56 protein-coding genes (2 of these 56 cut by a window edge) are annotated in these 56,474 nt (G+C 71.2%); 21 read left to right on the forward strand and 35 right to left on the reverse strand.

Features of this window, described 5'->3' with window-relative positions:
• Positions 1-443: the 5' portion of a 4-hydroxy-3-methylbut-2-enyl diphosphate reductase gene (locus IE244_RS06535; protein WP_191871669.1), read on the reverse strand. 574 nt of this gene lie to the left of the window's left edge; only the first 443 of its 1,017 coding nucleotides appear in the window; the start codon lies at positions 441-443; the stop codon falls past the left edge of the window.
• Positions 444-526: 83 nt separating this feature from the next.
• Between IE244_RS06535 and xseA the strand changes: the two genes are divergently transcribed.
• The 3 genes from xseA to IE244_RS06550 all read left to right on the forward strand — a co-directional run bounded on the left by xseA (position 527) and on the right by IE244_RS06550 (position 2,721).
• Positions 527-1,735: an exodeoxyribonuclease VII large subunit gene (gene xseA, locus IE244_RS06540; RefSeq protein ID WP_191871670.1), complete on the forward strand. Its 1,209-nt coding sequence runs from the start codon at positions 527-529 to the stop codon at positions 1,733-1,735.
• Positions 1,732-1,986, forward strand: a complete 255-nt coding sequence (locus IE244_RS06545; RefSeq protein WP_191871671.1) for an exodeoxyribonuclease VII small subunit — start codon at positions 1,732-1,734, stop codon at positions 1,984-1,986. The genes xseA and IE244_RS06545 overlap by 4 nt, the downstream gene beginning before the upstream one ends.
• Positions 1,987-2,130: 144 nt before the next feature.
• Positions 2,131-2,721, forward strand: a complete 591-nt coding sequence (locus tag IE244_RS06550; RefSeq protein WP_031163774.1) for a malonic semialdehyde reductase — start codon at positions 2,131-2,133, stop codon at positions 2,719-2,721.
• Between the two features lie 63 nt (positions 2,722-2,784).
• Here the strand turns inward: IE244_RS06550 and IE244_RS06555 are convergent, their stop codons facing one another.
• Positions 2,785-3,312 carry a DUF4245 domain-containing protein gene (locus IE244_RS06555; protein ID WP_191871672.1) on the reverse strand — a complete coding sequence of 176 codons (528 nt, stop codon included), beginning with the start codon at positions 3,310-3,312 and terminating at the stop codon, positions 2,785-2,787.
• Positions 3,313-3,440: 128 nt separating this feature from the next.
• Here IE244_RS06555 and glpX point away from each other — a divergent pair, with 128 nt between their 5' ends.
• On the forward strand, positions 3,441-4,475 hold the full coding sequence (gene glpX, locus IE244_RS06560) for a class II fructose-bisphosphatase (protein ID WP_031163780.1): 1,035 nt from the start codon (positions 3,441-3,443) through the stop codon (positions 4,473-4,475).
• 65 nt (positions 4,476-4,540) lie between these two features.
• Here the strand turns inward: glpX and IE244_RS06565 are convergent, their stop codons facing one another.
• Both IE244_RS06565 and IE244_RS06570 read right to left on the reverse strand, forming a co-directional pair.
• On the reverse strand, positions 4,541-4,918 hold the full coding sequence (locus IE244_RS06565; protein ID WP_031163782.1) for a WhiB family transcriptional regulator: 378 nt from the start codon (positions 4,916-4,918) through the stop codon (positions 4,541-4,543).
• Positions 4,919-5,092: 174 nt separating this feature from the next.
• Positions 5,093-5,827, reverse strand: a complete 735-nt coding sequence (locus IE244_RS06570; RefSeq protein WP_191871673.1) for a DUF1707 SHOCT-like domain-containing protein — start codon at positions 5,825-5,827, stop codon at positions 5,093-5,095.
• Between the two features lie 199 nt (positions 5,828-6,026).
• On the opposite strand from IE244_RS06570, the gene IE244_RS06575 reads away from it, so the two are divergent.
• Positions 6,027-7,697, forward strand: a complete 1,671-nt coding sequence (locus tag IE244_RS06575; protein WP_031163787.1) for a fumarate hydratase — start codon at positions 6,027-6,029, stop codon at positions 7,695-7,697.
• Here IE244_RS06575 and IE244_RS06580 read toward each other — a convergent pair.
• On the reverse strand, positions 7,666-7,884 hold the full coding sequence (locus IE244_RS06580) for a DUF397 domain-containing protein (RefSeq protein ID WP_191871674.1): 219 nt from the start codon (positions 7,882-7,884) through the stop codon (positions 7,666-7,668). The genes IE244_RS06575 and IE244_RS06580 overlap by 32 nt on opposite strands.
• A gap of 279 nt (positions 7,885-8,163) precedes the next feature.
• Between IE244_RS06580 and IE244_RS06585 the strand changes: the two genes are divergently transcribed.
• From IE244_RS06585 to IE244_RS06595, 3 genes are all read left to right on the forward strand, one after another.
• Positions 8,164-9,549, forward strand: coding sequence for a class II fumarate hydratase (locus tag IE244_RS06585; protein ID WP_191871675.1), 1,386 nt, complete (start codon positions 8,164-8,166; stop codon positions 9,547-9,549).
• Between the two features lie 90 nt (positions 9,550-9,639).
• Positions 9,640-10,329, forward strand: a complete 690-nt coding sequence (gene fomD, locus IE244_RS06590) for a cytidylyl-2-hydroxypropylphosphonate hydrolase (protein ID WP_031163792.1) — start codon at positions 9,640-9,642, stop codon at positions 10,327-10,329.
• Positions 10,330-10,612: 283 nt separating this feature from the next.
• On the forward strand, positions 10,613-12,706 hold the full coding sequence (locus IE244_RS06595) for a SpoIIE family protein phosphatase (protein WP_191871676.1): 2,094 nt from the start codon (positions 10,613-10,615) through the stop codon (positions 12,704-12,706).
• Positions 12,707-12,765: 59 nt separating this feature from the next.
• Here the strand turns inward: IE244_RS06595 and IE244_RS06600 are convergent, their stop codons facing one another.
• The gene (locus tag IE244_RS06600; RefSeq protein WP_191871677.1) at positions 12,766-15,102 is read right to left on the reverse strand and encodes a transglycosylase domain-containing protein; all 2,337 of its coding nucleotides are present in this window, start codon (positions 15,100-15,102) and stop codon (positions 12,766-12,768) included.
• A gap of 230 nt (positions 15,103-15,332) precedes the next feature.
• On the opposite strand from IE244_RS06600, the gene IE244_RS06605 reads away from it, so the two are divergent.
• The 5 genes from IE244_RS06605 (at position 15,333) to IE244_RS06625 (ending at position 20,148) form a co-directional block, all read left to right on the forward strand.
• Positions 15,333-16,268, forward strand: coding sequence for an SPFH domain-containing protein (locus IE244_RS06605; RefSeq protein WP_191871678.1), 936 nt, complete (start codon positions 15,333-15,335; stop codon positions 16,266-16,268).
• Positions 16,265-16,498: a type II toxin-antitoxin system antitoxin gene (locus IE244_RS06610; protein WP_031163798.1), complete on the forward strand. Its 234-nt coding sequence runs from the start codon at positions 16,265-16,267 to the stop codon at positions 16,496-16,498. The genes IE244_RS06605 and IE244_RS06610 overlap by 4 nt, the downstream gene beginning before the upstream one ends.
• A gap of 94 nt (positions 16,499-16,592) precedes the next feature.
• A complete protein-coding gene (locus IE244_RS06615; protein ID WP_031163800.1) occupies positions 16,593-17,117 on the forward strand; it encodes a PadR family transcriptional regulator in 525 nt (174 codons plus the stop codon).
• On the forward strand, positions 17,114-17,812 hold the full coding sequence (locus IE244_RS06620; protein WP_191871679.1) for an ABC transporter ATP-binding protein: 699 nt from the start codon (positions 17,114-17,116) through the stop codon (positions 17,810-17,812). Before IE244_RS06615 ends, IE244_RS06620 begins: the two co-directional genes overlap by 4 nt.
• Entirely contained in the window at positions 17,809-20,148 is a 2,340-nt protein-coding gene (locus tag IE244_RS06625; protein WP_191871680.1) for an ABC transporter permease, read from the forward strand. Before IE244_RS06620 ends, IE244_RS06625 begins: the two co-directional genes overlap by 4 nt.
• 27 nt (positions 20,149-20,175) lie before the next feature.
• On the opposite strand, the gene IE244_RS06630 is transcribed toward IE244_RS06625, so the two are convergent.
• Positions 20,176-21,120, reverse strand: a complete 945-nt coding sequence (locus tag IE244_RS06630; RefSeq protein WP_191871681.1) for a LysR substrate-binding domain-containing protein — start codon at positions 21,118-21,120, stop codon at positions 20,176-20,178.
• Positions 21,121-21,253: 133 nt separating this feature from the next.
• Between IE244_RS06630 and IE244_RS06635 the strand changes: the two genes are divergently transcribed.
• Positions 21,254-21,808: a peroxiredoxin gene (locus IE244_RS06635; protein WP_023547062.1), complete on the forward strand. Its 555-nt coding sequence runs from the start codon at positions 21,254-21,256 to the stop codon at positions 21,806-21,808.
• Between the two features lie 3 nt (positions 21,809-21,811).
• Positions 21,812-22,345, forward strand: coding sequence for an alkyl hydroperoxide reductase (locus IE244_RS06640; protein ID WP_031163807.1), 534 nt, complete (start codon positions 21,812-21,814; stop codon positions 22,343-22,345).
• Between the two features lie 21 nt (positions 22,346-22,366).
• On the opposite strand, the gene IE244_RS06645 is transcribed toward IE244_RS06640, so the two are convergent.
• The 6 genes from IE244_RS06645 to IE244_RS06670 form a co-directional block, all read right to left on the reverse strand.
• Positions 22,367-23,725 carry an AI-2E family transporter gene (locus tag IE244_RS06645; protein WP_229853982.1) on the reverse strand — a complete coding sequence of 453 codons (1,359 nt, stop codon included), beginning with the start codon at positions 23,723-23,725 and terminating at the stop codon, positions 22,367-22,369.
• 160 nt (positions 23,726-23,885) lie between these two features.
• Positions 23,886-24,587 (reverse strand): aggregation-promoting factor C-terminal-like domain-containing protein, encoded by a 702-nt coding sequence (locus IE244_RS06650; RefSeq protein ID WP_229853983.1) that lies wholly within the window; start codon positions 24,585-24,587, stop codon positions 23,886-23,888.
• A 399-nt stretch (positions 24,588-24,986) separates the two neighbouring features.
• Positions 24,987-26,312: an RNA 5'-3' helicase PhoH2 gene (gene phoH2 / locus IE244_RS06655; protein WP_191871683.1), complete on the reverse strand. Its 1,326-nt coding sequence runs from the start codon at positions 26,310-26,312 to the stop codon at positions 24,987-24,989.
• A gap of 397 nt (positions 26,313-26,709) precedes the next feature.
• Positions 26,710-27,483, reverse strand: coding sequence for an isoprenyl transferase (locus tag IE244_RS06660; protein WP_191871684.1), 774 nt, complete (start codon positions 27,481-27,483; stop codon positions 26,710-26,712).
• Positions 27,484-28,296: 813 nt separating this feature from the next.
• The gene (locus IE244_RS06665; RefSeq protein ID WP_191871685.1) at positions 28,297-29,082 is read right to left on the reverse strand and encodes a class I SAM-dependent methyltransferase; all 786 of its coding nucleotides are present in this window, start codon (positions 29,080-29,082) and stop codon (positions 28,297-28,299) included.
• Positions 29,083-29,285: 203 nt separating this feature from the next.
• Complete coding sequence (locus IE244_RS06670; RefSeq protein WP_268252869.1) at positions 29,286-30,194, reverse strand: LLM class flavin-dependent oxidoreductase; 909 nt, start codon at positions 30,192-30,194, stop codon at positions 29,286-29,288.
• Positions 30,195-30,242: 48 nt separating this feature from the next.
• Between IE244_RS06670 and IE244_RS06675 the strand changes: the two genes are divergently transcribed.
• A complete protein-coding gene (locus IE244_RS06675; protein ID WP_191871687.1) occupies positions 30,243-30,632 on the forward strand; it encodes a DUF192 domain-containing protein in 390 nt (129 codons plus the stop codon).
• 97 nt (positions 30,633-30,729) lie between these two features.
• Here the strand turns inward: IE244_RS06675 and IE244_RS06680 are convergent, their stop codons facing one another.
• The 14 genes from IE244_RS06680 to IE244_RS06745 all read right to left on the reverse strand — a co-directional run bounded on the left by IE244_RS06680 (position 30,730) and on the right by IE244_RS06745 (position 41,897).
• Entirely contained in the window at positions 30,730-31,350 is a 621-nt protein-coding gene (locus tag IE244_RS06680) for an OmpA family protein (RefSeq protein WP_191871688.1), read from the reverse strand.
• Positions 31,351-31,357: 7 nt separating this feature from the next.
• Positions 31,358-31,939 carry a hypothetical protein gene (locus IE244_RS06685; protein WP_191871689.1) on the reverse strand — a complete coding sequence of 194 codons (582 nt, stop codon included), beginning with the start codon at positions 31,937-31,939 and terminating at the stop codon, positions 31,358-31,360.
• A 16-nt stretch (positions 31,940-31,955) separates the two neighbouring features.
• Entirely contained in the window at positions 31,956-32,558 is a 603-nt protein-coding gene (locus tag IE244_RS06690; protein ID WP_191872115.1) for a pilus assembly protein TadG-related protein, read from the reverse strand.
• Complete coding sequence (locus IE244_RS06695; protein WP_191872117.1) at positions 32,555-32,752, reverse strand: Flp family type IVb pilin; 198 nt, start codon at positions 32,750-32,752, stop codon at positions 32,555-32,557. Before IE244_RS06695 ends, IE244_RS06690 begins: the two co-directional genes overlap by 4 nt.
• A gap of 125 nt (positions 32,753-32,877) precedes the next feature.
• Positions 32,878-33,630 carry a response regulator gene (locus tag IE244_RS06700; RefSeq protein WP_191871690.1) on the reverse strand — a complete coding sequence of 251 codons (753 nt, stop codon included), beginning with the start codon at positions 33,628-33,630 and terminating at the stop codon, positions 32,878-32,880.
• A 13-nt stretch (positions 33,631-33,643) separates the two neighbouring features.
• Entirely contained in the window at positions 33,644-35,050 is a 1,407-nt protein-coding gene (locus tag IE244_RS06705) for a sensor histidine kinase (RefSeq protein ID WP_191871691.1), read from the reverse strand.
• Positions 35,051-35,057: 7 nt separating this feature from the next.
• On the reverse strand, positions 35,058-35,945 hold the full coding sequence (locus tag IE244_RS06710) for a DUF5936 domain-containing protein (protein ID WP_191871692.1): 888 nt from the start codon (positions 35,943-35,945) through the stop codon (positions 35,058-35,060).
• Positions 35,946-35,958: 13 nt separating this feature from the next.
• Positions 35,959-36,903 (reverse strand): type II secretion system F family protein, encoded by a 945-nt coding sequence (locus tag IE244_RS06715; RefSeq protein ID WP_191871693.1) that lies wholly within the window; start codon positions 36,901-36,903, stop codon positions 35,959-35,961.
• Positions 36,904-36,910: 7 nt separating this feature from the next.
• Complete coding sequence (locus IE244_RS06720) at positions 36,911-38,248, reverse strand: TadA family conjugal transfer-associated ATPase (protein ID WP_191871694.1); 1,338 nt, start codon at positions 38,246-38,248, stop codon at positions 36,911-36,913.
• A gap of 18 nt (positions 38,249-38,266) precedes the next feature.
• Positions 38,267-38,611 carry a TadE/TadG family type IV pilus assembly protein gene (locus IE244_RS06725; RefSeq protein WP_191871695.1) on the reverse strand — a complete coding sequence of 115 codons (345 nt, stop codon included), beginning with the start codon at positions 38,609-38,611 and terminating at the stop codon, positions 38,267-38,269.
• A gap of 1 nt (position 38,612) precedes the next feature.
• The gene (locus IE244_RS06730) at positions 38,613-38,993 is read right to left on the reverse strand and encodes a TadE family protein (RefSeq protein WP_191871696.1); all 381 of its coding nucleotides are present in this window, start codon (positions 38,991-38,993) and stop codon (positions 38,613-38,615) included.
• Positions 38,994-39,000: 7 nt separating this feature from the next.
• Positions 39,001-40,233: a CpaE/TadZ family protein gene (locus IE244_RS06735; RefSeq protein WP_191871697.1), complete on the reverse strand. Its 1,233-nt coding sequence runs from the start codon at positions 40,231-40,233 to the stop codon at positions 39,001-39,003.
• A 12-nt stretch (positions 40,234-40,245) separates the two neighbouring features.
• Entirely contained in the window at positions 40,246-40,953 is a 708-nt protein-coding gene (gene cpaB, locus IE244_RS06740) for a Flp pilus assembly protein CpaB (RefSeq protein ID WP_191871698.1), read from the reverse strand.
• 59 nt (positions 40,954-41,012) lie between these two features.
• A complete protein-coding gene (locus IE244_RS06745) occupies positions 41,013-41,897 on the reverse strand; it encodes a hypothetical protein (protein WP_191871699.1) in 885 nt (294 codons plus the stop codon).
• Between the two features lie 310 nt (positions 41,898-42,207).
• Between IE244_RS06745 and IE244_RS06750 the strand changes: the two genes are divergently transcribed.
• Both IE244_RS06750 and IE244_RS06755 read left to right on the forward strand, forming a co-directional pair.
• Positions 42,208-43,932 carry a chitinase gene (locus IE244_RS06750; protein WP_191871700.1) on the forward strand — a complete coding sequence of 575 codons (1,725 nt, stop codon included), beginning with the start codon at positions 42,208-42,210 and terminating at the stop codon, positions 43,930-43,932.
• A 192-nt stretch (positions 43,933-44,124) separates the two neighbouring features.
• Positions 44,125-45,468, forward strand: coding sequence for a M14 family metallopeptidase (locus tag IE244_RS06755; RefSeq protein ID WP_191871701.1), 1,344 nt, complete (start codon positions 44,125-44,127; stop codon positions 45,466-45,468).
• Between the two features lie 4 nt (positions 45,469-45,472).
• Here the strand turns inward: IE244_RS06755 and IE244_RS06760 are convergent, their stop codons facing one another.
• The 5 genes from IE244_RS06760 to IE244_RS06780 form a co-directional block, all read right to left on the reverse strand.
• Entirely contained in the window at positions 45,473-45,991 is a 519-nt protein-coding gene (locus IE244_RS06760; RefSeq protein ID WP_191871702.1) for a hypothetical protein, read from the reverse strand.
• Positions 45,992-46,064: 73 nt separating this feature from the next.
• On the reverse strand, positions 46,065-47,543 hold the full coding sequence (locus tag IE244_RS06765) for a GntP family permease (RefSeq protein ID WP_191871703.1): 1,479 nt from the start codon (positions 47,541-47,543) through the stop codon (positions 46,065-46,067).
• A gap of 107 nt (positions 47,544-47,650) precedes the next feature.
• Entirely contained in the window at positions 47,651-48,061 is a 411-nt protein-coding gene (locus tag IE244_RS06770) for a RidA family protein (protein ID WP_191871704.1), read from the reverse strand.
• A 16-nt stretch (positions 48,062-48,077) separates the two neighbouring features.
• On the reverse strand, positions 48,078-48,851 hold the full coding sequence (locus IE244_RS06775) for an IclR family transcriptional regulator (RefSeq protein WP_191871705.1): 774 nt from the start codon (positions 48,849-48,851) through the stop codon (positions 48,078-48,080).
• Positions 48,848-49,903, reverse strand: coding sequence for a sugar kinase (locus IE244_RS06780; protein WP_191872119.1), 1,056 nt, complete (start codon positions 49,901-49,903; stop codon positions 48,848-48,850). Before IE244_RS06780 ends, IE244_RS06775 begins: the two co-directional genes overlap by 4 nt.
• 175 nt (positions 49,904-50,078) lie before the next feature.
• Here IE244_RS06780 and IE244_RS06785 point away from each other — a divergent pair, with 175 nt between their 5' ends.
• Both IE244_RS06785 and IE244_RS06790 read left to right on the forward strand, forming a co-directional pair.
• Positions 50,079-51,344, forward strand: coding sequence for an amino acid deaminase (locus tag IE244_RS06785; protein WP_191871706.1), 1,266 nt, complete (start codon positions 50,079-50,081; stop codon positions 51,342-51,344).
• 24 nt (positions 51,345-51,368) lie between these two features.
• Positions 51,369-52,979 (forward strand): N-acyl-D-amino-acid deacylase family protein, encoded by a 1,611-nt coding sequence (locus IE244_RS06790; RefSeq protein WP_191871707.1) that lies wholly within the window; start codon positions 51,369-51,371, stop codon positions 52,977-52,979.
• Between the two features lie 3 nt (positions 52,980-52,982).
• Here IE244_RS06790 and IE244_RS06795 read toward each other — a convergent pair whose 3' ends face one another.
• The 3 genes from IE244_RS06795 to IE244_RS06805 all read right to left on the reverse strand — a co-directional run bounded on the left by IE244_RS06795 (position 52,983) and on the right by IE244_RS06805 (position 55,412).
• Positions 52,983-53,816: a S1 family peptidase gene (locus IE244_RS06795; RefSeq protein WP_191871708.1), complete on the reverse strand. Its 834-nt coding sequence runs from the start codon at positions 53,814-53,816 to the stop codon at positions 52,983-52,985.
• A 154-nt stretch (positions 53,817-53,970) separates the two neighbouring features.
• Positions 53,971-54,576, reverse strand: a complete 606-nt coding sequence (locus tag IE244_RS06800) for a DUF1707 SHOCT-like domain-containing protein (protein WP_191871709.1) — start codon at positions 54,574-54,576, stop codon at positions 53,971-53,973.
• A 95-nt stretch (positions 54,577-54,671) separates the two neighbouring features.
• Complete coding sequence (locus IE244_RS06805) at positions 54,672-55,412, reverse strand: hypothetical protein (RefSeq protein WP_229853985.1); 741 nt, start codon at positions 55,410-55,412, stop codon at positions 54,672-54,674.
• Positions 55,413-55,537: 125 nt separating this feature from the next.
• Between IE244_RS06805 and IE244_RS06810 the strand changes: the two genes are divergently transcribed.
• On the forward strand, positions 55,538-56,474 hold the 5' portion of the coding sequence (locus IE244_RS06810) for a pyridoxal phosphate-dependent aminotransferase (RefSeq protein WP_191871710.1). It continues 275 nt past the right edge of the window; 937 of the gene's 1,212 nt are visible here — the first part of the coding sequence; it begins with the start codon at positions 55,538-55,540; the stop codon falls past the right edge of the window.

Here is a 56,474-nt window from a genome sequence, read left to right on the forward strand (position 1 = left end):
TGGATGTGGTCGGGGGCCTCGCCGGAGGTGCCGATGACCTCCTCGTGGCCCTCGTGGCCGATCAGGAGGATGTCGTAGTCCTCGTTGGCGTAGCGGACGGCTTCCTTGTGGACCTTGGTGACCAGCGGGCAGGTGGCGTCGATGCTGGCGAGGCGGCCCTGCCTGGCCTCCTCGTGGACGACCGGGGCGACGCCGTGCGCGGAGAACATGACGATGTTGCCCGGTGGCACCTCCTCCGTCCGCTCGACGAAGACGGCGCCCTTCTTCTCCAGGGTCTGCACGACGTACTTGTTGTGGACGATCTCGTGCCGGACGTAGATCGGGGCCCCGTACTGCTCGAGGGCCTTCTCGACGGCGATCACGGCGCGGTCCACACCGGCGCAGTAGCCCCGGGGGGCGGCGAGCAGGACACGGCGGCCAGGCGAAGCGGTCATACGTCCCATCGTAAGGGTGCGTTCGGCGGCGTTTCCCACGGCCGCGTCCGGCGCCGCTCCTCCTGTCGGTACCCCCCGTTACTCTCAAGCGCATGGCTGCGAAAACCACTCCCGAAGCCCCCCTCCCCGTCGGTGAGGTCTCCCGGCTGATCGGGGGCTGGATCGAGCGGCTCGGCGCGGTGTGGGTCGAGGGGCAGATCACGCAGTTGTCGCGGCGGCCCGGCGCCGGCGTCGTGTTCCTGACGCTGCGGGACCCGTCGCACGACATCTCCGTGAGCGTGACCTGCTACCGGCAGGTGTTCGACGCCGTCGCGGACGTCGTGGGCGAGGGTGCCCGCGTCGTCGTCCTGGCGAAGCCGGAGTGGTACGCACCCAGGGGCCAGCTGTCGCTGCGCGCCGCCGAGATCCGGCCCGTCGGCGTCGGCGAGCTGCTGGCCCGGCTGGAGCGGCTGAAGAAGACGCTCGCGGCGGAGGGGCTGTTCGCGCCGGAGCGGAAGAAGCCGCTGCCCTTTCTGCCGCAGCTGATCGGGCTGGTCTGCGGGCGCGCCTCGGCCGCGGAGCGGGACGTGCTGGAGAACGCCCGGCACCGCTGGCCCGCCGTCCGCTTCGAGGTGCGCAACGTCCCGGTGCAGGGGGTGCACGCCGTTCCGCAGGTCGTGCAGGCGGTGAAGGAGCTGGACGCGATCGAGGACGTGGACGTGATCATCGTCGCGCGGGGCGGTGGCAGCGTCGAGGACCTGCTGCCCTTCTCCGACGAGCAGCTCGTGCGGGCCGTGGCCGAGTGCCGTACGCCGGTCGTCTCCGCCATCGGGCACGAGCCGGACAACCCGCTGCTGGACCATGTCGCCGACCTGCGCGCCTCCACCCCGACCGACGCGGCCAAGAAGGTCGTCCCGGACGTGGGTGAGGAGTTCGAGCGGGTGCGGATGCTGCGGGACCGGGCCCGGCGCTGTGTGAACGCGTATCTGGAGCGGGAGGAGCGGGGTCTCGCGCACGCGCTGGGCCGCCCTTCGATAGAGGATCCGCACCGGATGCTCGACGAGCGGGCCGACCACGTGGCGTCCCTGGTCGGGCGGAGCCGCCGCACCCTGGGCCATCTGCTGGACCGGGCGGACTCGGAGCTGACCCATACGCACGCGCGCGTGGTGGCCCTCTCCCCCGCGGCCACGCTCAAGCGCGGTTACGCGGTCCTGCAGAAGCCCGACGGGCATGTGGTGCGGGGCCCGGACGAGGTGACGGAGGGCGAGGCGCTGCGTGCGCGCGTCGCCGACGGTGAATTCACGGTGAAGGTGAGCGAATGACCAGCAAGGTGGACGAGGCGCTCTCGTACGAGCAGGCGCGGGACGAGTTGATCGAGGTCGTACGGCGTCTGGAGGCGGGCGGTACGACGCTGGAGGAGTCCCTGGCGCTGTGGGAGCGCGGGGAGGAGCTGGCCAAGGTGTGCAGGCGCTGGCTGGAGGGGGCGCGGGCCCGGCTGGACGCGGCCCTCGCCGAGGAGGAAGAGGGAGCGGGAGGGGGCGAAGAGACGGGAGCGGGAGGGGGCGTCGGGTAGGCGCGGGAGGGCGGGCTGTGAAGCGGGTCACCCCATCGCCCCATTTGTTGAAGGTTGAACTTCACTGTCGTAGGGTCGGTGTCGTCAGCAGAACCGGACCGTGGTCCGGTACGCCGGAGCACGACGCCCCTAGGAAGTCCACGCATGTCTCTCGTTCTTGACCCCGCCGCCCAGGACCTGCTGTTCCGCGAGGCCCGCACCGCGAACGCCTTCACCGACGAGCCGGTGACCGACGAGCAGGTGCAGGCGATCTACGACCTGGTCAAGTACGGCCCCACCGCCTTCAACCAGAGCCCGCTGCGCATCACCCTGGTCCGCTCCCCCGAGGCCCGCGAGCGCCTGGTGCGGCACATGGCCGAGGGCAACCAGCCGAAGACGGCCGCCGCCCCGCTGGTCGCGATCCTCTCCGCGGACAACGAGTTCCACGAGGAGCTGCCGACCCTCTTCCCGCACTTCCCGCAGGCCAAGGACCTGTTCTTCAGCGAGCGTCCGGCCCGCGAGGGCGCCGCCGCGCTGAACGCCGCCCTGCAGGCCGCCTACTTCATCATCGGCGTCCGCGCCGCGGGCCTCGCCGCGGGCCCGATGACCGGCCTCGACTTCGAGGGCGTCCGCAAGGAGTTCCTCGACGACGACCACACCCCGCTGATGGTGGTCAACATCGGCAGGCCGGGCCCGGACGCCTGGTTCCCGCGCTCGCCGCGCCTGGCGTACGACGACGTCGTCACGACCGTCTGAACCACCGCAACACGACAGAGGCCCCCGGCACCGCCGGGGGCCTCCGCGCATGGCGCGCGCGACTCACCGCGTCTTCAGCGCCGCCGCCACCTTCGTCAGCTCCGTGAAGGACGCCGTGCCGGCCACCACCGTCGTGGAGCCGCGGGTGCCGTTCAGGACGAGGGCGTCGTAGCGGCCGCCGGTGTAGCGGGTCCAGGTGCGGCCGCCGATGGTCTCGGTCTCCTTCGTGGCCGACGCGCCCTGGCTGGCCTCGTCGATGAAGTCGGCGGGCTTCTGCGTGGACTGCTCGACCTGCACGTACTGGCTGTCCGGCGTCTGGAAGCCCAGGTGCCAGCGGTCGGAGTTCTCACCCTGGAAGCGGACGGAGGTCGCCTTCCACGCGCTCGGCAGGCCCTCGGGCGCGGCCACCGGGTAGCTCGCCGCGCGACGGGCCGTGATCAGCTCGACCCGGTAGTCGACGCGCTTGAGGTCGGGAGTGTGATCGTCGTGCGGGATGGCGAGGAGGTAGACGACCGCCGCCGCGATACCGATCAGAGCCAGGGAGAGAATCATGTCCCGGGCCGTCTTCTGCTTGCCGTTCGAACCTGCCACGCCCTCTATCGTCGCAGGTGCCCCATCCGCTCATCCGTGGGGTCCCCTGCTCATTTTGTCTGTCCGGCGATAGAGTCAGGGTCCAATACCCTCATCCGGCCGTCGTCGTATCAGAAAGGTGCGCTCCGATGACCGAAAATCATCACCTTCCGTCCGAGCTCGATGTTCCCTCCGAGGCTCCCGACCGTAACCTCGCCCTGGAACTCGTCCGGGTGACCGAAGCCGCCGCGATGGCCGCGGGCCGCTGGGTGGGGCGCGGCGACAAGAACGGCGCCGACGGCGCCGCGGTGCGTGCCATGCGGACCCTCGTCTCCACCGTGTCGATGAACGGCGTCGTCGTCATCGGCGAGGGCGAGAAGGACGAGGCCCCGATGCTCTTCAACGGGGAGCACGTGGGCGACGGCACCGGCCCCGAGGTCGACATCGCGGTCGACCCGATCGACGGCACCACGCTGACCGCCAAGGGCATGCCCAACGCGATCGCCGTCCTGGCCGCCGCCGAGCGGGGCGCCATGTTCGACCCGTCCGCCGTGTTCTACATGGACAAGCTGGTCACCGGCCCGGAGGCCGCCGACTTCGTCGACATCGACGCGCCCGTGGCGGTGAACATCCGGCGCATCGCCAAGGCCAAGAAGTCCTCGCCGGAGGACGTCACCGTCGTCATCCTCGACCGGCCGCGGCACGAAGGCCTGATCAGGGAGGTCCGGGAGGCCGGCGCACGCATCAAGCTGATCTCCGACGGCGATGTCGCCGGCTCGGTGTACGCGCTGCGCGAGGGCACGGGCGTCGACCTGCTGCTCGGCATCGGCGGTACGCCCGAGGGCATCATCTCGGCCTGCGCGGTGAAGTGCCTGGGCGGCACCATCCAGGGCAAGCTGTGGCCCAAGGACGACGAGGAGCGGCAGCGCGCCATCGACGCCGGTCACGACCTGGACCGTGTGCTGACGACCGACGACCTGGTGTCCGGCGAGAACGTGTTCTTCGTCGCGACCGGTATCACCGACGGTGAGCTGCTGCGGGGTGTGCGCTACCGGTCGGAGACCGCGCTGACCGAGTCCATCGTGATGCGGTCGAAGTCCGGGACGGTGCGGAGGATCGACTCCGAGCACCGGCTGAGGAAGCTGCGGGCCTACAGCGCGATCGACTTCGACCGGGCCAAGTAGCGGCCCCGCGCCCTTCGAGGCAGGCGGCGCCCTCTGTGCGGAGAGGGCGCCCCACCTCCGGGGTCCTAACCCGCTATGCGGTTGGCCGTCGTCGCCCTCGCCGCCTTCTTCAGTTCCATCTCCCGCCTGCGGCGCCGCGCCAGGACCACTCGGCGTTCGGCTGCCGTGAGGCCACCCCAGACGCCGTACGGCTCGGGCTGGAGGAGGGCGTGTTCGCGGCACTCGACCATCACGGGGCAACGCGCGCAGACGCGCTTTGCGGCCTCTTCGCGGGAGAGCCGGGCGGCGGTCGGTTCCTTCGACGGGGCGAAGAAGAGACCTGCCTCGTCGCGTTGGCAGACCGCCTCGGTGTGCCAGGGAGCGTCTTGGTCCCTGTCGCGCGCTGGCATCCGCTGGGCCGGAACGGCAGCGACCTGCAGGGACGAATGCGGCGGTTGCAGCACGGTCTACTCCTGACGACGGCTTCGCGAGCGAGAGACGATGCAGCAAGGCCTACCCGCTGTGCGCGCGCCTATGCACAGCGTTCCCAACGGTGGGCTCGCGTCGGCTCGTTCACGCCCCCACCGCGGGAGCACGGGAGGACGGGGACCTTCCGGTCACCGGCGGATTCGCGACCGTCAACGCCCCAGGTGTTTGCGCAGCTTCCGGTCGACCTTGTCCTGGACACGATCCAGCTTGCGGTCGACCTTGCTCTGCACCCGGTCCAGAATGTCCGCCACCCGCTTGCCGCGCTTGGGGCGCGCCTCGATGTTGCCGAGGACGGACAAGCCCTCGACATAGACGACCGGGGCGTCGGACTCGACCGAGTCCAGCGTGTCCACGTCGAAGTTGCCGAGGACGCCACCACCGGTGCCGCGCAGTGACACGTTCTCCGGGACGCGGATCTGGACGTCGCCGAAGACCGAGACGGCCTTGATCACCACCTGCTGGTACTCGAAGATCGCCTCGCTGAGGTCGATCTCGACACTGCCGAAGACCGAGTACGCGTGCAGCCGGCGCCCGGCACGCCAACGGCCCCGGCGTACCGCGCTGCTGAAGACGGCGACCACGTTGGCGTCGGCCTCCGGCGGGATCGCGCCGGGCGCGGGGCGGGGCGGCACCGGGGTGTAGGCGGGGGCGGACGGCTGCTGGTGGGCGGCGGGCAGGTCCCGGATGAAGACGTCCAGCTCGCCCACGGTCTTGGCGTTCAGCGCGCCGTCCACGCGCTCGGCGTGCTCGTCGGCTGTCAGCCGGCCCTCGGCGAGGGCCTCGCGGAGGATGTCGGCGACCCGGTCGCGGTCGGCGTCCGAGGCGCGCAGTTCGGTGACGCCCGGTGCGGCGTCCTGGGCACGGGCGGGCTTCTGAAGGTCCACGACAGCAGCGTACCGAAACGCGATAGATCGCGACTAGGGGTGTGGAGAACCTCGGGCGTGTCGCCACCGGGCCCACTGAGCCCTACTTCACAAACACTGAGCCTTACCTCACAGGTTCCGTGTCGGTGGCAGGTTCTAGGCTGGTGAGGCCCGCCAGCGTCGGCGGGCGGCCGTCCGTCAGAGTGAGGAATGGGCTGAGATGCCTGAGTTCGCGTACACCGATCTGCTCCCCCAGGGAGAGGACACCACCCCGTACCGGCTGGTGACGTCCGAGGGCGTCTCCACCGTCGAGGGGCCCGACGGGCGGACGTTCCTCAAGGTGGAGCCGGAGGCGCTGCGCAAGCTGGCCGAGGAGGCCATCCACGACATCCAGCACTACCTGCGCCCGGCCCACCTCGCCCAGCTGCGCCGGATCATCGACGACCCGGAGGCGTCCGGCAACGACAAGTTCGTCGCCCTGGACCTGCTGAAGAACGCGAACATCGCGGCGGCGGGCGTGCTCCCGATGTGCCAGGACACCGGCACGGCGATCGTCATGGGCAAGCGCGGCCAGAACGTCCTCACCGAGGGCGCGGACGAGAAGCACCTGTCGCACGGCATCTACGACGCCTACACCAAGCTGAACCTGCGCTACTCGCAGATGGCTCCGCTCACCATGTGGGAGGAGAAGAACACCGGCTCCAACCTGCCGGCCCAGATCGAGGTGTACGCCACCGACGGCGGCGCCTACAAGTTCCTGTTCATGGCGAAGGGCGGCGGCTCGGCCAACAAGTCCTTCCTGTACCAGGAGACGAAGGCCGTCCTGAACGAGGCCTCCATGATGAAGTTCCTGGAGGAGAAGATCCGTTCGCTCGGTACGGCCGCCTGCCCGCCGTACCACCTGGCGATCGTCGTCGGCGGCACCAGCGCCGAGTACGCGCTGAAGACCGCGAAGTACGCCTCCGCGCACTACCTGGACGAGATCCCGGCCGAGGGCTCACCACTCGGCCACGGCTTCCGGGACAAGGAGCTTGAGGAGAAGGTCTTCGAGCTGACCCAGAAGATCGGCATCGGCGCGCAGTTCGGCGGCAAGTACTTCTGCCACGACGTACGGGTCGTCCGCCTGCCCCGGCACGGCGCGTCCTGCCCGGTGGCCATCGCCGTCTCCTGCTCGGCGGACCGCCAGGCCGTCGCGAAGATCACGGCCGAGGGTGTCTTCCTGGAGCAGCTGGAGACCGACCCGGCGCGCTTCCTGCCGGAGACCACGGACGAGCACCTCGACGAGTCGTCGGACGTGGTCAGGATCGACCTCAACCAGCCGATGGACACGATCCTCGCCGAGCTGACCAAGTACCCGGTCAAGACCCGGCTGTCCCTCACCGGCCCGCTGGTCGTGGCCCGTGACATCGCGCACGCGAAGATCAAGGAGCGGCTGGACGCGGGCGAGGAGATGCCGCAGTACCTGAAGGACCACCCGGTGTACTACGCCGGCCCCGCGAAGACCCCCGAGGGCTACGCCTCCGGTTCCTTCGGCCCGACGACGGCCGGCCGCATGGACTCCTACGTGGAGCAGTTCCAGGCGGCGGGCGGCTCCAAGGTGATGCTGGCCAAGGGCAACCGGTCGAAGCAGGTCACCGACGCGTGCGACGCGCACGGCGGCTTCTACCTCGGCTCCATCGGCGGCCCCGCCGCGCGTCTCGCCCAGGACTGCATCAAGAAGGTCGAGGTCCTGGAGTACGAGGAGCTCGGCATGGAGGCGGTCTGGAAGATCGAGGTCGAGGACTTCCCGGCGTTCATCGTCGTGGACGACAAGGGCAACGACTTCTTCCAGGACCCGGCCCCCCAGCCGACGTTCACCTCTATTCCGGTGCGCGGTCCCGGGCTGGCGTGACGGCCCAGGTCGCGAACTGCGACCAGGCCGACCGGCCGGAGACGACGGCCGGACCGTGCGGGACCTTCGAGTCCCGCACGGGGAGGCCGTGGGGGCGGCGGTCGAGGACTTCGAGGCAGCTGCCCTCGTCGCCGCCGCCGTGGGACGCCTTGCGCCAACCCTTCAGCACCGAGGCGTCCGGGACCATGCGCTGCTCAGTGATGGTGGCCGTATTCCTTCGCGATCAGCCTCCACCAGCCGCACGAGGTAGGTGATCTGACGGGCCATCACCGCTGCGCCGCCCACCGGCCTGCGGTCATGACCCGGCCGGAACTTGATCAGAGGCCCCCTCCCCCGCCGCCTCCCGCTGCCGCCGGAGCCAGTCCCCGCACGCCGCCCCAGGAGGCGCCCTGCACAACCGGCGACCGTTCACTCACTCAGCGTAACGGCCGGGAACAACCCCGCGTGTCCGATCGCTATAGCTCCCATGAGCGACTACCGCATCGAGCACGACTCCATGGGCGAGGTCCGCGTCCCCGCCACCGCCAAGTGGCGCGCCCAGACCCAGCGCGCCGTCGAGAACTTCCCCATCTCGGGTCAGCGTCTCGAGCGCGCCCACATCGAGGCCCTCGCACACATCAAGGGTGCCGCCGCCAAGGTGAACGCGGAGCTCGGTGTGGTCGACAAGGAGGTCGCCGAGGCCATCCAGGAGGCCGCGGCCGAGGTCGCCCGGGGGCAGTGGGACGAGCACTTCCCCGTCGACGTGTTCCAGACCGGCTCCGGGACCTCGTCCAACATGAACGCCAACGAGGTCATCGCCACCCTGGCGAGCGAGCGGCTGGGCCGGGACGTCCACCCCAACGACCACGTCAACGCCTCGCAGTCGTCCAACGACGTCTTCCCGTCCTCCCTCCACATCGCCGCCACCGCCGCCGTCACCCAGGATCTGATCCCGGCCCTGGAGCACCTCGCCGCCTCCCTGACCCGCAAGTCCGAGGAGTTCGCCGACGTCGTCAAGTCGGGGCGGACCCATCTGATGGACGCCACACCCGTGACCCTCGGCCAGGAATTCGGCGGATACGCCGCCCAGATCCGCTACGGCGTCGAGCGGCTGCGGGCCTCCCTGCCCCGGCTCGCCGAGCTGCCACTGGGCGGGACGGCCGTCGGCACCGGGATCAACACCCCGCCCGGGTTCTCCGCCGCCGTCATCCAGGAGGTCGCCCGGGCCACCGGGCTGCCGCTGACCGAGGCGCGCGACCACTTCGAGGCGCAGGGCGCCCGGGACGGGATCGTGGAGACCAGCGGGCAGCTGCGGACCATCGCGGTCGGGCTGACGAAGATCGCCAACGATCTGCGCTGGATGGCGTCGGGGCCGCGGACCGGGCTCGCGGAGATCCGGCTGCCGGACCTCCAGCCGGGCTCGTCCATCATGCCGGGGAAGGTCAACCCCGTGGTGCCCGAAGCCGTGTTGATGGTCGCCGCGCAGGTCGTCGGCAACGACGCCACCATCGCCACCGCCGGCGCCGCGGGCAACTTCGAGCTGAACGTCATGCTGCCGGTCATCGCCAAGAACGTGCTCGAATCCATCCGGCTGCTCGCCAACGTCTCGCGGCTGCTGGCGGACCGGACGGTCGACGGCGTCACCGCCGACCGGGAGCGGACCCGCGAGTACGCCGAGTCGTCCCCGTCCGTGGTCACCCCGCTCAACAAGTACATCGGGTACGAGGAGGCCGCGAAGGTCGCCAAGAAGTCCCTCGCCGAGCGGAAGACGATCCGCGAGGTGGTGCTGGAGAGCGGGTACGTCGACCGCGGTGAGCTGACCCTGGAACAGCTCGACGAGGCGCTGGACGTCCTGCGGATGACCCACCCCTGACCCCGGGGCGGCCCTTTCCGGCCACGGCCCCCGCCCGGAACCGTGACGTGCGCCGCAGCGTCGTATGCCTACGGCACCTAATATCTGTCCATGACGGACGACGGAGCGATGACACGCGTGGACGCGGAACCTGCGACCTACTGGAACCCCGGGGACCAGATCCTGTGGCGGTACCGGGAGAACGCCGGGGAGCACTTCCACATCGCCCGGCCCGTCACCGTCGTACGCGACGACGCCGAACTGCTCGCCGTGTGGCTGGCCCCCGGCACCGACTGCATGAAACCCGCCCTGGCCGACGGCACGCCCGTGCACCAGGAGCCGCTGGAGTCCCGCTACACCAAGCCTCGCACGGTGCAGCGGGACCGCTGGTTCGGCACCGGTGTGCTGAAGCTGGCCCAGCCGGGCCGGCCCTGGTCGGTGTGGCTGTTCTGGGACCCGGGCTGGCGGTTCAAGAACTGGTACGTCAACCTTGAGCAGCCCCTGGCCCGTTGGGCGGGCGGGGTGGACTCCGTGGACTACTTCCTGGACATCTCCGTCCACCCCGACCGCAGCTGGCACTGGCGCGACGAGGACGAGTTCGCGCAGGCCCAGCGGGACGGGCTGATGGACGCGGCCACCGCCGAACGGGTCCGGGCGGCCGGGCGGGACGCGGTCGAGGCGATCGAGGCGTGGGGGCCGCCGTTCCCGGACGGCTGGCAGCACTGGCGCCCGGATCCGTCCTGGCCGGTACCTTCTCTCCCCGAGGACTGGGACCGTACGCCCGCGCACGTGTCCTCATGAGACCCTTGATGCGCCCCCGGGCAAGAAACGTAGGATCGTCCTCCGCAAGGGCGCACATAAGCAACTCCGGGAGCATGGACCCGGCTTGACCGATCGTCACCGAGGGGCGGCAGGACGTGAGCGAGGGGTACGACGGCGTGACCACCGCGATCGGTGGCGGCACAGGAACCACCTCTGAGCACGCGGGAATTCTGTTCCTGGGGCACGTATTGCGGGTATCGGGACTTCTGCGGGAGCAACTGCGCGCCCGGCGCGCAGTGCCGTACGGATGGATGCGACACGCGTGACGGAGCAGCCCACCTCCTTCGAGCGCCCCCAGGGCGCCGACCCCGCGGAGGCCCGCGGGGCGCTCCGGCGTGCCCCGAAGCAGCTCGGCGGGCCCGCAGCCTTACCGGTCCAGGCCCGGACCGACGGCACGCCCTCGGGCCCGGGGACGACCACGCCCTGCGGCAAGGGGAACAAGGGGAAGGAGCCCCCAGTCAACGGCCCCGAGCACTCCCAGCCCGCCGCCACCGAGCCCGGCGCGCACCGCCCGCGCCCCGCGCCGGAGGCCATTCCGCCGCAGCCCGGCACCGAGCAGGAGCGGACGTCGGGCGGCCAGGAGCGCCGTACCGGCCGCGGTCTGCCGCCGGGCCGGCCGATGCCGATGCGGCGCGACGGGGACCGGCTGAGGTTCGTGGGCGCGGCCACCCGGCGGATCGCCCGCGGCCTCGATCTGGACGAGATCGTGATGGGCCTGTGCCGGGCGACGGTGCCGACGTTCTCGGACGCGATCCTGGTCTACCTGCGCGACCCGCTGCCGGTCGGCGACGAGCGGCCCACCGGTCCGGTGGTGCTGCGGCTGCGCCGTACCGACCGGGTCCCCGAGGAGCGGGACACCGACGGTGTGCTGCTGCCGCCCGCCTTCGAGCCGGAGCCGGAGCCGGAGCCGAGCGCGCTGGCCGAGCTGTCCGTGCTCACCACCGAGCTGTGCGAGGTGCGCCCCGGCGGCGCGCTGAACGAGGTGCTGCGTGGGGTGCGCCCGGTGTTCGCCGACTCGCCCGCCGCCCGGGCCGCGCTGCCCGAGCTGCTCGGCGAGGGCGGTGAGGCGGTCGTGCCGTCGGGGCAGCACGCGATCCTCGCGCCGCTGCGTGGCCGGCGCCGGGTGATCGGTGCGGCGCTGTTCCTGCGTCGCCCGGAGCGGCTGCCGTTCGAGGCCGACGACCTGCTGGTGGCGGCCCAGCTGGCCACGCACAGCGCGCTCGGCATCGACAAGGCGGTGCTGTACGGCCGGGAGGCCTACATCGCCGATGAGCTGCAGCGCACCATGCTGCCCGAGACGCTGCCCCGGCCCACGGGTGTGCGGCTGGCGTCCCGGTATCTGCCGGCCGCGGAGACCGCGCGGGTGGGCGGCGACTGGTACGACGCGATCCCGTTGCCCGGCAGCCGGGTCGCGCTGGTCGTCGGTGACGTCATGGGGCACTCCATGACCTCGGCGGCGATCATGGGTCAGCTGCGCACGACGGCGCAGACGCTGGCCGGGCTCGACCTGCCGCCGCAGGAGGTGCTGCACCACCTTGACGAGCAGGCGCAGCGGCTGGGCACCGACCGGATGGCGACCTGCCTGTACGCCGTCTACGACCCGGTCACGCACCGCATCACGATCGCCAACGCCGGCCATCCGCCGCCCGTGCTGCTGCACCTGGGCGGCCGGGCCGAGGTGCTGCGGGTGCCGCCGGGCGCGCCGATCGGCGTCGGAGGGGTCGACTTCGAGGCCGTCGAGCTGGACGCGCCCGCCGGGGCCACGCTGCTCCTGTACACCGACGGGCTGGTGGAGTCCCGGCTGCGGGACGTGTGGACCGGTATAGAGCAGCTGCGGGAACGGCTCGCCGCGACCGCCCAGTTGACCGGCCCCGACCATCCGCCGCCGCTGGAAGCCCTGTGCGACGAGGTGCTGGACATGCTCGGGCCGGGCGACCGGGACGACGACATCGCGCTGCTGGCGGCCCGCTTCGACGGGATCGCGCCCAGCGATGTCGCGTACTGGCGGCTGGAGCCGGAGGACTCCGCGCCGGGGCAGGCCCGTCGGCTGGCCCGGCGCGCGCTCGCGCGCTGGGACCTGGAGGATCTGACGGACTCGGTGGAGCTGCTGGTCAGCGAGGTCGTGACGAACGCCGTGCGGTACGCGTCGCGGCCGGTGACGTTGCGGCTGCTGCGCACGGACGTGCTGCGCTGCGAGGTCGGCGACGATGTGCCGCAGCTGCCGCGGCTGCGGCAGGCCCGGGCCACGGACGAGGGCGGGCGGGGTCTGTACCTGGTGAACAAGCTGGCGCGGCGCTGGGGCGCGACCCGGCTGAGCACCGGCAAGGTGGTCTGGTTCGAGCTGAACCGGGGCTGAGGTCCCCGGACATGAGGGAGGGGCGCCCGGCTGATGCCGGGCGCCCCTCGCCTGTGCCCCTACTGTTTGCCGGGGTCGAGCGGGTCCTCCGGGGTGATGTCGTCCGTGGGTTCGCTCGGCGACGGCGACGACGAGTGGCTCGGGGACGGCGACGACGAGTGACTCGGCGAGGGTGACGACGAGCTCCGGCTCGGGGACGGCGACGACGAGTGACTCGGGGACGGTGACGACGAGCTCCGGCTCGGGGACGGCGACGACGAGTGACTCGGGGACGGTGACGAGGGCGGCGGTGCGACGGCCGCGCCCTGCGTGGTGTTCAGGTCGAACTTGGACCGGTCCGTCACGCCGAAGGTGTACGCGGCCCAGATCTGCGCCGGGAAGCCCCCGCCGTTGACGCGGCCGGGGCCGCCGGTGGAGTCGAGCAGGCCGGCCGCACCCGTCAGGGAGACATGGGCCCTGGTCTTCGGGTCCTCGCCGAACAGACCGACGGAGGTGACCAGGTCGGGGGTGTAGCCGGTGAACCAGGCGGACCTGTCCTCGTCGGAGGTGCCGGTCTTGCCGGCCACCTGCTGGCCGTCGCGCAGCGGGTTGTCGGCCACGCGCTTCGCCGTACCGTCGTCGACCACGCCGGTGAGCACGGAGGTCACCGTGTCGGCGGCGGTCCGTGCGATCACCGAGCCGCCGATCGGGTCCGGCATCTTCACCGTACGGCCCTGCCGCTCCGCGGACTTGACGATGGTCGGGGTCACCTTGTCGCCGTGGTTGGCGAAGGTGGCGTAGATGCCGGCCATCTCCAGCGGGCTGGCGCCCATCGAACCCAGCGTCTGGGCGGGCACGGCCTGCATGCCCTTGGTGTCCATGCCGAGCTGCTTGGCCGTGTCCATCACCTTGCGCATCCCCACGTCCATGCCCATCTGCGCGAAGACGGAGTTGACGGAGTTGTTCATCGCCTGCTGGACGGTGATCGGGCCGTAGTCCTGGTGGTCCTCGTTCGGCGGGCCGAAGCCGACCTTGCTGCCGTGGTCCACGACCTGACGGCCGCTGGTGCCGTCGTAGATCGTGTTGGCCGTGATGGGATCGCCGTCCTGCGTGGTCGCGCTGTTCTGGAGCGCGGCGGCCAGGATGACCGGCTTGAACGTCGAGGCCGGCTGGTAGTCCTTGCGGGTGGCGTTGTTGTAGTAGTGCTTGTAGTAGTCCTGGCCGCCGTAGAGTGCGACGATCTTGCCGGTCTTGGGGTCGACCGAGACGGCGCCGGGCTGGACGGCGCCGTCGACCTTGCGCTTCTTCTTGTCGAGCTCGCCGGTGAGCTGGCTCTTGACCGCCTTCTCCAGCGCGGCCTGCTTCTTGCGGTCGATGTTGAGGGTGATGGTCCAGCCCTTGCCGACGACCGCGTTCTCCGCCTCGGACTGGGTCAGGCCCTGCTCCGCCATGAGCTGCTGTTCGAGCTGCTGGTTGGCGAGCTCGACCAGGTAGCCCTTCTGCCCGCCGAGGCCGGCGGCGGCCTTGGGTTCCTTGATCTTGGGGAAGTGCATGGCGTCGCGCTGGGGCTTGGACAGCCAGCCCTCGTCGACCATGTTGTTCAGGACGTAGTTCCAGCGCGCCGTCACCAGCCGCTTACCGGTGTCGGTCGCGACGGCCCAGTCGTACTGGCTGGGCGCCTGGAGCAGCGCGGCGAGATAGGCGCCCTGCGCGACGTCGAGTTTCTCGGCGTCGGTGTGGAAGTACGCCTGGGCCGCGGCCTGGATGCCGTAGGCGTTGCGGCCGTAGTAGCTGGTGTTGATGTAGCCCGCGAGGATGTCGTCCTTCTTCTTCTCGCGGTCCACCTTCAGCGAGATGACCAGTTCCTTCAGCTTGCGCGTGACGGTCTGGTCCTGGTTGAGGTAGTAGTTCTTGACGTACTGCTGGGTGATCGTCGAGCCACCCTGCTTGCCCTTGCCGGAGACCGTGTTGAGCAGGGCGCGGGCGGTGCCTTTGAAGTCGACGCCGGCGTCGTGGTAAAAGCTCTTGTTCTCCGCGGCGACGAAGGTCAGCTGGACCTTGCGCGGCACCTTCGACAGGTCGACGATCTCACGGTTGACCTTGCCGTCGCGGGTGAGGACGGTCCTGCCGTCGCTGAACTTGTAGACGTTGCTCTGCTGTTGGGCGGCGATGTTGGCCGCCGGGACGTCCACGTACAGGTAGAGCCCGATGAAGGCCGCGATGATCAGCAGGCAGAACCCGAAGAAGGTGCCGAGGATCTTCTTCCAGGTGAAGAGCCGGCGTATGAGGCTCTTCTTGGCGGCTGTGGCGCCGGGCCCGGAGCCGGCTGCCCCCGTCTCGGGCGTGGAGCGGCGGCGCTTGGGCGCCGCGCGGCGGCCACCGCGCTGTCGCGCTCGTCTCTCTTCCGCTCGTCCCATGGGTCCCTACGCTCGCTTCCGTCTCGGGGTCAGCTCCGAAAGCTAACACTCACCTATATGACAAAGGGCGTCTGATCCGTTCTTTTACGGACGTGAGAATCAGCACCTGCCCCGAGGGAACCGACGACTCTGGAAGTCACAGGGTTGCTTCCACCGCTAAAAGTGATATCACTTAGCTAGAAGCACGCTAGGGCCTGCCGCGCCAGGCCTCATGAGAAACGGGGACCACCATGCCCGCACTTGACCCGGCCGCCACCGCCGACGTACCCGAGATGCCCGCGCCACGGGTGCGGGAGTTCACCGCCCACAGCATCGGCGGCGGCCTCGCCCTGCTGCTCGGCCTGCTCGGGCTCGGCGCCACCGTCGCGCTGCTCGCCACCGCCTCGGCCGTCTCCGCCCCCGGCCCCAAGGCCGGGCTCATCGTCGGCGGGATCGTCGTCTTCCTCGCCGCGGTCATCTCGCTGCGCGGGCTGAACACCGTCTCCCCCGGCGAGGCCCGGGTCGTCCAGCTCTTCGGCCGCTACCGGGGGACGATCCGGCAGGACGGTCTGCGCTGGGTCAACCCCTTCACCTCGCGGACCCGGATCTCCACCCGGGTGCGCAACCACGAGACGGCCGTCCTGAAGGTCAACGACGCCTACGGCAACCCGATCGAGCTGGCCGCGGTCGTGGTCTGGAAGGTCCAGGACACCGCGCAGGCCACCTTCGAGGTGGACGACTTCACCGAGTTCGTGGCCACGCAGACCGAGACGGCCGTACGGCACATCGCGATCGAGTACCCCTACGACGCCCATGACGAGGACGGTCTGTCGCTGCGCGGCAACGCCGAGGAGATCACCGAGAAGCTGGCCGTCGAGCTGCAGGCACGGGTGGAGGCGGCCGGAGTGCAGGTCGTCGAGTCGCGGTTCACGCATCTCGCCTACGCTCCCGAGATCGCCTCGGCGATGCTCCAGCGGCAGCAGGCGGGCGCGGTCGTGGCCGCGCGCCGCCAGATCGTGGACGGCGCGGTCGGCATGGTCGAGGCGGCGCTCGGGCGGATCGCCGAGGCGGACATCGTGGAACTGGACGAGGAGCGCAAGGCCGCGATGGTGTCCAACCTGATGGTGGTGCTGTGCGGCGACCGCGCGCCGCAGCCGGTCCTCAACACCGGGACGCTCTACCAGTGACGGACCCTTCGGAGGCTCCGAAGCGACGGCCGCAGCAGCGCAAGCAGGTGCTGCTGCGGCTGGATCCGTCGGTGTACGAGGCGCTGGCCCGCTGGGCCGGCGACGAACTGCGGTCGGCCAACGCGCAGATCGAGTTCCTCCTCAGGAAGGCACTGGCCGAGGCGGGCCGGCTGCCCAAGGAAACCGGACCGCTGCCGCGAAGGGGAAGGCCGCCCGTGTCAGAACCGTGACAATGGGCCCCCACCTGCACCGCCGTACACGCCGCCATGATCACCACACTCCGTGTATACATCCGGCGTATACACCGTGTGTAGAGTGCTCTGCATGTCCATCGGTCACACCCTCCTAGGGCTCCTGGAGTCCGGCCCGTGCCACGGCTACGACCTCAAGCGGGCCTTCGACGACAAGTTCGGTCACGACCGGCCGCTGCACTACGGCCAGGTCTACTCCACGATGTCCCGGCTGCTGAAGCACGGCCTCGTGGAAGTCGACGGTATCGAGGCGGGCGGCGGCCCCGAGCGCAAGCGGTACGCGATCACCGACGCGGGCATCACCGACGTCGAACGCTGGCTCGGCACCCCGGAGAAGCCGGAGGAGTACCTGCAGTCGACCCTGTACACCAAGGTCGTCCTCGCGCTCCTCACCCACCGCGACGCCTCCGTCATCCTCGACACCCAGCGCGCCGAACACCTGCGCAGCATGCGGATCCTCACCGACCGCAAGCGCAAGGGCGACCTCGCGGACCAGCTGATCTGCGACCACGCCCTGTTCCACCTCGAGGCCGATCTGCGCTGGCTGGAACTGACCGCCGCGCGCCTGGACAAGCTCCGTGCGGCGGTGACCGCATGACCAGCGTTCCCCCTCCCCCCGGCTCCCTGCTCGCCGCCGAGAACCTGCACAAGGTCTACGGCCCCACGGTCGCGCTCGACGGCGCCGAGTTCTCCATCCACCCCGGCGAGGTCGTCGCCGTGATGGGCCCCTCCGGCTCCGGCAAGTCGACGCTGCTGCACTGCCTCGCCGGCATCGTGCCGCCCGACTCCGGGACCATCACCTACAACGGCCGTGAACTGTCCGGCATGAGCGACACCGAGCGCAGCGCGCTGCGCCGCAGCGAGTTCGGGTTCGTCTTCCAGTTCGGGCAGCTCGTCCCGGAGCTGACCTGCGTGGAGAACGTGGCGCTGCCGCTCCGGCTGAACGGCACCTCCCGCCGGCAGGCCGAGCGGGCCGCGCTCACCTGGATGGAACGGCTGGAGGTGGACGACCTCAGGGACAAGCGGCCCGGGGAGGTCTCCGGCGGCCAGGGGCAGCGGGTGGCGGTGGCGCGGTCGCTGGTCACCGGGCCCCGGGTGGTGTTCGCCGACGAGCCGACCGGCGCGCTCGACTCCCTCAACGGCGAGCGGGTGATGGAGCTGCTGACCGACGCGGCCCGCTCCACCAACGCGGCCGTCGTCCTGGTCACGCACGAGGCCCGGGTGGCCGCCTACTCCGACCGCGAGATCGTCGTGCGCGACGGCAAGTCCCGCGACATGGAGCGCGCCATATGAACGTGCGGCAGTGGTCCAGGGACCTGGGCATGGGGGTCCGGTTCGCCTTCACCGGCGGGCGCGAGGGCTGGATCCGGGTGCTGCTGACGGCGGTCGGTGTGGGCCTCGGCGTGGCGCTGCTGCTGCTGACGACCGCGTTCCCGACCGCGCTCGCGGTACGGGACCAGCGCAACGACGCCCGCCAGGACTACACCTACGGCCCGAACCGGCCGAAGGCCGCGAACACCCTGGTGATCTCCGACGAGGACACGGCCTACCACGGCAGCGACATCCGTGGCCGGCTGGTGGAACCGGAGGGGCCGCGGGCGCCGCTCGCACCGGGCCTGTCGAAGTACCCGGCCACCGGCGAGATGGTCGTCTCCCCCGCGCTGAAGGACCTCCTCGACTCCGATGCCGGCAAGCTGCTGCGTGAGCGGCTGCCGTACCGGATCGCCGGGACGATCGGCGAGCCCGGGCTCATCGGTTCGCACGATCTCGCCTACTACGCCGGGGCGAAGAACCTGGCACAGCACCTCGACGGCTGGCGGACGGCCCGGATCACCCACTTCGGGCCGCCGCAGGTGACCCCGCGGGACAAGACGGACCCGGTCCTGCTCCTGTTGGTCCTGGTCGTCTTCGTGGTGTTGCTGACGCCGGTCGCGGTGTTCATCGCCACGGCCGTGCGGTTCGGCGGCGAGCGGCGCGACCGCAGGCTGGCCGCGCTGCGGCTGGTGGGTTCCGACAGCCGGATGACCCGGCGGATCGCGGCGGGCGAGGCGCTCGCCGGCTCGCTGGTCGGACTGGTCTTCGGCACCGTGTTCTTCCTGCTCGGCCGGCAGCTCGCGGGCTCGGTCGAGATCGTGGGCATCAGCGTGTTCCCCAGCTACCTCGACCCCTCGCCGGCGCTGGCCGCCCTGGTCGCGGTCGCTGTTCCGGCGGCCGCGGTGCTGGTCACGCTGTTCGCGCTGCGCGGGGTGGTCATCGAGCCGCTGGGCGTGGTCCGTACGGCCAGGCCCAGGCGCCGCCGGCTGTGGTGGCGGCTGCTGCTGCCACTGGGCGGGCTGGCGTGCCTCACGCCGATGATCGGGAACGGCCACACCAGCGACTTCAACGAGTACCTGGTGGTCGGCGGCGTCCTGCTGCTGCTCATCGGCCTGACCGCGCTGCTGCCGTGGGCCGTCGAGGCGGTGGTGGCCCGACTGGGGCGCGGCGGAGTGGCCTGGCAACTGGCGGTAAGGCGACTGCAGTTGAGCAGCGGGTCGGCGGCCCGCATGGTGAACGGCATCGCGGTCGCGGTGGCCGGGGCGATCGCGCTGCAGATGCTGTTCGCCGGTGTCCAGGGCGACTTCACCAAGGCCACCGGGCAGGACACCGACCGCGTGCAGATGCAGGTCAACCTGTCGCGAGGGCTCCCCTTCACCCAGGCCGCCGAGAAGTTCGGCGCGACCGAGGGCGTACGGAGGGCGGTCGCGCTGGGCAGCACCGAGCTCGGCGACCGGCGCTTCAGCTCCGACCGGGGGCCGGAGAACTCCGTCGGCCTCACCGTCGGCACCTGCGCCGCGTTGCGCGAGGTGGCCGACCTGCCGAGCTGCCGCGACGGGGACGTCTTCGCGGCGACCGGCGGGGACCGGGACGCCGACGTGGCGAAGCTCGCCCGTCCGGGCCGCACCCTGCACGCCAACACCAGCGACGGCCTGCGCGACGGCCGGGATGTCGTGTGGACCGTGCCGGGCGGGCTGAAGCAGGCCCACGCGATCACCAGCCCGAACGGGATCAAGGAGAGCGGCGTGCTGATGACTCCGGCCGCCGTGTCCGCCCGGATGGGCAGCGCGCTGACCGGGGCGGTGTATCTCACGCTCGACGAGTCGGTGCCGGACGTGCACGAGTACGTCCGCAACACGGCGGCGCGGATCGACCCCTTCTCGGACACGATGGTGTACGCGGCCACCGACCGGTCGGCGCAGTTCTCCTCCATCCGCACCGGCACGTTCGCCGGCGCCGTCTGTGTGCTGGCGCTGATCGGTGTGAGCCTGCTGGTCTCCCAGCTGGAGCAGTTGCGCGAGCGCAGGAAACTGCTGTCGGCGCTGGTCGCCTTCGGCACCCGGCGGCGCACCCTGGGCATGTCGGTGCTCTGGCAGACGGCGATCCCGATCACACTCGGCCTGCTGCTCGCCCTGACCATGGGGCTGACGCTGGGCACCGTGCTGCTGAAGATGGTGAAGTCGACGGTGTCCGTGGACTGGCCGAGCGTGCTGTCGATGACCGGCGCCGGCGCGGCGGTGGTCCTCACGGTCACCGTACTGAGCCTGCCTCCGCTGGTCCGGCTGATGCGGCCGGAGGGGCTGCGCACGGAGTAGCCGCCGCCGCCTCAGGCGCGCGGGGCGCTAGTCCAGCACCCGCACCGGCAGCGGACGCAGCGCCTCGCGGAGGGCGGCGGCCAGTTCCTCGTACTCCGCGGAGCGTGCCGCGCCCGCCCGCATGGCGAAGGCGACGCGGCGGCTGGGCGCCGGCTCGGCGAAGTAGCCGGTGAGCAGCTGGCTGCTCCGGGTGGTCTCCAGCTTCAGCGCCGTACGCGGCAGCAGTGTGCAGCCGAGGCCGCCGGCCACCAGCTGGACCAGCGTGGACAGGCCGGCGGCCGTCGTGGTGACCGGGGCGTCCGCGCGGCCGGCCTCCCGGCAGATGTCGAGGGCCTGGTCGCGCAGGCAGTGGCCCTCGTCCAGGAGCAGCAGGTTGAGCTCCTTCAGCGCCTCGCGCGGGATGCCCTCGCGGCCGCCGAGCCAGTGGTCGAGCGGGGTGACGAGCACGAAGTCCTCGTCGAACAGGGGGAGTTCGACGACACCGGGCACGCCGAGCGGGACCGCCAGCAACAGCAGGTCGAGGCGGCCGGAGTGGAGGCCCTCGATGAGGCTGGCGGTCTGCTCCTCGTGCACCTGGAGGTCGAGGTGCGGGTAGCGCTCGTGGACGAGCCGCAGTACGGCCGGCAGCAGATACGGTGCCACGGTCGGGATCACCCCGAGGCGCAGGACGCCGGTGAACGGCGCGCGGACCGCCTCGGCCTCCTCCAGCAGCGCGCCGACCGCGTCCAGCACCGCCTTCGCGCGCACGGCGAGACGCTCACCGGCGGGCGAGAGCAGCACCTTGCGCGTCGTACGCTCAAGGAGGGTCACCCCGAGGGTCTCCTCCAGCGCCGAGACCGCGCCGGACAGGGCGGGCTGGCTCATGCCGATGGCGGCTGCCGCGTCCCTGAAGTGCAGGTGCTCGGCGACGGCCGCGAAGGCCCGCAGCTGTGCGAGGCTCGGCTGCCTTCGCTTGCCGTTACTCGTGGTCACTGATAACCACCTCCGATCAACCTGACCGAGTGTAGCTATTTCCCTAATCAATGCACCCTGTGCCAACATCGACAAAGTCCAACCCATGAGAAAGATCCCCAAAAGGGGTCTTTCTTCGCTGCAAGGAGAGCATGTGCTCACTGTCGGTGACAAGTTCCCCGAGTTCGAACTGACCGCCTGCGTCTCGCTGGAGAAGGGCAAGGAGTTCGAGCAGATCCACCACAAGTCCTACGAGGGCAAGTGGCTGGTCGTGTTCGCATGGCCGAAGGACTTCACCTTCGTCTGCCCGACCGAGATCGCCGCGTTCGGGAAGCTGAACGACGAGTTCGCCGACCGCGACGCCCAGATCCTCGGCTTCTCCGGTGACTCCGAGTTCGTCCACCACGCCTGGCGCAAGGACCACCCGGACCTGACCGACCTGCCGTTCCCGATGATGGCGGACTCCAAGCACGAGCTGATGCGCGACCTGGGCATCGAGGGCGAGGACGGCTTCGCGCAGCGCGCCGTCTTCGTCGTCGACCCGAACCGCGAGATCCAGTTCACGATGGTGACCGCCGGTTCCGTGGGCCGTAACCCCAAGGAGGTCCTGCGGGTCCTGGACGCCCTGCAGACCGACGAGCTGTGCCCGTGCAACTGGAGCAAGGGCGAGGACACCCTGGACCCGGTCGCGCTGCTGGCTGGTGAGTGACCCATGTCGCTCGACTCGCTGAAGTCCCGCGTCCCGGACTACGCCAAGGACCTGAAGCTCAACCTGGGCTCGGTCATCGGCAACTCCGACCTGCCCGCGCAGCAGCTGTGGGGCACGGTGCTGGCGACCGCCATCGCCTCCCGTTCCCCGATCGTGCTGCGTGAGCTGGAGCCGGAGGCGAAGGCGAACCTCTCGCCGGAGGCGTACACGGCCGCGAAGTCGGCCGCCGCGATCATGGCGATGAACAACGTCTTCTACCGGACGCGCCACCTGCTGTCGGACCACGAGTACGGCACCCTGCGCGCGGGTCTGCGGATGAACGTCATCGGCAACCCCGGTGTGGAGAAGGTCGACTTCGAGCTGTGGTCGTTCGCGGTGTCCGCGATCAACGGCTGCGGCCTGTGCCTGGACTCGCACGAGCAGGTGCTGCGCAAGGCCGGCGTGGAGCGCGAGGTGATCCAGGAGGCGTTCAAGATCGCGTCCGTGGTTCAGGCCGTCGGCGTGACGCTTGAGACCGAGGCCGTCCTGGCCGAGTAAGCCGTTCCGCGAGGACCCCGCTCACCCTTGGTGGGCGGGGTCTTCCGCGTTCTCGCCGGGGTTCGCCGGGGCGGGTTCGTCCGCGAGCGCGGCGGCGGCCTTCTGGGCCTGGAGCTCCACCGAGTACTGCCGCAGATACCCGACCACCGTGTTCGTCACCGCCACCAGCGGTACGGCCACCACCGCGCCGCCGATGCCGGCCACCATGCCGCCGGCCGCGACCGTGAGGACGACCGCCAGCGGGTGGACACGGACCGCGCGGCCGAGGATGAAGGGCTGCAGGACGTGCCCCTCGATCTGCTGCACCGCGAGGACGACGACCAGGGTCATGACGGCCGTGAAGACACCCTGGGTCACCAGGGCGACGATCACCGCGAGCGCGCCGGAGGCGACCGCGCCGACCAGCGGGATGAAGGAGAACAGGAAGATGAAGACGGCCAGCGGGACGGCCATCGGCACGTTCAGGAAGTAGATGCCGATACCGATGAAGATGGCGTCGATCAGGGCGACCAGGACCGTGCCGCGCACATAGGCGGTCAGGGTGCGCCAGGCGCGCGGGCCGGCACCGGCCACGCCCGGGCGCGCCGCGGACGGCACCAGCCTCAGGAACCACTCCCAGATGCGCTTGCCGTCGTAGAGCAGGAACAGCGTCGAGAAGAACACCAGCAGGATGCCGGTGAGGGTCTCGATGATGACCTGAACGCCCTCCAGGCCCGCGGACGTTATCTGGTCGGCGTTGGCGCCGATCGCCTCGCGGAGGTTCTTCGCGATCTGGTTGATCTGCTTGTCGGTGACGTGGAAGGGGCTCTTCAGCAGCCAGTCGCGCAGGTCGTCGATGCCGGACTGGATCTGGTTGGAGAGCGTGTCGATGTTCTCCATGACCTGCCAGGTCACGAACCAGCCCATGAGCCCTATGACGACGAACCCGCTGATCGCGGTGAGCGCGGTGGCCGGGCCGCGCGGCACCCCGCGGCGGGTGAGCCGGGCGACCGTCGGCTGCAGCAGCGCCGTCACGAGCAGCGCGATGACGAAGGCGAACACCACCAGCTGGACGGCGCTGATGACCCGCATCAGGACCCAGAGCGTGCCCGCGAGGACCAGCAGCCGCCAGCCCGCCTCGGCCGCCACCCGTACGCCCCAGGGCACGGCCTCGGCGGGATCGGGGCGAGGACCGGCCGGGGGCCCGGGCCGGCGGGCGGGGGGTGCGGCGGCGGCAGCCGCGGCAGCCGTGGCGGGGTCGGCGGCGCCGGATTCGGGCGCGGTGTCCTCGGCGGCCGTGGCCTGCTCGCGCTCGACCTCCGCACGGCGCTGGTCCAGGCGCTCGCTCATCTCCGTGAGACCGGCACCGACCCGGCCGAGCCACCGTGGCACTCGCGACATGATCCGTCCTCTTCCCCCGCGTCCCCGCGTGCTCGCCACCTCTCCTCCCCCTGGAGGCATCCGGGTACGACCGTACAGGGCGAAAGCCCCTCCCCCGAGGAGGGGGAGGGGCTGCGCGTGGTCGAGCGGGCCGGGCTGGTCCCCCAGGGGACCGGCGGGCCTAGTACCAGTGGTTGGCCGACCAGAACGACCAGGCCTGGCAGGGGCTGCCGTAGCGGCTGTTCATGTAGTTGAGGCCCCACTTGATCTGGGTGGCCGGGTTGGTCTGCCAGTCGGCACCGGCCGAGGCGTACTTGCCGGCGGGCAGGGCCTGGAAGAGACCGTAGGCGCCGGAGGAGGCGTTGGTCGCGTGGTAGTTCCAGCTGGACTCGTGGTCCACGATGTTGCTGAAGCACTGGAACTGGTCGCCGGCCACCATCTGACGCGCCATCGCCTGGATCTGCGCGACCGTGTAGCTGGTCTGGACCGGGAAGCTGGAGGAGTCACGCGCGGCGGAGCGGGTGGCCGCCTGCTTCTTGGCCTCGGCGCGCTCCTTGGCCTCCTTGGCCGCCTGCTCGGCCGCGGCCTTCTTCGCGATGGCGGTCTCGGCGGCTGCCTTGCGGGCCGCCTCCTCGGCGTCCTTCTTGGCACTCGCGTCCGCGGCGATGGCCTGTGCGTCGGCCTGCTGCGTCAGGGACGCGGACTGCACCTGGGCCTGCTGGCCCGCGGGTATGTCGGCGAGGAGCGTGGTGTCGGCTGCCGTCGCCTCGGCGTCGTTGTTGTTCTGCGCGACGCTGCCCGAGGCAACTCCGACGACGCTTCCGACGGCGGTGACCGCGGTGGCCGAGGCCACTGCGAATCCCCGGACCGAGATCCGGCTCACACGGTTTCCTTCCAGCATCGCCCGCTTCGGTGACCCTGGCGGACGCAATCGTGCCCCTGACACTGGCCTCCCAACTGCGGGGTCACGGGAGGCGCGGGCCCGGTGGGCAACTCCCCTGGAGGGAGCGCCGCGTGGTGCGCGGGCGGCATACGACGAACGTTATGGAGTTGGTGGTGCCTCTGGGGCGCTGTACCGCTGGGGGTACGGCTGTGTCGTATGCGGGGCCTGACAGGAACGAGACTCTGCCGTAACCGGACGCCAGGTGGCAATTCTGTGTTGCGTGGGAAACGTCACATGCCGTTTGACCCCAGGGATTTCAGGAAAGCTCCACACACCAAGGCGCCGCCCGGCTAGGCTCTTGCCCTTTGCCGGACGGCGCCAACTGCTGTGCCCGATGGGTCAGATATGACCGTCTTCGAGCATTTCGGTCACAAGCGCGGCAATCTGCGACCTCTCGGACCGGGTCAGCGTGACATGCGCGAAGAGCGGGTGTCCCTTCAGCTTCTCCACGACGGCGACCACACCGTCGTAGCGGCCGACGCGCAGATTGTCCCGCTGTGCCACGTCATGGGTGAGCACCACCCGCGAGTTCGCGCCGATGCGGGACAGCACGGTGAGCAGGACGTTCCGCTCCAGCGACTGCGCCTCGTCCACGATCACGAACGCGTCGTGCAGCGAACGGCCGCGGATGTGGGTGAGCGGGAGCACCTCCAGCATCCCGCGCGCGGTGACCTCCTCGATGACCTCGCGGCTGGTGACCGCCGAGAGCGTGTCGAAGACGGCCTGCGCCCACGGGCTCATCTTCTCCGCCTCGGAGCCCGGCAGATAGCCCAGCTCCTGCCCGCCGACCGCGTACAGCGGCCGGAAGACCATCACCTTCTGGTGCTGACGGCGCTCCAGGACCGCCTCCAGGCCCGCGCACAGCGCCAGCGCCGACTTGCCGGTGCCGGCCCGGCCGCCCATCGAGACGATGCCGACGTCCGGGTCGAGCAGCAGGTCGAGCGCGATGCGCTGCTCGGCGCTGCGGCCCTTGATGCCGAACGCCTCCCGGTCGCCGCGCACCAGCCGGACGTTGCCCTCGGCGGTGACCCGGCCGAGCGCCTTGCCGCGCTCGGACTGGATGGTCAGGCCGGTGTGCACGGGGAGGTCGGAGGCCTCCGGGACATACACATGGCCTTCCTCGAAGAGGATGTCCACCTGTTCGCCGGACAGCGTCAGTTCGGACATACCGGTCCAGCCGGAGTTCTCCGTGATGGCGAGTTCGGCGCGGTACTCCTCGGCGAGCAGTCCGACGGAGGACGCCTTGATCCGCAGCGGCAGGTCCTTCGACACGACCGTGACGTCGTAGCCCTCGGCCTGCAGATTGCGGGCCACCGCGAGGATGCGGGAGTCGTTGTCCCCGAGGCGGTAGCCGGTGGGCAGCACGCTGGGGTCCGAGTGGTTGAGCTCGACACGGACGGTCCCGCCCAGCTCCCCGATCGGGATGGGGGCGTCGAGGCGACCGTTCTTCACCCGGTAGTCGTCCAGCAGGCGCAGCGCCTGGCGGGCGAAGTAGCCGAGTTCCGGATGGTGCCGCTTGGCCTCCAGTTCCGTGACCACCACGATGGGGAGCACGACCTCGTGCTCGTCGAAGCGGGTCAGGGCGTTCGGGTCGGCCAGCAGGACGCTGGTGTCGAGAACATAGGTGCGCCGGTCTGGCTTGTGGCGCTTTGTGCTGGTCACCACGGAAGGACGTACCCCCTCGGATGAGGTCGGGGAGCGACGGAGTGGAAGCTGGGCCGGGAGAAGGGGAGATTCCCGGCCCGGGAGGGCGGGAAAATCCAGGCCGGTCGACGGCCCGTGCGCGTGGCGGGCCGTGAACCGGCCCTCCGCGGCTGCTTCCGTGCAGTGACCGCACGGTCGGGCTGGTGCAAAGGGCCTCCCGGGCGGACGGCCCCGTGCCGCCCGCTGAGATCCGACACCCGTGGTTCGGGTGTCGACCTGTCTGGCTTATGCCCTCGAACATGCACTGCCATGCAAAAGCGGCCACCGGCGTGCCGGTGAACTCCTTGTTACGTCCGGCCGAACCGGGGTAAGCGGAACGCCCCGCCGGCGTCGGGGCCGGCGGGGCGTTCGATGCGTCTCAGCCGCCGTAACGGCGGTGACGTGCGGCGTAGTCGCGCAGCGCGCGCAGGAAGTCGACCTTGCGGAAGGCCGGCCAGAAGACCTCGCAGAAGTAGTACTCGGAGTGCGCGGTCTGCCACAGCATGAATCCGGACAACCGCTGTTCACCGCTGGTGCGGATGACGAGGTCCGGATCGGGCTGGGCACCGGTGTAGAGGTGACGGCCGATCATGTCGACGTCGACGGACTCGGCGAGGTCCTCCATCGTCACGCCCTTGTCCTGGGCGTCGAGCAGCATGGAGCGCACGGCGTCGGCGATCTCCTGCCGGCCGCCGTAGCCGATGGCCACGTTGACGACTATGCCGTCGACGTGGGCGGTCCTCTCCTCGGCTTCCTTCAGGGTGCGCTGCATCCCGGCCGGCAGCAGGTCCATCGTGCCGACGTGGTGCACGCGCCAGCGGCCGTCGGCGGCGAGCGTGCGGACGACGTCCTCGATGATGCCGAGCAGCGGGACGAGTTCGTCCTGGGGCCGGTCGAAGTTGTCCGTGGACAGCAGCCACAGGGTGACGACCTCGACGTCGGTCTCGGTGCACCAGCCGAGGAACTCCTCGATCTTTTCCGCGCCGGCCCGGTGGCCGTGGACGGTGGTGGAGCCGGACGCCTTCGCCCAGCGGCGGTTGCCGTCCATGATGACGCCGATGTGCTTGGGCACCTGAGCGTGGTCCAGGTGGCCCTCGACCCGGCGTGCGTAGAGCCTGACGAGCAGGCTGCGCAGGTTGTCGCGCAGGTTCACGTGGCCCTCCGGGGGTTGGCGGCGGGGTGTCGACGGGGGGAGGTGCTGAGCCTACCCCCGCCGCAGGCCTGGTTCGGGCGCGGGGTTTGGGGACGGAGGTCGGGAGGCGGGCGGTGTCGCCGTCGGATGCGGCCGCGTGGGGGCTGATCGCGCCCACGCGGGGGAGCCGCACATCGACACGGACCCGCGCCCTCTCCGGTGAGGACGCCGGACCGGCGCCCGGAGGTTCCCGAAGCCGTCGCCGCGAATCGCGTCGGCGCCCGGAAAGAAAAACGGGCCGGTCCGTGGGGGGGAGACGGACCGGCCCGAGGGGGGGTTTCCACCATAACCCTTCGTAAGGGATCGTGGGTGCATCGGCGTGACACAACTACTCTCCGGAATCATCCGGCGACGCCCCGGTGGGCGCGGAATGCTGCGTTCGGGGGGGGTTTCATGGCCGGTTCACAGCGGATTCCCAGGGAGAACCGGCCGGATACGAAGCCATTCGGAGGGGATCCGGCGGTTTTGCGCCAACTTGGAGACATGGTGGCGATTTGATTTCGGGTCCCCCCGACGGGCTACCCGGTCAGCGAATGCCGACTTGACGGTTCCGGTACGGGGCGCACGGAAGATCACCCGGTTTCACGGCACCGCGCAGCCCCCTCCACTGCGCGGTACCGCCCGCGCAGCTTTGCTGGCGCGAATAACCTTGGTCTGAACTTACGTGACGGGTGGGGCAGATGTGAACCAGGGCCGATAACAATGTGGAAACCTCCGCCGACGCCCAGGTGAACCACGCCGGTTTTCCACCGTTCTATCCGGCTCGCCGATGCCTCAGCGGGGCGGCTTGCGAACGTCGAAGAGATGCCGGGAGCTGTACGCGACGAACGGGCCCTGCTTCTCGATCCGCTCGTGCAGTGCACGGAGTTGGCGCTCGTACCCCTCCACCGTGAAGCCCGGGACCATCCACACCACCTTGCGCAGGAAGTGGACAACCGCGGCGATGTCGTGGAACTCCATCCGCAGCCGCTCCGCCCGCAGCCCCGCCACCTCCAGGCCGGCCGCCTCGGCGCCGGCCCGCTCCCGCTCGGGGTCCCGGCCGGCCCGCACCTCCTCCGGCTGCGGTCCGAGGAAGTACTCGACCAGCTCGAAGACGCTGGCCGGTCCGACGTGCTGGGCGAAGTACGTGCCACCGGGGCGCAGCACCCGGGCGATCTCGTCCCAGTACGGGCGCACCGGATGACGGCTCAGCACCAGGTCGAAGGTCTCGTCGGCGAACGGCAGCGGCGCGTCGTCCGGGGCGGCGACGACCACCACGCCGCGCGGCCGCAGCAGGGCGGTGGCCTTCGCCACGTTCGGCGGCCAGCCCTCCGTCGCGGCGGCCAGCACCGGCCGGGCCGGCTCCGCCCTGCCCAGCGCGAAGTCCAGCACCTCACCGCCACCGGTCTGGATGTCCAGCACGGCCCCGGCCCCGGCCAGCCGCTCCCCCGCCGACACGGCATACCCCCACGAGGGCCGCTCCTCGCTCGCCCTCCCCTCGAACCAGGAGAAGTCCCATCCCTCGGTCGGTACGGCGACCCCCTCGGCCAGGAGGTCTTCAAACGAACGATGCACTGCCATGCCCATCATGATCGCAGGGCGTTCTCGGCACGGCCTCCTGATTTCCGCGCCCTCCCCTCATCGGGAGGCGCGGGTGCCGACGCCACGCCCCCGGGCGCCCACGGTGACCGTGCGCACGGGCGAGCCGGGGCCGCCGAGGACGCGCGGCGGTGGGCCAGCCGGCCCCGACGACACCTCGCCACCTGCGGCTACGGAACCTGCGACTACGGCACCAGCGGGCGGACTTCCTCGGCGGCGAACCGCACGAACCCCTCCGGGTCGGGTTCGTCCCCGGTCGGCTGCAGCACGACGGTGTCGGCACCGGCCTCGGCGAGGCGCCGTACGGCCGCGGCCACGGCGCCCGCGTCCCCCGCGACGCCCACGCCCGGCGCCGACTCCAGGCCCTCGGCGGCGAGTTCGGCGCGCAGCCGCGCGTCCGCGTCGGGGCCCGTCGCGGCCAGCAGATAGACGACGACCTTGTGCGGCCCGCCGCGCCCCGCCTCTCGCTGCCCCTCCTCGATCAGCCGCCGGGCCTCCCGTACACCGTCCGGGGAGGTGGAGGCGGTGAGGAGCGTGCCGTCGGCCCTGGCGCCGGAGAGGCGGAGCGTACGCGGCCCGGTGGCGCCGGTGAAGACCGGCACGGCGCGCTCCGGCGGCCAGTCGAGGGCCACGTCGTCGAGGGTGACGTAGCGCCCCTGGACGGTGAGCTTCTCCCCGCTCAACAGGGCCCGCAGGGCGTCGAGGTGCTCGCCCAGGAGGGTGAGCGGCGAGGCGGCACGGGCGCCGACCTGCCCCATCCAGTCCTGCACCCCGTGCCCGACGACGACGGTCGCGCGGCCGGGGAACATCCGGTGCAGCGACGCGGTCTCCATCGCGGTCACGGCGACGTTCCTGAGCGGCACGGGCAGCAGCCCGACGCCCACGCGCACGCGCTCCGTCCACGCGAGTGCCGCGGCGGCCGTCGAGATCCCGCCCTCCAGGAAACAGTCCTCCCACAACCACAGTTCTTCGAGTCCCACCTCGTCCGCGGCCCGGGCGACGGCCCGCAGACGCTCGGGCGGAAGCTGGGGGCGGAAGACGACACCGAGTCCAGTCATGGGCCCCTTCCTAGTGGGGAGGAGGTGGGGTGACAACTGGTTTTCCCGGGCGGAGAGTTGGCACCGGGGGATGAGGGAGGGGACATGGGAAGACGCTGGCGGGACGGGACCGGGCAGCTGGTCGTGCCGGGGCCCGGGGGTGCCGACGGCCCGGTGGTCCTCCCCCTGGAGATCGCGGCCTCCTACCGGGCACGGACGCGGGGACTTCTGGGCCGGGACTCGCTCGCCGGGGCGATGCTGCTGTCCCCGGCGAGCGGGGTGCACACCTTCGGCATGCGCATCCCGATCGACGTCGCCTACCTGGACCGCCGCCTGACCGTCCTCGCCGTCCGGACGATGCCCCCGGGCCGCCTGGGCCTGCCCCGGCTGCGGGCCCGGCACGTCCTGGAGGCCGAGGCCGGGACGATGGCTGGATGGGGTCTGCGGGCAGGGGTGAATGTCCAGGTCAAGGGCGATGTCAGGGGCTCGGCCTAGCATCGCGGCAGCAGAGCTTCGGGAACGTCCAGGTCGAGGAGTTCACTCCGGCGCAGGTGCGGCTGCCGGAGCCGGTGGTCGAGACGGCGGTGCGGGCTCAGTCCTGGGTGCGGGGGAAGGTCACCTCGACGCGTCGGTTCTTCCGCCGGCCCTCCTCGGTGGAGTTGTCGGCGATCGGGAACTGCTCGCCGTAGCCGCGGACCTCGAAGGTGACGTTCGGGTCGTTCAGGTCCTGGTCCAGGACCGCCTGTACGGCGTTGGCGCGCTGCTTGGACAGGAGGTCGCCGTGGGCGGAGGAGCCGAGGTCGTCGGTGAAGCCGAAGACGCGGACCTGGGTCGCGTGCTGCTTCTTGATCTCCTGGGCGATGGCGGAGATCCGCGCCTTGGCCTCGTCGCCGAGCGTGGAGCTGTCCTTGCCGAACAGGACTTCGGCCTGGAGGGCGAAGGTGACGTCGGCGTTGGTGTCCTCGCGGCGCTCGTCCCCGCTCTGGTCCTCGACGACCGACTTGATGTCCAGCACCTTGGGCGCGGCGAGGGTGGCACCCTCCGGGAGCTTGAGGTCCGGGTCGGTGGGGTCGACCTTCACGGGGGCCGCGGCGGAGGGTTCGGTGACAGGGGGCCGGCTCGGGTCCGTGTCGTCGGCGTGGGCTTGGGCTTGGGCCGCGGCGAGGAGGAGGGTGGCTGCGGCGAGGGTGAAGGTGAGACGGGTGGGGGTCACTTCGGCCTCACCCGGAGATCGTGATATCGGCGGACGTGAACATGGGCATCTGGAATGACACTGCTGAGGTATCGGCAGGCGGAGCTGGGAACTGCATGAACACCGGGATCGACTCTCCCGACTTGATCGTGGAGAGACCTGTTGTCGTGAGCGGACGACCCTCGGTATCGCGCAGGACGTAGTACCGCTTCCTCCCCTTGGAATCCACCAGGGTGGCTCCGCCGAGCGAGTGGCCGTTCCTGATGATCTCGGTCTCATTGCCGCTCAGCTGAGCCGGGATGATAACGGTGTTCGCACCGTCGTTCTTCAGGGTGGCATTCACCGTGACGAAGCCACCGGAGTCGCGCTGCGCAGAGGTGATCTGGAGAAGCAGGCCGTTGGAACCCTTCAATTCGGCCAGCGGCTGGCCCGACTGCCCTTCCTGGGTGCTCGGGTCGGAGCCGGTTGTCCGGGAAGCGGTCGCGGAGTGCTCAGGCTTCTTGTCATCGCCGCCACCTCCACCACAACCCGCCACGCCCACGGCCAGACCAGCCGCAACGGTCAACGCGACCATCCCCCTGCGGACCCTCGCAGTGAACCGCATGCTCATCGCTCCGCTTCCTTCGTCATTGGTCGTGCGCCGGTGAGTCGGCAAGGTGGACGTCGAAGAGGTCTTCCGGCTTCGGGAGGCTCGTGGAGTCGTCCGGCTTCGGGTGCCAGACCTTGTGGTCCTTGCAGGTGAGTGCAGGCAGCTCATCGCCCACGGCGCCCTCGGCGGGCGGGGGCGTACAGAGGGGTTCGATCACAGCAGTCGCGTGCGCCGTCGATCGCATGTCCTCGGTGCCCGGCACGACGGAGTGACCCACGCCCTTGATCGTCGTGGCCTCGACCACGTAGCTCAGCGGACCGTCGGGCGCGCAGTGTTCCGTCGCGCCGTTGAGCCCGGCGAGCCGGTCGGCTCGCAGACAGAAGTTGCCGCCACCGTCTCCGGCGAAGATGGCCTGCCACTTGGCCGGGTCGCGTACGTGGGCCATCCACAGGCCCGCAAGTTGGTCACGGGTCTTCTGGGCCGCCGCCAGGGCCGCCGCATCCGCCGCCGTCTGCGCGCTGCTCCGGTTCACCGCGGCCTGCCCGACGGCGAGATAGGCCAACGCAAGAAAGAGCAGGCCTGCCACCACCGTGATGTAGATGGGAAAGGCCTGCCCTGCGTCGCGAACTGGAGAGGTCAGCCGCCAGTGACTTCGGTGATCTTGGTGACGATCGCGTTGTAGATCGACTGACCGATGTCCGTCCCCGTGATCGCCAACACGATCGCCACGACCACCGCGATGATGCCGAGGTACTCCACCGCTGTCTGCCCCTTGTCGCTTCGAGCAACACGGGTCTGCAGGTACGCGACGGTGGTGTTGAACCAGTTGCTCATGGTGGTCCCCTCCGGGTTCGCCTCCGATCCGGAGAACGTATGCCCGGGCAGCGCGCTCGGCAGAGGGTCCCAGGGCCCAAGCCCGGGCCCATTCGCGGCCCTTCCCGCTCCCCCGTGTCCCCATTTCAGGCCACCCCCAGCCACTTCGCGGCCGCCTGCGAGCGGGTGGTGGTCTGGAGCTTGGCGAAGATGCGGTTGATGTGGTTCTTGACCGTCTTCTCGGAGATGAAGCAGGCGGCGGCGATCTGCTGGTTGGTCATGCCGGACGCGATGAGGTCCATGATCTCCGCCTCCCTCGCACTCAGCCGGAAACGTGAACGGAACGACTGTCCCACAGAGGATTGCAGTTGCGAAAGCGATTGGCCTGAGATTTCCCCTAAATCGTCCGGGATTTGATGGTCGGTGTGTGCAGGTGCACTTGCCCGCAGCTCCACCAGCAACGCCTTCGCCGCCCCCGGCGTCACATGCGGCCGGCCCTCGCGGACATCCCGCACCGCCCGCACCAACTGCTCCGTCGTGAACTCGCCGTGCACCAGGTATCCCCCTGCCCCCAGCCGCAACGCCTCCCGCACGGTCTCCGTCTCGTGGCTGTAGGTGAGCATCATGACCGGCGCCAGCCGCACCAGGTGGGGCAATGCCGAGATTCCGTCGACGCCGGGCATCCGGACGTCGAGGAGGATGACGTCGGGGCGGTGCCGCAGGGCCGCCTCGTAGGCCTCGCGGCCGTCCGCGGCCTCTGCCACCACCGTGGTGTCGGCGCGGCCCGACAGCAGGGCCGTCAGACCCGCCCGGACCACGGGGTTGTCGTCAGCCACCAGCAGCCGCAGCGGAACAGGAGTCGGCGCGGGGGCCTGGGGCCAGGGATGACCGTGCTGCATGAGCTGCCTCCTCTCAGGCGTTGCGGGGGGACGGGCCGGGGCGGTCCAGGGCCGACAGGGGAAGTTCCACACGGACCTCCGTGCCCCGTTCGCGACCGCCCCGGCCGATACGGATGCGGGCGCCCGCCTGCGCGGCCCGCTCCACCATGCCGAGCAGGCCGAAGTGGCCGCACTCGCGGAGCCGTTCGAGCGTGGTGCCGGGCGGGAGGCCCCGGCCGTCGTCGTGGATCGTGAGGCGCAGCAGGTCGCCGTACACCGCCGCGTGGACGTCGACCCGGGTCGCGCCCGCGTGCCGGTGGGCGTTCTCCAGCGCCTCCGTGGCGATGGAGAAGAGGTTGCGGGCCACGGGGGCGGGCAGCGCGGGAAGGATCGGGTCCGGGTCCGGCGCGTCCCGCCAGGAGCAGGCGACGTGGAGGCCCGTACGCCGCGCGAAGTCGTCGGCGGCCGACGACAGCTCGGTCCAGGGGGCCGTCTCCCCCGGCGTGTCCGGCCGCTCCCGCCGTAGGTCCGACAGCAGTTCCCTCGACTCCGCCGCCGCCCTGCGTGCCGAGCGGGAGACCAGTTCCGCCTGTTCCCTGACGCGAGCCGGGTCCAGGGCCTGGGCGGAGGCCGTCGCCGCCAGGCCGTCCGCCGCGAGGGCGACACCGTAGAGGGTCTTGGCCACGGAGTCGTGCATCTCGCGGGCCAGCCGTGCGCGTTCCGCGCTGACCGCCTCCGCCGCCGCGAGGCGCGCTTGGACCGTCGTCAGGGCGTGGGTCGCGGCGCCGAAGCGGAGCATCAGGTTGCGCAGGGTCGAGCCCATGGCGCCGGCGATGACGCACAGGCCGGGCAGGAGCAACGCCTCGGCGACCGGTGCGTGCCGGTCGGCCTTCAGGGTGGCGTGGACCAGGAGCAGGATCAAGGACTGGAGGGAGGCGAAGCAGGCCGCGCCGCGCCAGCTGTAGACGAGGCCCGCGAGCAGCGGGGTGCACACGCTGACGTAGGCGAGCGTGGTGTCCGGGCCGGCCGAGACGAGGAGGAAGGAGCCGAAGAGGGTGTCGGCGGCGAGGAGGCTGGGGTGGCGCAGCAGGAGGGGGCCGAAGCGTTCCCAGTCGCGGAAGAGGACGTAGGACACCATGAAGGTGACGACCACCGCCGCGCCGACCAGGCGGACGCCCAGGCCGGGGGCCGCGTTGAGCAGGGCGGCGGGGGCGGCCACGGCGATCATGGCCAGGCGGAAGCCGAAGACCTGCCGGCACATCGCCTGCAGCGCGCTGATCTGGATCTTCTCCGAGGGTTCGGCAGGGGCCGTGGCGGGACGCGTCGCAGCGGAGGTCGGCCTCCGGCGCCATGAGAACCGTCCCCGGACCCCCTTCAGGCGGCTCAGGCGGCCCTCGAAGACCGAACTCCCCGCACGCCCCGTCCACCCCGTCACCGTCATGTCCGCCTCACTTCCCCGTGAGGGAGCCGAAGTCCACTCCGGAGCCGAGGATCAGGCCCGCGCCCAGCAGCAGCATCGTGGCCGGGACCATGAACGTGGTGATCATCAGTGTGGCCTTGGGCACCGCGCGGGCCGCCTTGCGGCGGGCGTTCTGGGCGTCGGTGCGGCGCATGTCCTTGGCCAGGGAGACGAGGGTGTCGACGATCGGCGCCCCCAGTTCCTCCCCCTGCTGCAGGGCCGTCACGAACATCGCCACCTGTTCCGAGTCGTTCCTGCGCCGCAGCTCCGCGAAGGCCTGGCGGCGGCTCATGCCGAGGTCCATCTGGCGCAGGGTGATACGCAGTTCGTCCGCCCAGGGGCCCTCGTAGCGGGTGGCCACCCGGTCCAGGGCCTGGCGGAAGCCGAGGCCCGCGCTCACCACCACCGCCAGCACGTCCAGGAAGTCGGGCAGGGTGCGCTCGATGACGTCCTTGCGGACCCGGATCGCCGACCAGATGCCGACCTCCGTCCAGAACGCCCCGAACAGCAGCAGGAGTACCGCAACGAACCACTGGCCGCGCAGCAGGAAGACCAGGAAGCCGACCGCGCCCAGCGCGCCGTAGACCGCCCGGCGGGCCGCGTAGCGGTCGATGGTCAGGCCTCCGGGGTTGCCCGCGAGGTCGATCTTGCGGCGGTACCTGGCGACCAGGCGCGGGCCCATCAGGCGCAGCACGGCGGGGGCGTAGCGCATGCCCATCCGGTCGATGACCGAGCCGACCGCGCCGGCGCGGGTGGCGCCGACCTCCAGGGCGAGGGCGAGGTCGCCGGGGAGCCTGGCGTCCGCGCGGTACATGCGGATGCCGGTGAAGGCGCCCCAGACGCCTAGGCCCGTCAGCAGGGCGAGCAGGAATGCCACGGGGACCTCTCCCTCACACGTCGATCCGGCTCAGGCGGCGGATGAGGACGAAGCCGACGGCGTACATCGCGAACGCGATGAGCACGCAGGCCTGGCCGACCGGTGAGCCGGTCATACGGGCCAGCGCGCCGTCCTTGACGCCGTTCATCAGGAACAGCGCGCCGACGCCCAGGACGGGGACGGCGTACGACGTCATGGTCACCTGGCTCAGCTGGGTGCGGATCTCGCGCCGGGTCTCCTTGCGTTCCTCCAGGGTCTCGGTCAGGTTCCGCAGGGCGGACACGACCTGGCCGCCCGCCCGGTTGGAGAGGACCAGGGTCGTGACGAGGACGACCAGTTCACGCGACGGGAGGCGTTCGGCGAGTTCGCCGAGCGCGTCGTCGAGGGAGTGCCCGATGGCCAACTGGTCGGCCACCTTGCCCAGTTCCTGGCCGGCCGGGGCCTCCAGTTCCTCCGCCGCCATGCCGATCGCGGTGCGCAGGGCCAGGCCGGCCTGGGTGGCGTTGGCCAGGATGCGGGCCAGTTCCGGGAGCTGGTTGATGAAGCGCTCGATGCGCTTCTGGCGCTGCCAGTTGAGGAACTGGACCGCCGCCCACACGCCGAGGAGGCCGGCGAGGGGGCCGAAGAACGGCGCCAGCGCGGCCTGGCCGATCAGCCAGAGCGCGGCCACGGCGGCGAGTACGCAGACGAAGAACTCGCCCGGGGTGACGTCCAGGCCGGTGGCCGCCAGCCGCAGTTCCAGCCAGCGGCCGAGGCGGGTACGGCGCAGGCGCCGGTCGAGGTCGCGGAAGCGGCGTCTGCGGCCGGCCGCCGGGACCGGGCCGGTGTGCGAGAGGCGGTCCACGAGCGCCGCGCGCTGGGCCCGGCCCGAGGCGTAGGCGTGCACGCCGGCCACCGCCAGGACGCAGGTCAGCAGCGTCACGCCGGCGGTGAGCTGGACGAGGGTGTGGAGTTCCATGGGGGGCCTACCTGGCTTCTCGGGTGGCGAGCTGGTCGGCGGAGTGGGCGACTCCGAAGGCCTGTGGGACGGGCTGGCTCGCCATGTAGAGGCGGTCGGCGGTACGGCGGGGCAGCGGGAAGTACTGGAAGGTGCCGTAGACGCGGCCGTCGGGGGTCAGGGGCTGGGCGTCGAACCGGGCCACGGTCGCGAGCCGGTACGGCTCCCCGCCGTGGCTGTCGAGGAGCGCGATCTCGGTGATCCGGCGGGCGCCGTCGGCGAACCGGGTGAGCTGGACGATGACGTCGACGGCGCTGTTGATCTGGTCGTGCAGCGCGACGAAGGGGACCTCGACGTCGGACATGGAGGCGAGGGTCTGGAGCCGGGTCAGGGCGTCCTCCGCGCTGTTCGCGTGGACCGTGGCGAGCGAGCCGTCGTGGCCCGTCGACATCGCCTGGAGCATGTCGAGGGACTCGCCGCCGCGGACCTCACCGACCACGATCCGGTCCGGGCGCATCCGCAGGGAGTTGCGGACCAGGTCGCGGATGGTGACCTGGCCCTTGCCCTCGACGTTCGGCGGCCGCGACTCCAGGCGGACCACATGGGTCTGCTGGAGCTGGAGTTCGGCGGAGTCCTCGATGGTGATGATCCGCTCGTGGGGCGGGATGAGTCCGGACAGGGCGTTCAGCAGGGTGGTCTTCCCGGTGCCGGTGGCTCCCGAGACGATGATGTTGAACTTCGCCTGCACCAGGCCGGCCAGCAGGTACACCATGTGCTCGTCCAGCGAGCCGAAGGAGATCAGCTCCTGGAGGGTGAAGGAGCGCGGGAAGCGGCGGATGGTGAGGATCGGGCCGGTCAGGGACAGCGGCGGGATGATGACGTTGACCCGCTCGCCGGAGGGCAGGCGGGCGTCCACCATCGGGTTCGACTCGTCGACCCTGCGGTTCACCGTGGAGACGATCCGCTCGATGGTCTGCATCAGCTGGTCGGCGGAGACGAACCGGAGCGGCAACTGCTCGACGCGGCCGCCGCGTTCCACGAAGATGGCGTCGGGGCCGTTCACCATGATCTCGGTGATCGACGCGTCCTCCAGCAAGGGTTCCAGGATGCCGAGGCCCAGTGCCTCGTCCACGACCCGGCGGATCAGCTGGGAGCGTTCCACCGTCGACAGCACCGGGCCCTCCCGGCTGATGATGTGCCCGAGCACCCGCTCCAGCCGCGCCCGGCGCTCGGCGGCGGCCAGCGCGCTCATCTCCGCGAGATCGATCTCCTCCAGCAGCTTGGCCCGGTAGGAGGCGACGAGATGCCCGTCCTCGCCCCGGCTGCCGTGCTCCTCGGGAGTGCTGATGCGTGCCCGCAGGCTCATGGGGTCGCCTCTCCTCGGTCAGTGGTCGCGGGGCATGGTGGCGGTCTTGGTGGCGTCCCCGAAGTCCCAGAAGATCTCGGGGATGTGGACGGTGGCGGTGACGGTGACCGAGTCGTCCCCGCCGTCGGTCTCCGCGCACTGGACGGTGAGCGGGCCGCTGACCGCGCCGGCGCACGCCTGCTGCGCGTCCTGCCGCAGGGACGCCGCCCGGGCCCCCGCCCGCGCCGCCGTACCGGCCTGCTCGGCGGCGTAGGCGATCGCGCCGATCTGGATGCCCGCCATGGCCACGATCAGCAGGACCGGGATGAACCCGAGGTATTCGACGGCCACCTGACCGCGGTCGCCACTCCGGCGCGGGGACATCTCAGCGCTTCACCTCCTCGACGGCGCCGGCGTGGCCGTGCACGGTCGCGGGGAAGGAGAGCAGCCCGGGGAAGAGGGCCGGAACCCGGAGGGAGACGTCGGCCGTCACATAGCCGCTGCCGCCGCAGTGTTCCACTTTGGCACCCCCTTTCCACGCCTTCGACAGATGCCTCAGCGCGGCCTCATGGCACGCGTCGAAGCGCTCCCCCGAAGGCACCGCCGTCCCGGCCCGCACCCCCTCGTCCGCGGCGTTCCCGGCGAGTGTGAAGGTGTACCCCACCAGCACGGCCTGCCACACGAGCACCAGGGTCAGAATGATCAGCGGGGTCATGCCCAGGAACTCGATGCTCACCTGTCCCCGGTCCCCGCCCGGCCTCCTCATGGGGCGCTCACTCCTTCCGCCGCCGGAATCCGACCGGGCCCCGCCCGCTCCCGCGGTGCGTCCCCTCGGCCGCCTTCACCAGCCCCAGCTCCCCGGCGAGCGCCCACAGCGCCTGCTTCACGGAGCTTCTGCCGTCCAGCTCGTGCAACCGTCCGGCGTCCACCACGCCCTGCAGCTCCCTGAAGTTGGCGGGAACGGCGGTACGCGCCAGGGCGGTCCCGGTGATGCGCTGCACCAGCGCCGGCTGGATCTCGGTGCTGCGTGTATGCCGGTTGACGACCGCCGTGGTCTCCTCCGCCTTGCGGATCTGCAGCCGGTCCCACATCCGTACCGTCCGTTTGGCCGCGCGCACGGCGATGACGTCCGGCGTGGTGACGAGCACCGCGGTGTCGGCCGCTTCCACCGCCGCCGCCCCCGCGGCGCTCAGCTGGGCGCCGCAGTCGACGACGACCACCTCGTAGCGGGAGCGCAGCGCGCTGACGATCTGCCGGGCGGCGCGCTCGGTGACCTCCTCGCCGCGTTCCCCCTCGGCGGGGGCGAGGAGCAGGGCGAGCCCGGTGTCGTGGCGGAAGACGGCGTCGGCGAGGACGCGGGGCGAGATGTCGGTGATGGCGGCGAGGTCGACGACGGACCGGCGGAACTGGATGTCCAGGTAGGAGGCGATGTCCCCGGTCTGGAGGTCGAGGTCGACCAGGACGGTGGGACGGCCGGAGGCCTGCGCGGCGAGGGCCAGCTGGATGGCCGTCAGGGTCGCTCCCACGCCCCCCTTGGCGCCGCTGACCGTGACGACCGTACCGCCGGCTCCGCCGAGGACGTCCGCGCCGTGGCCGAGATGGCGCCGTACCCCTGTGGACCACTGGGCGACGGCCTGGACGCGGCTGGCGAGTTCCTCGTACGACAGCGGGAGCGCGACCAGGCCGCGGGCGCCGGAGTCCATGGCGGCGGAGAACAGGCCGGGGCTCGCGTCGGTGGTGACGAGGATGACGCCGACCGCGGGGAAGCGCAGTGCGACCTCGCGGATCAGCTCCAGGGCCGGGACGGGCCCGATGCGTTCGTGTACGACGACGACTTCCGGGAGTTCGTCCATGGAGTCGGCGGCGAGACGGGCGAGGGTGTCGACCAGCTGCGTGGAGTCACCGACCGGGGGCTGCGGTTCGGCGTCGGGCAGCTGGCTGAGCAGGGTGACGAGGGAGCGGACGGCGTCCGGGTCCGCGCCGGCCGGGAGGATCCTGGTGGGCATGCGGGCCGCCTCTCACTTGTCCGTCGCGAGTTCGTAGGTGCGGTCCTTGTCCGGGACGCTGGTCTCGCCGCCGGGGGCCACCAGCGCGAGCCGGACCCGCTGGGCGAAGGACTCGGCGTAGGTGATGCGCTGGGCGTCGAGGGTGGACAGCGCGAAGGTGATGGGGACGGCCTCGGTGGGCTGCTGCTGGTTCTTGCCGCTGTCGGGGTCGAGGGCGGTGATCCGGCCGACGTCGAGGACGCGGGCGTCGGTCACGATGATCTTCGACTGGTCGGGGTCGCCGTCCTTCTTCCCCTCGAAGGTGGCGTAGACGTTGACCCGCGCCCCGGGGGTGATCTTCCCCGCCACGCCCGTCGCCGCGTCGATCATGATGGCGACCTCCTGCTGGCCGGGCTGGAGGGCGGGCTGGTCGACGATCATGTCGGTCTGCAGCAGGGACCCGGCGCGCAGGGTGGTGACGGCGATCTTGCCCTGGATCTGGCGGAGGTCGGTGACCGCGGTGCCGGACAGCCAGCGCTTCGGCATGGAGGTCTTCTCGAACTGGCTCGTGTCCAGCGCGGTGTACGGCTGCACGTCGGACCGGACCCGGTAGGCCGTGACCTCGGGCCCGACCTTGGAATTCACGTCATGGACGACGGAGAGCACACCGGCGAACGCGCCGAGAGCGCACAGGACCGACAGGACGAGCAGTATCACGCCGCGGCGCTGACGGGAGTTCATGAACCGTGCAACCTCATTGGGGGAATCGGTCGAGCGGGATGTGAGTCGGGTGCGTGCGGTCAGGCGGGCGTGCGCTGTTCCAGGACGCGGGGCGCGGCGGCTTCGCGGGCGGGCGGGGTGGCGGAGCAGAAGACACAGCGGTCGCCTATGACGTCCAGGCCGCACCAGTGGCAGCCGGTCTGCCGCACCGAGGTGACGAGTTGGTACAGCACGGACAGGTCGGCGAGGTAGCTGCAGAACTCGGTCATCCGACCGGTGCCCCACCACACCGGGGACTCGGCGGGCAGGGGGACCTCGCGCAGACCGTGCACGCTCCACCGGCCGGCGAGACCGGCGACCCAGTCGCCCGGCAGCTGCTGCCCTCTGGCGACGAGCATCCAGGTGTTGAACTCGGGCCCCTTGAGGGTGGCGCCGGGCCCTGCGCGCACGAGCTGTGGCTCCGGATGGGCGAGGACGGCGAACTGACTGCCCGGCATCCAGGACTTGGCGTGCGCCTTCAGCCCGACCGGCACCCGGTCCAGCTTGGCCACCGAGCCGAGGACGGCCCCGGCGTGGATGTAGTGGGTGAGCAGGCGCCCGGCGGAGGCGAGGATTCCAGGGCTCAGGTCGCAGGAGGCGAGCTGGCGGAGCTGGCGGGCGAGCACGGCGACGCCGAGGGGCGGCAGTGCGGGCCGGAACAGGGCGATGCGGTCGCTCTCCAGCAGCGAGCGCAGGGTGTGCAGGCGCCGTACGACGGGCTCCGGGGTGGCGGCCGAGCAGACGACGACCACATAGCCGTACTGCTCGGTCAGGGTGTGGAGTTCGGTGAGCGACCGCTCCAGCGGGCGCTGGTCGAGGCCGCCGAGTACGACGGCCGGCATGGTCCGCTCGTCCTGTGCCGGCAGCGCCATGTCGGCACTGGTCACGGCAATGGCAGTTGGCACGCGCAGCTCCCCGCTCTTCACACCCGCCGGCCCACCGGGGTAACTCCCGTGCGCCAGGACGACTTCACTGCGTGACTACCTGAGCACTGTATCCACGGCCGTCTGGCCGGAGAACAGCGTTTGTGAAGCTCGCGTGGAACTCTCTCGGCGCAAGTCCCGCCAAATCCGGACAGCTTGAACGGCGATCCATGAACAGAGTTGGTCTGGACCTCTTGACACCCGGATTGGTCTGGACCAACTTGTAGGCCAACGGTGGCCACCGTCCCTCACCCCTCCCCGCGGAACTCTTCTGTTCCGGCTCCCTCGCCGAACTCCCCCACCGGAGGCCCCAGTGGACCATGCACCAGGCATACCCAGACCCCGCGGACGCCGAATCACGCTGTGGTCCGCGGCCACCGCCCTGGCCCTCTCCGTCGCGGGCCTCACCGCGGCCGCCGGCCCGGCCTCCGCCGCGGACGTCAACAACGTCAGGAACGCGGGCTTCGAGTCGGGCCTGGCCGGCTGGACCTGCACGGCGGGCAGCGGTACGACGGTCTCCTCCCCGGCGCACGGCGGTTCGGCGGCGCTGAAGGCGACCCCGGCCGGCCAGGACGACGCGCAGTGCACCCAGACGGTCGCGGTCAAGCCCAACTCGACGTACTCACTGAGCGCGTGGGTGCAGGGCGGCTACTCGTACCTGGGCGTGACGGGCACCGGCACGACGGACGTCTCGACCTGGACCCCCGACACGACGGCCTGGAAGCAGCTCTCGACCACCTTCACCACCGGCGCGTCGACGACCTCGGTCACGGTCTACACGCACGGCTGGTACGGCCAGGCGGCCTACTACGCCGACGACGTCTCGGTCTACGGTCCCGACGGCGGCGGAGGCGGCGACCCGGCCCCGACGGTCCCGGCCGCGCCGGCCGGCCTGTCCGTCTCCGGTACGACGTCGTCGTCGGTGTCGCTGTCCTGGACCGGCGTACCGGGCGCCACGGGCTACACCGTCTACCGCGACGGCACCAGGGTGACGACGGCGACGGGGACGTCGGCGACGGTGACGGGCCTGACGGCGTCGACGTCGTACGGCTTCCAGGTGACGGCGACGAACGCGGCGGGCGAGTCGGCGCGGTCGGCGTCGGTGACGGCCACCACGTCCCCCGCCGGCACGGGCGGCGGAGGCGGCGGCTCCCTGCCCAAGCACGCGGTGACCGGCTACTGGCAGAACTTCGACAACGGCGCGCGGGTCCAGAAGCTGTCTGACGTGCCGTCGTCGTACGACATCATCGCGGTGGCCTTCGCGGACGCGGCGTCGTCGCCGGGAGCGGTGACGTTCAACCTGGACTCGTCCGGGCTGGGCGGCTACACCGTCGACCAGTTCAAGGCGGACGTCAAGGCGAAGCAGGCGGCCGGCAAGAAGGTCGTCATCTCGATCGGCGGCCAGAACGGCACGGTGTCGGTCAACGACTCGACGTCGGCGACCAACTTCGCGAACTCGGTCTACTCGCTGATGCAGACCTACGGCTTCGACGGCGTGGACATCGACCTGGAGAACGGCCTCGACGCGACGTACATGACGCAGGCGCTGCGCGCCCTGTCGGCGAAGGCGGGCTCGTCCCTCGTCATCACGATGGCCCCCCAGACGATCGACATGCAGTCGACGTCCAACTCCTACTTCCAGACGGCCCTGAACATCAAGGACATCCTCACGGTCGTCAACATGCAGTACTACAACAGCGGCTCCATGCTGGGCTGCGACGGCAAGGTCTACAGCCAGGGCTCGGTCGACTTCCTCACGGCGCTGGCCTGCATCCAGCTCCAGGGCGGACTCTCCCCCTCCCAGGTGGGCCTGGGCCTGCCGGCCTCCACCAGCGCGGCGGGCAGCGGCTACGTCTCCCCGACGGTCGTGGACAACGCCCTGGACTGTCTGGCGGCGGGCACCAACTGCGGTTCCTTCAAGCCGTCGAAGACCTATCCCGGCCTGCGGGGCGCCATGACCTGGTCGACGAACTGGGACGCCTCGGCGGGGAACGCCTGGTCCAGCGCGGTAGGAGCGCATGTGCACGCGATGCCGTGACCTGAGCACCCACCGACCCGCGGCGCCCGGGGCCTGCACGGCTCCGGGCGCCGCGTCCGCGTGAGCGGCCCGCCCATTTTCAGCCGAGCCGCTTTACCTTCTTGACCTGACCATGACACCGCTGGACCATGAGGCGCCCGCACCCCACGCACGTCGCACTGAAGCACCCCACCTCCACCCCAAGGAGATTTCATGCGACTTCGCACCCGCGGCTCCGGCGCGCGCGGCGGCAGACGTGCCGCCGGCCTCGGCGCCCTGCTGGCCCTCGCCCTGGCCGCCCCCGTGGCGGCGACCGCGCCGAGCGCCAGCGCCGACAGCATCCGCAAGGCCGCACCCTCCGGACAGGACGTCCGGCAGTACGAGATCCAGCAGAGCACGACTCCCGTGACCCGCACGGCCATCCAGGCCGCGGGCGTCACCGTGGACGAGGCCGACGAGGAGACCGTCGTCGTCTCCGGGCGCGCCGACCAGATCCGCGCGCTGCGCAGACTCGGCTACGACGTCAGCCCGTTGGGCGCCGCCCCCGTGCGGTCCGGAGCGCGGCCGTACGACTTCCCGAGCGCCGACTCGAAGTACCACAACTACGCCGAGATGAACGCCGAGATCGACCAGCGGCTGGCCGCCTACCCGGGCATCATGAGCAGACGCGTGATCGGCAAGTCGTACGAGGGACGGGACATCGTCGCCATCAAGGTCAGCGACAACGTCGGGACCGACGAGGACGAGCCCGAGGTGCTCTTCACCGCCCACCAGCACGCGCGCGAGCATCTGACCGTGGAGATGGCGCTGTACCTGCTGCGCGAGCTGGGCGCGGGGTACGGGAAGGACTCCCGGATCACCAACCTCGTCAACAGCCGGGAGATCTGGATCGTGCCGGATCTGAATCCGGACGGCGGGGAGTACGACATCGCCACCGGCTCGTACCGGTCGTGGCGGAAGAACCGGCAGCCCAACCCCGGTTCCTCGGCCGTCGGGACGGACCTCAACCGGAACTGGGACTACAAGTGGGGCTGCTGCGGCGGGTCCTCCGGCAGCAAGTCGTCCGAGACCTACCGCGGTGCCTCCCCCGAGTCCGCGCCCGAGGTGAAGGTCGTCGCCGACTTCGTCCGCAGCCGGGTCGTCGGGGGCAAGCAGCAGATCAAGGCCGGGATCGACTTCCACACCTACAGCGAGCTGGTGCTGTGGCCGTTCGGGTGGACGTACGACGACACCGCGACCGGCATGACGGCCGACGACGCCGCCGCCTTCAAGGCCGTGGGGCAGAAGATGGCCGCCAGCAACGGGTACACGCCGGAGCAGTCGAGCGATCTGTACATCACGGACGGGTCGATCGACGACTATCTGTGGGGTACGCAGAAGATCTTCGACTACACCTTCGAGATGTATCCGACGTCCGCCTGGGACGGTGGGTTCTACCCGCCCGACGAGGTGATCGAGCGGGAGACCTCCCGTAACAAGGACGCCGTGTTGCAGCTCCTGGAGAACGCCGACTGCATGTACCGGGCGATCGGCAAGGCCGCCCAGTACTGCAGCTAGCTTCTCAGGCCTCCTCGAAGTAGGCGTCGAGCACCGCGTCCAGCTGCTCGTCCCACTCCTGGAAGCGCGCCCTGGCCGCCGCCTCGATCTCGATCGGGTACCAGCGGCGGTCAGGGGTGTGCACGGTGATCGTGAAACGCTTGCCGAAGCGGGGCGACTCCGTCTCGACCGCGGCGATCTCGTCCCAGCGGAACTCGCAGGACTCCTCGTCCAGGCTGAGGCGGACGCCCTTGCGGTCGGCCACGATCTTCGCGCGGCGGTCGGCCGCCTCGAAGACGGGGCCGCCGGCCGGGCCTTCCTCGTCCACGGACTCCGTGACGTCCTCGGCCGCCGCGGGTGTCTCGGACACCTTCGCGTCCTCGGGCCCCACCGCGTCCTGAGGCTCCGGCTCGCCGGAGACGGCCTTGGCCGGGGCCGTGATGCCGGGGATGAACGCCGGGTCGAAACCGGCGCCCGTCACGGGCTCGGCCTTCAACGGCTCGGCCTTGGACGGCTTGCTGCTCGCTCCTATGCGCTGCTCCACGGCGGCAGTATGGACGACTTCCCTGTGCCGGAACCAGTCAGCCCGCTCATCCCCGGCTTCACTCACGTCACGTTCACACGAACACGCTCACCACCGCGGCCGCCCCGAACCCCGCCACCGACAGCACCGATTCCAGGACCGTCCACGTCCGCAGCGTGTCCCGTTCGGTGATGCCGAAGTACTTGGCCACCATCCAGAACCCACCGTCGTTGACGTGCGAGGCGAAGATGGAGCCGGCCGAGACGGCCATGATGACGAGGGCGACGAAGGCCTGGGAGTGGTGGCCCTCCGTCAGGAGGGGTGCCACGATGCCGGCCGTGGTCACGATCGCGACCGTCGCCGAGCCCTGGGCCACCCGCAGGACCAGGGAGATCAGGTACGCCAGCACGATCACCGGCAGGCCCACGCCGTGGAAGGTGTCGGAGAGCGCCTGGGCGACCCCGCTCGCCTTCAGTACGGCGCCGAAGACCCCGCCCGCGCCGACCACCAGCAGGATGTTGCCGACCGGCTTCAGGGACGCGGTCGACACCGCCTCCAGGGACTTGCGTGACCAGCCGCGCCGGATGCCGAGCAGGTGGTAGGCGAGCAGCAGGGCGAGGGTCAGGGCCACGAAGGGGTGACCGAAGAACTCCAGCACCGAGCGGCCCGGGGAGGGATCCAGCGCGATCGAGGAGAAGGTGGCCGCGAGGATCAGGATCAGCGGCGTACCGATGACGGCGAGGACCGTGCCGAGCGGCACCGGCCTCTCCAGCGGCTGCGCGCCCTGGGCGCGCTGCTCGGCGACGACGGCCCGCCTGGCCTCCTCCGCGGCCTCGACCATGTCCTGCGGTACGGCGACGAAGACGCGCTCGCCGATCCAGGCGGAGTACGCCCAGGCGGCCAGGACGGCCGGGACGCCGCAGACGACGCCCATGAGGACGACCCAGCCGAGCTGGACGTGCAGCAGTCCCGCGGCGGCGACCGGGCCGGGGTGCGGCGGCAGGAAGGCATGGGTCATGGAGAGGCCCGCGAGGAGGGGCAGGCAGTAGAGCAGGATCGACCTGCCGCCGCGCCTGGCGGCCGCGTACACGAGCGGTGCGAGGACGAAGATGCCGACGTCGAAGAAGACCGGGATGCCGAAGATCAGGCCGGTCAGGCCCAGGGCGAGCGGGGCGCGCCGCTCGCCGAAGCGGCCCAGCAGGCGGGAGACCAGCACCTCGGCGCCGCCGCTGACTTCGAGGATCGCGCCGAGCATGGTGCCGAGGCCGATGATGATCGCTACGTGGCCGAGGATGCCGCCCATGCCGGACTCGATGGTGGAGACGGCGTCGGAGCGCTGGACGGTGCCGAAGAGTTCGGTGACGGAGAGGCCGGCCAGCAGGCCCACGGCGACGGAGACGGCGAGCAGGGCCACGAAGGGCTGCAGTCGCACCTTGATGATCAGGAAGAGGAGCAGTGCTATGCCGAGGGCGGCGACCGTGAGGAGGCCGGGGGTGCCGTCGAGGAGGAGGAGCAGGCCTCCGGTGTGGGGTGGGGTCGCGGGGGCGGACACGGCAAGGGCGAAACGCGACATACGGGGGTCCTCTGCGTAAGAACATGGTGCTTTCGGGCAGGGGGGATCGCGGCACGGCGCCGGAGGGCGCCGTGCCGTGTGCGGCGGGTCGGGGACGTGTCAGGAGGTCAGCCGAGTACGGCGAGCGCGTCGATCTCGATGAGGAGGCCGGCCGGGAGGCCGACGTAGACCGTGGTCCGGGCGGCGGGCGGCTGGGTGAGGCCCTGCTCCGCGAAGTAGGTGTCGTAGATGTCGTTCATCTCGGCGAAGTGGTCCACGTCCGTCAGATAGACGCGGATCATCATCGCGTCGTCCCAGCTCGCGCCGCCCTCTTCGAGGATCGACTGGACGTTGGCGAGGGTCTGCAGGGTCTGTTCGCGCAGGGTGGGGCCGGCCGGCGTCGGGAGCTTGCCGTCCTCGGCGGGCAGGAAGCCGACCTGGCCGGCGACCTGGAGGATGTTGCCCTTCCTCACGCCGTGCGAGAACTTCGCGGGCGGGGTGGTGTGGGTCTTCGGGGTGAGGGCGGTCTTCTCGGTCATACGGCGTCCTTGTCTGTCATGCGCGGTCCTTCGTGGGGTCCGTCACCGGCGTCCTTCCGGAGTACTCGCCGCTGATCGCGTCCGCGGTACGGCGGACCTGCGGGAGCAGGGTGAGGAGTTCCTCGGCGGTGACGACGACGTTCGGCGCGGACACCGACATCGCGGCGACCACCCGGCCGTCGGCGCCGCGGATGGGGGCGGCGACGCAGTTGATGGACTCCTCGTGGCCGCCGAGGTCGGTGGCCCAGCCCTGTTCGCGCACCGTGGCGAGCTCCTCGCGGAACGCCTCGGCGTTCGGGGTCGAACGGGGCGTGTACAGGGGGTAGTCGAGCTTGTCCGTGAGGGCGCGGCGCTCGGGTTCGGGGAGGTCGGCGAGGAGGAGTTTCGCGACGGCCGCGACCGTGATGGCGACGGGCTTGCCGATCCGCGAGTACATGCGGACGGGGTAGCGGCTCTCCACCTTGTCGATGTAGAGCACCTCGCCCTCCTCGTACACGGCGAGGTGCACGGTGTGGCCGCAGGCCTCGTTGAGCCGTGCGAGGTGGGGGTGGGCGATCTCGCGGATGTCGAGGTTCTCCATCGCCTCCTGGGCGAGGGCGAAGAGACGGGCGCCGAGGCGGTAGCGCTGGTCGGACTGACGGTAGACCAGGCCGTGTTCGTGCAGGGTGCGCAGGAGCCGCAGCGCCGTTGACTTGTGGACGCCGAGGCGGTCGGCGACCTGGCCGAGGTCGGCGGGGCCCTCCGCGAGCAGGGGCAGGATGCTCAGCGCGCGGTCGACGGTCTGGCTCATGGGGTGTTCGCCTCCTCGTTGGCCCGCTCGGCCTGCGTCCAGCCGGGGGCGAGTCGAAGTCTCCCCCATGCGCCGTGGTCCAGGGCCGACAGGCGGTCGGCGTGGTCCCGGGCGGGCGGGGTGGCCAGGTCGCCGGGGGTGGTGAGGGCCGCCGCGGCGAAGAGATGGCCGTACCTGAGCCGGGTCCCGAGGGGCAGGCCGCGCAGGGTGCCGGAGAGGAAGCCCGCGGCGAAGGCGTCTCCGGCGCCGGTGGTGGCCACGACGTCCACGTGCGGGGCCGGTTCGAAGGTGACCGCGGGAGACCGGCGGAGCGGGCGCGCGCCGTCCGTCTCCGGCCCGGTGGTGTGGCGTTCGAACGCCGTCGCTCCTCTGCCGCCCTGCTTCACCACCAGTACCCCCGGCTCCGGCAGTGCCCTTCCGATCGCCTCGGGGCCACCCGTGATGCCCCATGCCTCCTCCGCCTCGTCCTCGCCGACGAAGACGAGGTCCGCCCGGCGGGCCAGGTCCAGCAGGACCAGGGGACCCTCGGCGGTTCGCCACAGGGCGGGGCGGTGGTTGACGTCGAAGGAGAGGACAGGGCGCCCGGGGCGGGGGGCCGTGAGGGTGTGCAGCAGGGTGCGGCAGGCCTCGGACAGTGCCGCCGTGATGCCGGACAGGTGCAGGATCCGGCCCGCCCGCACCGCCGCCCGGTCCACGTTCGCCACGGACATCGCCGACGCCGCCGAACCCGCCCGGTAGTACGCGACCTCGTGCGCGCCCGTGCCCCGGTCTCCGGCCGTGCGGAAGTAGACGCCGGTCGGGCGGGCCGCATCCCGGTGCACGAAGGAGACGTCGACGCCGTACCCGGCGATCCGCTCCACCAGGTGGTCGCCGAAGCCGTCCGCGCCGACCCGGCCGACCCAGCGGGCGCTGTGGCCGGCGGCGGCCAGCACACAGGCCACGTTGGACTCGGCGCCGCCGATCGCGCGGTCGAAGGAGGGCACGTCCGCGAGGCGGCCCGGCCGGCTGGGCAGGAAGGTGACCATGGACTCGCCGAGCGCCACGACGTCCACGTTGTCCACGCGGTCGTGCGCAACGGGCGAGACGTAAGCAGCGTCGTTGATGATGACTCCTGTCCGATGGCCGGGTGACGGCTCCGTTGACCCGGTGTCGGCGAGATGCTAGACACCAGTTAGCACCACATGCAATGGCTGTTGCAGAGAATGCAACGACCAGGAGAGGGGCTCCATGAGCACCGAAGCGCTCGCCCGGCTGGCCGAGGAACGCGTCGACCACCGCTTCAAGGGCCTGCCGCCGGACGCCGACGGCCGCACGGTCGGCGAGCTGGCCGCCCAGCGCCGCAACCTCTTCACGGACGACTTCCCCACCCCCGTCCTCGCCCTGTCCGCCGAGCGCCTGGAGCACAACCTGGCGCTGATGGAGACGTACGCCGCCCGGCACGGCCTCGCCTTCGCCCCGCACGGCAAGACCTCCATGGCCCCGCAGCTCTTCCACCGCCAGATCGAGCACGGGGCCTGGGGGATCACCCTGGCGGTGCCCCACCAGGTGCGCGTCGCCCGGGCGTTCGGCATCCAGCGGGTCTTTCTCGCCAACGAGCTGATCGACACCGCCGCGCTCCGCTGGATCGCGGGCGAGCTGGCCGCCGACCCCGGTTTCCGGTTCGTCTGCTACGTCGACTCCGTGCGCGGTGTCGAGCTGATGGACTCCGCGCTCAAGGGCTCGGCCCGGCCCCTGGACGTCGTCGTCGAGCTCGGCGCGGGCGAGGGCGCCCGCACCGGTGTGCGCACCGAGTCCGAGGCCCTGGCCGTCGCCGGGGCCGTGTCGGACACCGGGACGCTGCGGCTCGTCGGCGTCGCGGGGTACGAGGGCGAGGTGCCGCGGGCGGATCCGGCGCGGGTGCGGTCGTATCTGCGGCGGCTGGTGGCACTCGCCGTCGAACTGGACGAGGGCGGCCGGTTCGGGGAGGCCGAGGAGGTCATCGTCAGCGCGGGCGGCAGCGCCTGGTTCGACGCGGTGGCCGAGGTGTTCGAGGAGATCCCCGGCCTCTCCCTGCCCGTGCTGAAGCTGCTGCGCTCGGGGGCGTACGTCTCGCACGACGACGGGCACTACCGCAGGCTCACCCCCTTCAGCCGGGTCCCCGAGGAGGGCGCCCTGGAGCCCGCCTTCCGGCTGTGGGCGCAGGTCGTCTCCCGGCCCACCCCCGAGCAGGCCTTCGTCAACGCCGGCAAGCGCGACGCCGCCTACGACCTGGACCTGCCCACCGCCCAGGTGGTACGCCGGAACGGTGTCGAGCGCGCGGCCACCGGCGTCACCGTGACCGGCCTGTCCGACCAGCACGCGTGGCTGCGCACGGAACCGGGCGCGGACGTCGAGGTCGGCGACTGGATCGGCCTCGGTCTGTCCCACCCGTGCACGTCCTTCGACAAGTGGCAGCTGATCCCGGTGGCCGAGGCGGACGGGACGGTCGTCGACTACATCCGTACGTTCTTCTAGGCGCCGCTGAAGGGGAGGCGGGACATGGAGGACCTGGTCATCCGGGACGCCGACGTCGCCGACGGCAGCGGCGAGGCGTCGTACCGGGCCGACGTGGTGATCGACGGCGGCCGGATCGTCTCGATCGTGAAGGAGGCCGCCGCGGCCGGCTGCCAGCGCCCGCGCGCCATGCGGGAGCTGGACGCGGAGGGCCTGGTCCTCTCCCCCGGCTTCATCGACATGCACGCCCACTCCGACCTCGCCCTGCTCCGGGACCCCGATCACAGCGCGAAGGCGGCGCAGGGCGTGACGCTGGAGGTCATCGGCCAGGACGGGCTGTCGTACGCGCCGGTGGACGACCGCACCCTGGAGGAGGTGCGCCGGGCGATCACCGGGTGGAACGGGTACGGCGACGACCTCGACCTCGACTGGCGGTCGGTGGGCGAGTACCTGGACCGGCTGGATCGCGGGATCGCCGTGAACGCGGCCTATCTCGTCCCCCAGGGCACGGTCCGCGCCCTCGTCGTCGGCTGGGAGGACCGCGCGGCCACCCCGCAAGAGCTCGGCCGGATGCGGCGGTTGGTCGCGGAGGGGCTGGAGCAGGGCGCGGTCGGACTGTCGTCGGGGCTCACGTACACGCCCGGCATGTACGCCCCGGACGCCGAACTGACCGAACTGTGCCGGGTGGTGGCGTCCTACGGCGGCTACTACTGCCCGCACCACCGCTCCTACGGCGCCGGCGCCCTGGAGGCGTACGCCGCGATGGTCGCCCTCACCCGCGAGGCCGGCTGTCCGCTCCACCTGGCCCACGCGACGATGAACTTCGGGGTGAACGAAGGACGGGCCCCAAAGCTGCTGGCCCTGCTCGACGCCGCCCTGGACGCAGGCGCGGACATCACGCTGGACAGCTATCCCTACACCCCCGGCTGCACCACCCTGGCCGCGCTGCTGCCGAGCTGGGCGAGCGAGGGCGGCCCGGAGGCGGTCCTGGCCCGGCTCGGCGACCCGGCGACGGCCGAGCGGATCCGGCACGACCTGGAGGTGACCGGCTCGGACGGCTGCCACGGCGTGCCCGTGGACTGGGGGACGATCGAGGTCTCCGGCGTCACCACCCCCGGGCTCGGCGACCTGGTGGGCCGCACCGTCCGGCAGGCGGCCGGCGCGCGCGGCGAGGCCCCCTGGGACACCGCCCGGCGGCTGCTGGTCGAGGACCGGCTGGGTACGACGGTCCTCCAGCACGTCGGCCACGAGGACAACGTCCGCGCGATCATGCGGCACCGCACGCACACGGGCGGCTCCGACGGCATCCTGCGGGGCGACAAGCCGCACCCACGCGCCTACGGCACCTTCCCGCGCTATCTCGGCCACTACGTGCGCGAGTCGGGGATCCTCTCGCTGGAGGAGTGCGTCGCCCACCTCACGTCCCGGCCCGCGGCCCGGCTGCGACTGCCGGACCGCGGGCTGGTACGCGAGGGGTACCGGGCCGACCTGGTGCTGTTCGACCCCCGGTCGGTGGCGTCCGGCGCGACCTTCACCGAGCCGCGGACGCTTCCCACGGGGATCCCGTACGTCCTGGTCGACGGCCGGTTCGTCATCGAGGACGGGAAGCGGACGGACGTGCTCGCGGGCCGGTCCGTCCGCCGTACCCCGGTGTGACGCCTACGGCTTGGGCAGGGTGCAGCCGGACGCGCCGAGGTCGAGCTTGTTGCCGGTGGTGAAGCAGGCCGGGATGTTGTACGTCTCCTCGGCGTAGTTGATGCCCTTGCGGACGGTGACGTTGCCGCTCTCGTCGACTTCGCAGGGGTTGTTCTCGGTGCAGCGCTCACCGTCCTCGTTGCCGGTGTTGTTCACCGCCACGACCTTGCCGGTGGCCGTGTCGATCACCGGGGAGCCCGAGGTGCCGCCGATGGTGTTGCAGGAGGAGGTGTAGCGCAGGGAGTCCTTCCAGGTCCAGTCACCCTCCTTCAGCCGGTACACGAACCCGTCGACGTTGCAGCTGTAGGTGCGCTTCCAGTAGCCGGAGACGACCTTGATGGCGGTGCCGGCGGTCGGGTGCGTGTCCTGGACGGTGAGCGGGGAGATCCCGTAGGAGCTCTTGATCGCCGCGTACGTGGTGGTGGTGCGGTAGATCGTGACGTCCGTGTCCGTCATGGTCGAGTAGACGACCTGGTTGGCACGCAGGGTCGCGACCTTGCTGCCGCTGGCGTTGAGCAGGCCGAAGCTACGGCTGGAGGACTGGCCGGTGATGACCTCGCCGGGCTCGGGGAAGCCCGTCTCCAGGCAGTGGCCGTTGGTCAGCACGAGCGCCGGGTCGGTGTCCGCGGAGTTGGGGAAGCGGATGACGGAACCGGAGCAGTTGCTGAGCGAGACGGTGCCGGCGAAGTTGACGGTCACCGCGGGCTTGGCGGCGGTGTGCGGCGCGGCGACCGCGGGGGCCGCGCCCAGCCCGGCTATGGCCACGGAGGAGAGTGCGGCAAGGAGAGGCTTGTTCATGTGGGGGTCCCCTCTGACGACTTGAGCGACCGGACATCTTCCGGCCGCCCTTGATTTGTCATGCGCATTCTCAACGCTGCGAGGGGTGGCGAACAAGGAGCAACGTCGGGTCATAGGGGTTTCCCTGTGCGGGAGGGCCGCGCCGGCCCGCCGGTCAGCGGAGCGACTTGCCCACCGCCTTCGGCTTGGTGACGACGGCACCGAACAGCGCCACTCCCCTGATCACGACGCGCGGGGCGCCGGGCCGCCGCGCCCCGCCGGCTCCACGCCTGCCGAACACGCCGAACAGACCCAGACCCCTGACCTCGACGTCGACGTCGTCCGGGACGACGATCTCGGTGCCGCCCCAGAGCGCGACCGCCCGGATCTCGGTCTCCCGGGAGGCGGAGCGGGCCTCACACAGGTCGAGTCGGCCGCCGCCCCACATCGACCAGGAGGTGAACCGCTGTGGGACGACCCAGCGGCCCTCGCGGGCGAAGCCGCCGAACACGCCCAGCGCGAAGCGGGAGTCGGGCACCCGGTCCACCACCAGCGCGCCCCTGGGCCCCGGTCCGGGCAGGCCGCGCACGACGACCGCCAGCTCGCCGAGCGTCCGGGCGCTGTACACCCGGCCGAGCCGGTCGTCCAGCTCGGCCAGCGACAGGCGGCCGACGGCCACGGCGGCGCGCACCCGCTCGACGGCACGCTCCCGGTCCTCGTCACAGGCGAGCGTGCCGGGAGCGGCCGGCGGCTGTTCCGCCGCAGCGGGCTGCTCCGTCATGGGGCAACCCTCGCACGTGGAGCGCGACTTACCGCAGGCGGCGCGCCAAACGGCTTGGGGCGCAGGGGCGTTGACGGCACACGGGCGCCGGTCGGTCAGTGCGGGTGTTTGGTGGCGCCGCGACCGTGCCCCCGGCCGCCGGGCAGGCCCGGGGTGGAGGAGGCCGGGCCCGCCGTCGTCGCGGCGGGCGTGGGCGCGGACGCCGACGGGGCCGGAGCGGAGGGCGAGAGGGACGCGGCGCCGCTCGGGCCGCCGGCCGTCCGGGACGCGCGGGCGGCAGCGGAGGCGGCCGAGACGGACGGCGCCGCCGAGGCGGAACCGGCGGCGGCCGCCGGGACGGTCGCGGCCGGGGAGCCGGTGTCCGTGCGAGGGCTCGCGCCGGCCGAGTCACCGGCGGCGACGCGCCCGGTACCGGCCGGGCGGGACCCGTCCGGGGGCGCGGCGTCCGAGCCACCCGCCAGAGCGGCGATCACCGCTGCCGCGCCGGCCGCGCCCAGCACCCCGGCGACGGCGGCCACCCTCCGGCGGCCGCCCGTGCGCCGCCCGGCACGCCGCCGCGCGGCCCTGCCCTCGCCCGGCCGGACCGGCTCGGCCGGCCGGGCGGCCTCGGCCAGCGGGGGCAGCTCACGCGTCTCGTCGTACGCGTTCTGCCAGCCGTGCGCGGCGGCCGGGTCGACGTAGTCGTCGTACGCCGGCGCCGGGGCCTGCCGCAGGTAGACGTTCGGCGGTACCGGAAACGCCGGCTGCGCGGGCGGCGCGGTCGCTCGTTCCCGCTGCTCACCGCCCGGGCCCTGCGCGCCGTACGCCCCCGTCTCATGCTCCCGTTCGGTGGACATGACAGCGGATTCTAGGGACGCAAGTGGCTCCTGAGACAGCCTTCGGCGATATCCGGGCAAACCCCCGGTCTCACGTGGTGGAAAACACGGCCCATGAAGCGTTACCGGGCCGTAAGCTCACGGGCATGCAGGTGATCCAGTCGACCAAGCTCGCCAACGTCTGTTACGAGATCCGGGGTCCGGTTCTCGAAGAGGCCATGCGGCTTGAGGCGGCGGGCCACCGCATCCTCAAGCTCAATACCGGCAACCCGGCCGCCTTCGGCTTCGAGTGCCCGCGCGAGATCCTGGAGGACGTCCTCCGCAACGTCTCCACGGCGCACGGCTACGGCGACGCCAAGGGCCTGCTGGCCGCCCGGCGCGCGGTCGTCATGCACAACCAGACCCTCGGCATCGAGACGGACGTCGAGCACGTCTTCATCGGCAACGGCGTCTCCGAGCTGATCGTGATGGCCATGCAGGGCCTGCTCGACGACGGCGACGAGGTCCTCGTACCGGCCCCGGACTACCCGCTGTGGACGGCGGCGGTCTCCCTGTCCGGCGGCACGGCCGTGCACTACCGCTGCGACGAGCAGTCCGACTGGATGCCCGATCTCGCCGACGTCGAGCGCAAGGTCACCGACCGCACCAAGGCCATCGTCATCATCAACCCGAACAACCCCACGGGCGCGGTCTACGACGAGGCGGTGCTCAAGGGCCTGACCGACATCGCCCGCCGGCACAACCTGCTGGTGTGCTCCGACGAGATCTACGACAAGATCCTCTACGACGGCGCCACCCACACCCCGACCGCCAAGGTCGCCCCCGACCTGCTCACCCTCACCTTCAACGGCATGTCGAAGGCGTACCGGGTGGCGGGCTACCGGGTCGGGTGGATGTCGATCTCCGGTCCGCGCGCGCACGCGCAGTCGTACATCGAAGGCCTGACGATCCTGGCGAACATGCGGCTGTGCGCCAACATGCCGGGCCAGCACGGTGTGGTCGCCGCGCTCAGCGGACGCCAGTCGATCAACGACCTGGTCCTGCCGGGCGGCCGGCTGAAGGAGCAGGTGGACACCGCGTACG

The organism is Streptomyces filipinensis, from assembly GCF_014649495.1.
Taxonomy (GTDB): Bacteria; Actinomycetota; Actinomycetes; order Streptomycetales; family Streptomycetaceae; genus Streptomyces; species Streptomyces filipinensis.

Coding starts and splice junctions, on each gene's coding strand:
- IE244_RS06720 (WP_191871694.1), bottom strand. CDS start 38,248: ATGAGCCTGCGGGCACGCATCAGCACTCCCGAGGAGCACGGCAGCCGG.
- IE244_RS06715 (WP_191871693.1), bottom strand. CDS start 36,903: ATGGAACTCCACACCCTCGTCCAGCTCACCGCCGGCGTGACGCTGCTG.
- IE244_RS06585 (WP_191871675.1), top strand. CDS start 8,164: ATGAGCGACTACCGCATCGAGCACGACTCCATGGGCGAGGTCCGCGTC.
- IE244_RS06735 (WP_191871697.1), bottom strand. CDS start 40,233: ATGCCCACCAGGATCCTCCCGGCCGGCGCGGACCCGGACGCCGTCCGC.
- IE244_RS06755 (WP_191871701.1), top strand. CDS start 44,125: ATGCGACTTCGCACCCGCGGCTCCGGCGCGCGCGGCGGCAGACGTGCC.
- IE244_RS06580 (WP_191871674.1), bottom strand. CDS start 7,884: ATGGTCCCGGACGCCTCGGTGCTGAAGGGTTGGCGCAAGGCGTCCCAC.
- IE244_RS06665 (WP_191871685.1), bottom strand. CDS start 29,082: ATGGCAGTGCATCGTTCGTTTGAAGACCTCCTGGCCGAGGGGGTCGCC.
- IE244_RS06795 (WP_191871708.1), bottom strand. CDS start 53,816: ATGAACAAGCCTCTCCTTGCCGCACTCTCCTCCGTGGCCATAGCCGGG.
- IE244_RS06770 (WP_191871704.1), bottom strand. CDS start 48,061: ATGACCGAGAAGACCGCCCTCACCCCGAAGACCCACACCACCCCGCCC.
- IE244_RS06785 (WP_191871706.1), top strand. CDS start 50,079: ATGAGCACCGAAGCGCTCGCCCGGCTGGCCGAGGAACGCGTCGACCAC.
- IE244_RS06705 (WP_191871691.1), bottom strand. CDS start 35,050: ATGACGGTGACGGGGTGGACGGGGCGTGCGGGGAGTTCGGTCTTCGAG.
- glpX (WP_031163780.1), top strand. CDS start 3,441: ATGACCGAAAATCATCACCTTCCGTCCGAGCTCGATGTTCCCTCCGAG.
- IE244_RS06775 (WP_191871705.1), bottom strand. CDS start 48,851: ATGAGCCAGACCGTCGACCGCGCGCTGAGCATCCTGCCCCTGCTCGCG.
- IE244_RS06625 (WP_191871680.1), top strand. CDS start 17,809: ATGAACGTGCGGCAGTGGTCCAGGGACCTGGGCATGGGGGTCCGGTTC.
- IE244_RS06550 (WP_031163774.1), top strand. CDS start 2,131: ATGTCTCTCGTTCTTGACCCCGCCGCCCAGGACCTGCTGTTCCGCGAG.
- IE244_RS06700 (WP_191871690.1), bottom strand. CDS start 33,630: ATGCAGCACGGTCATCCCTGGCCCCAGGCCCCCGCGCCGACTCCTGTT.
- IE244_RS06805 (WP_229853985.1), bottom strand. CDS start 55,412: ATGTCCACCGAACGGGAGCATGAGACGGGGGCGTACGGCGCGCAGGGC.
- IE244_RS06675 (WP_191871687.1), top strand. CDS start 30,243: ATGGGAAGACGCTGGCGGGACGGGACCGGGCAGCTGGTCGTGCCGGGG.
- IE244_RS06620 (WP_191871679.1), top strand. CDS start 17,114: ATGACCAGCGTTCCCCCTCCCCCCGGCTCCCTGCTCGCCGCCGAGAAC.
- IE244_RS06695 (WP_191872117.1), bottom strand. CDS start 32,752: ATGAGCAACTGGTTCAACACCACCGTCGCGTACCTGCAGACCCGTGTT.
- IE244_RS06790 (WP_191871707.1), top strand. CDS start 51,369: ATGGAGGACCTGGTCATCCGGGACGCCGACGTCGCCGACGGCAGCGGC.
- IE244_RS06575 (WP_031163787.1), top strand. CDS start 6,027: ATGCCTGAGTTCGCGTACACCGATCTGCTCCCCCAGGGAGAGGACACC.
- IE244_RS06685 (WP_191871689.1), bottom strand. CDS start 31,939: ATGAGCATGCGGTTCACTGCGAGGGTCCGCAGGGGGATGGTCGCGTTG.
- IE244_RS06645 (WP_229853982.1), bottom strand. CDS start 23,725: ATGTCGCGAGTGCCACGGTGGCTCGGCCGGGTCGGTGCCGGTCTCACG.
- IE244_RS06730 (WP_191871696.1), bottom strand. CDS start 38,993: ATGAGGAGGCCGGGCGGGGACCGGGGACAGGTGAGCATCGAGTTCCTG.
- IE244_RS06605 (WP_191871678.1), top strand. CDS start 15,333: ATGCCCGCACTTGACCCGGCCGCCACCGCCGACGTACCCGAGATGCCC.
- IE244_RS06800 (WP_191871709.1), bottom strand. CDS start 54,576: ATGACGGAGCAGCCCGCTGCGGCGGAACAGCCGCCGGCCGCTCCCGGC.
- IE244_RS06600 (WP_191871677.1), bottom strand. CDS start 15,102: ATGGGACGAGCGGAAGAGAGACGAGCGCGACAGCGCGGTGGCCGCCGC.
- IE244_RS06615 (WP_031163800.1), top strand. CDS start 16,593: ATGTCCATCGGTCACACCCTCCTAGGGCTCCTGGAGTCCGGCCCGTGC.
- IE244_RS06765 (WP_191871703.1), bottom strand. CDS start 47,543: ATGTCGCGTTTCGCCCTTGCCGTGTCCGCCCCCGCGACCCCACCCCAC.
- fomD (WP_031163792.1), top strand. CDS start 9,640: ATGACGGACGACGGAGCGATGACACGCGTGGACGCGGAACCTGCGACC.
- IE244_RS06725 (WP_191871695.1), bottom strand. CDS start 38,611: ATGTCCCCGCGCCGGAGTGGCGACCGCGGTCAGGTGGCCGTCGAATAC.
- IE244_RS06640 (WP_031163807.1), top strand. CDS start 21,812: ATGTCGCTCGACTCGCTGAAGTCCCGCGTCCCGGACTACGCCAAGGAC.
- cpaB (WP_191871698.1), bottom strand. CDS start 40,953: ATGAACTCCCGTCAGCGCCGCGGCGTGATACTGCTCGTCCTGTCGGTC.
- IE244_RS06545 (WP_191871671.1), top strand. CDS start 1,732: ATGACCAGCAAGGTGGACGAGGCGCTCTCGTACGAGCAGGCGCGGGAC.
- xseA (WP_191871670.1), top strand. CDS start 527: ATGGCTGCGAAAACCACTCCCGAAGCCCCCCTCCCCGTCGGTGAGGTC.